Here is a 57,671-nt window from a genome sequence, read left to right on the forward strand (position 1 = left end):
CACCCCCAGAAGACACAGCGGTCTGGGAACTTGCCCCCAAACCGGATCTGGAGGTCGCACCTTCAGAAGACACAGCGGTCTGGGAACTTGCCCCCAGGCGAGGTCCGAAGGTCGCACCCCCAGAAGACACAGCACTCTGGGAACTTGCCCCCAAACCGGATCTGGAGGTCGCACCTTCAGAAGACACAGCGGTCTGGGGGATCGCATCCCCGGAGGGCAGAGCGGTCACCGGCCGGGCGACGATGACCGGGCAAAGCGCGTAGGACATCAGCGCCTGGCTGGTGGAGCCGAGCAGCATGCCGGCGAGTCCCCCGCGGCCACGGCTGCCGACGAGGATCAGTTGCGCCCGGTCGGCCAGGTCGAGCAGTACTTCCGCGGCGCGGCCCCGGACGACCGTGCGCCGCACCGCGACGTCGGGATACTTCTCCTGCCAGCCCGCCAGCCGCTGGGCGAGCAGTTCGGCCTCGTGCTGCTCGGCCGCGGGGCGCTCCGCCGTCCAGCGGGTTTCCTCGAACAACGCGGCCAGGAACGCGTCGTCCCAGGCGTGCACGGCGATCAGCGGGACCCGGCGCCAGGACGCCTCGTCGAACGCCAGCGCGATGGCGGCTTCGCTCGCGGGTGAGCCGTCGACCCCGACGATTACCGGGCCGCCGGCGGGCGGTGCCTCCTCGGCCACGTGCGGGCGGACCAGCGCGACCGGGCACTTCGCGTGCGCGGCCAGCGCGATGGACACCGAGCCGGCCAGCACGCGGCCGAGCACCCGGATACCGGGGGTACCCAGCACCAGCAGCGCGGCCGACTCCGACTCGGCCCGCAGCGCCTCGGCAGGCCCACGGTGCCTGAGTTCCAGTTCGACGCAGATTCGCGGGCCGACCTCGCGCGCCACGTCCCTGGCCTCCCGGAGCAGCCGGTGCCCCCGTTTGCGGAACAGCCCGGGCACGTCGTCGGCGAACGGCAGCGCTCCCTGCCAACGGGACGAAAAGCCGTCGAAGGCGTGGATGAGCCGGAGCGTCCGGTTCCGTTCCGCCGCTTCCCCGGCCGCCCAGCGAACCGCGTTCAGGGCCGAACGCGACCCGTCCACGCCCACGACGACCGGGCCCGCGGTGCGCTCCGCCATCGGACCTCACTCCTCCCGTACCGGCCTTACCTCGAAAACTAGGCGAAAACGGGAGTGCACGACCACGGCCCAATGTCCCTGGCGAGCGGGGACCTTCGCCCTCACCTGGCAGGAATGGCCGTCGGATGGGACACGGGATGGCAGCGGGTCTCACCCCCTACCCGGACAGTATGCCCCCGGATCGACACCTGTACGCCCGATTACCGGACCAACCGCGAACCGGCCAGTTCGTCGGAGTTCAGCAGTTCTTCGCCGTAGAGATCCTGCAGCCAGTTGGTCTGGTAGATCGTGTCGAGGTAGCGCTCGCCCAAATCCGGAGCGATGGCGACACTGGTGAAACCGGGCTCGTCATGGCGGGCGAGCCAGTCCATCGCGCCGCTGACCACCGTACCGGTGGAGCCGCCGAACAGGAAACCGCTGCGGGCCATCCGGTGACAGACCCGGATGGTGTCCGCCTCCGCGACCCGGATCACTTCGTCCACACAGGACTCGTCGAGCATCGGCGGGCGCACGCTCGTACCCAGTCCGGGAATCATCCGGCGGCTCGGGGTGCCGCCGAAGGCGACCGAGCCGACACTGTCCACCGCGACGATCCGGACCGGCCGGTGCCAGTTCCGGAAATACCGCGCGCAGCCCATCAGCGTGCCGGTGGTGCCCGCCCCGACGAACAGCGTGTCCAGTGCCGGGAACTGGCTTGCCACCGCCGGTGCGGTCTTGCGGTAGTGGGCCTGCCAGTTGTACGGATTGGTGTACTGGTTCGGCCACACATACCGTTCGTCGGAGGCGCACAGCGCGCGGACGTAGTCGATGCGCGGGCCGAGGAACTCGCCGTTGGCGTCGGGTTCGGCGATGACGTGCACCTGGCTGCCCAGCGCCTCCATCAGCCGCCGGGTCGTCAGGTTGCACCGGGAGTCGGTCACGCACAGGAACCGGTAGCCCTTGCTCGCCGCGATCATGCTCAGCGCCACGCCCAGGTTCCCGGACGAGGACTCGACGATGATCGACCATCCCGGGGTCAGCGCGCCATCCCGCTCGGCAGCCTCCACCATCTCGGTCGCGGCCTTCAGCTTGATCGAGCCGGCGAAGTTGAAACCCTCACACTTCAGGTAGAGCGAGTGCCCGAAGATCGGCTGGAGGTCGACATAGAGATCCTCTTCGTTGAAGTCCTGGGGAACGGAAATGACTGGCACCATGGCCTCCTCATCTGCACTCATCCGTACCGGCGCAGTTCGTGGAAGAAGTCGTCAACGACGTGCAACTGTCCTGACCGGGCTATCTGGTCGTAGACGTATTTGCCGACGGCGAGGTCGAGCACGCCGAGGCCGAATGGTGAGAACACCAGGGGTGTGCCGGTGGGCACGGTGACCTGCCCGGTGAGGACGTCGTTGAGGGTGCCGAGCAGGAAGTCCCGGGTCCCGGTGCGTTGCTCGGCGAGGTGGGGCGAGGTGCCCGCGGTGAGGCAGTGGTCGACGTCGTCGACGATGTTGGCGGCGGTGAGCACGATCTCGGGCGCGAGGTCGCGCAGCGACACGTGGAGGACCAGCGGGTTGTGCCCGAACCACGAGGTGTCGGTGATGTGGGGCTGCCCGGCGACGGTGGCGAACACGACCAGGTCGCTGGATCGGATCAGCGAGCCGGGGCCGGTGTGCACGGTGATCCGGCCGGGGTGGCCGGACTGCTCGAGGTAGCCGCGGAAGCCGGCGGCGCTGCCGGGATTGGTGTCGTGCACGCCGATCTCGTCGAACGACCAGCCGGTGCGGCCGAGGAAAGTGTGGATATAGCGGGCGATGAGCCCCGTGCCGACGAACCCGGCCCGTGCCGGCCGCGGCCTGCCACGGGTCAGCCAGTCCGCGGCCAGCGCCGCCGACGCGGCGGTGCGGGTGGCGCTGATGATCGAGCTTTCCAGGCAGGCGAAGGGATAACCGGTGTCGTGGTCGTTGAGGATCAGCACGGCGGAGGCGCGCGGGATGCCGGTCGAGGTGTTGTCCGGGAAGCTGGAGATCCACTTCATCCCGTCGACCCGGACGCGGCCGCCGATCGAGGCGGGCAGCGCGATGATGCGGGCGGACGGGCGGTCGGGGAACCGCAGGAAGTACGACGGCGGGTTGACGGAGTCACCCGCGCCGTGCAGCCGGTAGGTCTCCTCGACCACCGCCACGATCTCCGGCTCCCGCCCGTGCAGCGCCTGCCGTACCTGAGCTCCGGAGATCACCGCGAACGGCGGCACGGTGACCGGCTCGGCGAGGGATTCGCTGGTGGAGGGCAACGTGGTCATTCCGGGCTCACCTCGACGGTCGGCGAACAGTCGCTGAGGTGGACCGGATCGCCCATCCCGACCAGCACCTCACGGGGGCCGTCGTAGGGATCCCGGCTGTGCGCGGTGCGGATGTTGTCGACCAGCATCAGGTCACCCGCCTGCCACGGCTCCCGCGCCGTCTTGGCCTCGTAGATGTCGTTGAGCAACTGCACGATGTCTTCACCGATCTCGTCGCCGTTCCCGAACCGGGTGGTGAACGGCAGCCCTTCGGGGCCGTAGACGTCCACCAGGTACTCCCGTACCTCGGGGGCGAGCGTCCATTCGTTGAGGAACGCGATCTGGTTGAACCAGCACCGCACGCCGGTGACGGGATGGCGCACCAGCGCGCTGCGGCGCTGCCAGGTCCGCAGCCCGCCGTCGGGCTGCCACGCGAACTCGATCGCGTTGGCGCGGCAGTAGTCCTCGACCTCCTGGGGGTCTTCGGTGCCGAACGCCTCCCCGACCGAGGCCCCGATCTCCTCGGTGAAGTTGCGGACCAGCAGCCAGCCTTCCCGCTCGAACCGCGCCACCAGGTCCGGCGGCAACGCGTCCAGCACGGCGGGCGAATCGGCCACCCCGGTCGCCCCGCCCTCGCTCGGCGCGCCCAGGCAGGCGAACAGCATCAGGCCGGGGAAGTCGAGGCGATAGCTCAGTTCGTGGTGCATGCACATCGGCTGGTTGGGTGGCCACTTCGCCGACGAATACACGCCGTCGGCGTAGACCCGCCGCTCCGCGAAGGCCTCCTTCTCGGTCATCAGGCCGGCCAGTTCGTGGAAGACCGCGATCACCTCGGCCGCGTGACCCAGTCCGAGACCGCGGAGGAGAACGGAGCCGTGCTCGGCCACCACCGCACGCAGCCCGTCGGAATGCCCGGCCACCCAGCCCACGGAGTCCGGTGTCGCCACGGACAGCATCGGCGGCTTACCGGGTCGCAGATCCAGGTCGAACACGGACGCGGGGGTCGAGGAAGACATGCCTTTCTTTCCTTTCAGTCGCCGGTCAGCAGGGACGCCGGCGCACCGCGGTGTCCGGCCCTGCTGTCGAGCAGCCGGGCGAGGTCGGCGAGGACCGGGTGGCGGGTGACGTCGTTGAGGGACAGCGCCCGGTTCAGGGTGATCACGAGCTTGACTGCGGACAGGGAACTGCCGCCGAGGTCGAAGAAGTGGTCCCACCTGCCGATCCGCTCGCGCGGGATGCCCAGCACCGTCGCCCACGCGGCGCTGAGCCGCCGCTCGGTCGGAGTACCCGGGGCGTGGTAGTCCTCAATCGTGTTGTCCGGGGGTGCCACCGCCAGGCCCCCGCTGGGGGCAGGCCCCCAGGCCCCCAAAGCGAGTTCCCCGGCGAGCCTGGCCAACTCCTTCCGGTCGATCTTGCCGTTGGGCGTGAGCGGAAGGTGTTCCCGCCAGTGGACGGCCCGCGGAACCATGTAGGCGGGCAAGGACCTTCCCAGCCTGTCCCGCACCGTCTCCGCGGAGATCGGGCGGGGACCGCTGTAGAAGGCCACCAGGTACTTGCCCCGGCCGGGGCGCTCGGCGACCACCACCGCCCCGTCGCGGATCTCGGGCACCCGCGACAGCGCGTTCTCGATCTCGCCGATCTCGATCCGGAAGCCGCTGATCTTCACCTGGCTGTCCCGGCGGCCCAGGAACGCGAGCCTGCCCCCGGGCAGCCAGCGACCGTAGTCGCCACCGCGGTAGAGCCGGTGGCCCTCGCGGTGCGGATCGGTGGTGAAGGCCAGCCGGGTGCGCTCGGGATCGTTGACATACCCGCGGCCGACGCACACGCCGGAGAAGACGATCTCACCGGGTGCGCCGAGCGGCACCGGCATCAGGTGCTCGTCCACGATGTAAACGCGGACGTTGTGGATCGGGCGGCCGAGCGGGATCCGGTCACCCTCGGGCGCTTGGTCCATGACCTCGTGGTTGGTGTCGTCCGAAGTCTCCGTCAGGCCGTAGGCGTTGACGAGCTTGACCTCGGGCTGGGCGGCGAACCAGCGTCGCGCGAGCTCGGCCTTCAACGCCTCCCCGGTGACCGACACCGTGTGCAGGTCCGGCAAGGCGCGAGACTGTTGCTCCAAAGTAGACAGTACGACCTCCAGATAGGACGGAACCACCTGGAACACGGCGACCCGGCCGGCGGCGATGGTGTCGACGAACCGCCTGGCGTCGAGGATCACGTCCTGCCCGACCACCAGGGTCGAGCCGCCGACCAGGAGCGCGGACACCAGTTGCCACAGCGAAATGTCGAAGCACTGGGGCGCGGTCTGCGCCACCACCTCGCCCTCGCCGATCTCCAGGTCGCCGATCTTGGCGTGGATGTGGTTGAGCATGCCCGCGTGCTCGCACATCGCGCCCTTCGGCTCGCCCGTCGAGCCGGAGGTGAAGTAGATGTAGGCAAGCTGCTCGGGTGCGACCCTGATGTCGAGGTTGCCGGTGGCGTGGCCCTCTTGGTAGGCCTCGCCGACGAAGAGGGTTTCGACGCCTGGGAGCGAGTCGAGGGCCTGGTCGAGGGTCCGCGTGCTGCCCGTTTCGGTGATCACGAGCCGGCATCCGGCGCGCCGCAGGGTGGCGGCGATGCGTTCGGGCGGGAAGTGCGGCTCGATCGGCAGGTAGACGCCACCGGACTTGAAGATCGCGAGAACCGCGGCCATCCAGTCCAGATCGCGCTCGGTCACCACGGCCACGACCTGCTCCCGGCGCAGCCCGCGCGCCAGCAACGCCCGCCCCAGCCGGTTCGCGCGCGCGTTGAGTTCGGCGTAGGTCCACGTGGTCTCGCCGTGCACCGCCGCCACGGCGTCCGGGTGGGCCCACACCCGCCGCTCGAACAACTCGTGCACCCGCCGGCCCGGCAGCTCCCGCCGCGGCCCGGCCAGATCCTCGAGTTGGGCCTGCACCTCCTCGGCCGACAACAGGCACTGCCGCCGGTGCTCGGCGTCGAGATCGGTGGCCATCAACTCCAACGCGGCCACGTGATACCCGGCGATCCGCGCCGCGCAGTCCGCGTCGAGCACGTCGGTCCGGTACCGCAACCGCAGCACCAGCCGGCCGCGCGTGCGAGCGATCCCCAGCCACAGCACGGTTCCTCCGGCCAGATCCCCGTCACGGTGCTCCCCGGGGGCAAGCCCCCAGTCCCCGGCCGGGAGCGAGCGCTGAGGCCCCCTTTCCGCGAAGGACGGGTCGAACACGGTCTCGAACCTCGGCCCGGTCAACCCCAGCTCGCGCTTCAGCTGGCCGACCGGAAAGTCCTGATGCGACGACACGGCCACCGCGGCCTCACCGGCCGCCAGCAGCAATGCCCGCCACGACGCCGGTTCCGTCGTGAGCGGACACGGCAGAGGCGTGTCACCGGCGACATAACCGGTCACCACGTCACGCTCCCCCGACAGCACGGCGAGGACCTTCGCGTGCGCGGCCAGCAGCACGGAATCCACCGGCAAGCCCAGCCCGTCCGCGAGCCGGTCCACGGCCGTCAGGAGATCGGCGGGCACCACTTCCCGGTGCTCGGCGGCACCCGGCACCGGATCCACCGTCCATCGTGGAATCACGCTGGATCCGCCCGCCGCGAGCACACCGCGCCAGAACTCCCGATCGGCATCCTCCGACATGTCCATCGCCTCCCCTTCACCTCGCCTCGATGTTCCTGGCCGGATTTCCCGCCCACCTGGCGTGCGCGGGGATTTCCTCGCCCTTCATCAGGAAGGAACCCGGGCCCAGCACCGCGCCGTCGCCCATCGTCACGCCATAGTGGACGAACGAGCCCGTCTCGAGTGTGCAGCCCGCGCCGATCCTGCTGTAGCCGGACTTGAAGGTGCCGTCCTCCTGGGAGTGACACTGGACGGTGCTGCCCATGTTGAGCGTGCCGTAGTCGCCGATAGTCACCAGGGACTTTTCCGGCATGGCACAGCCGTCGTCGAAGACCCGCCTGCCGACCCGGACCCCGAGCAGCCGGGAAATGACGTTCTTGAACGGCGTTCCGGCGAACAGCGAATCGAGGGTCGTCGCGAGCTTCCAGAAGCGCTCGTGCCACCAGAAATAGCGGTGGTAGATGGAGCAGAACTTCGGGGTCATCGGCCGGAACCGCGCGACGCCTCGTTCGACCAGGACGAAGTAGACCACCGTGTAGAGCGTGGCGGAAAAGAATTCCACCGCGATGCCCACCACGCCCGAATGCCGGTAGAAATCGGCCGCGGCGAAGAGCAACAGCATCAGGCCGAACAGGTAGGCCCAGCGCAGCAGCAGGAACCACGCCATGGAGCGAAGGTTGTACTTGTTCTTGGCGGCGAGGTTGCCGCGCAGCTCACCGGCGCTCTTCAGGTGGTCGAATCTGCTGTCGCGCTCGACCGAGCGCGGAATCCGGAAGCTGGGCGCGCCCAGCAGCCCGGTGTTCTTCCGGGCTTCCCCGTCGAGCGGGACCATGACCATGGTCGCGAGCAGGCAGTTGTCGCCCGTCCTGCTCTGGGCGGGATAGGCGATCCCGTTCCCGAGGAAGTTGCACGGCCCGATTCTCGCCCGCGTCAGGCGGAAGGAGGTGCTCGAAAAGTCGGCGTTGATGATCGACAGCCCGTCGGCGATCATCGTTCCCCTGCCGACCGAAACCAGATACGGGTTCTCGTGCTTGAACACCGTGCCGAAGTTCGAGCCGGTCTGCTCGACCTGCGTGAGGTCGTAACCCAGGCAGCGCAGGTAGTGGACGATGTAGGAGCTGTCGCCGAAAAGACCGGTGAACAGTTTGACGTTGGTCAGCCTGCCGATCACCAGGTGGATCCAGTAGTGGAAGCCGTACAGCGGATAGTCCCGGTCCGGCTTGATCATCAGGTTGAGGGCGCGAGGGACGCTGACCACGACGAGCAGGCCGACGAGCACGAAGCCGAAGAAGCCCACGGATGACACGATCAACGCGTCACGGTAGAAGGTCCAGCTCGTGAAGGCCAGCGGCGCGGTGTCCAGGACCGAGGTGAACTGGGGGAACTCGGCGAGCACGAGGCCCGCGCCGCCGAAGGTCAGCGGCAGGTACACACCCAGCACGCACAGCAACTGGAGGACGCCGTGGCCGGCTCTTCTCAGCCGGCCGCGGCCGGCCGGGCCCGCCACCTGGTAGTCCACTTCGGCCCGCTGCGCGGGCGAGCCGTTCCAGGTTTCGCCGTCCGGCACCGACTGTCCCGAATGGAGCGAAGACGCGTGCCCGAGCTGGGCGCCGTCACCCAGTGAGGTCCCGATGTCGAGCACGGTCGCCTCACCGACGAACGCGTTCCGGCCGAGGGTGACCGGACCGGTCTGGATTATCCCGGCGCGGGCCCGATAGCCGTTGAAGTAGGAGTCCTTGCGGATGACCGTTCCGTCTCCGATCGCCAGCAGGTCGGTGCAGACGGGCACGTTCCGGGAGAAGATCGCGACTCCCCGGCCGATTTTCGCGCCCAGCGCCCGCAGGTAGAGCACGTACAGTGGCGAGCTCGCGCTCGTGTGCGACCGGCCGCCGATGAGCAGGAGCAGCGGGTTCGCCCTGACCAGCGTCTTGACCACCCAGAAACGGAAGTACGCCAGGCTCCAGATCCGGATCTCCCTCGGCCGCCACCGGCCGATCAGGACCCACTTCGCCAGAATCGGCAAGGCACACAGGGCGATGAAGCCCGCACCGCCGAACATAACCGCGCGCAGGTAGCCCGCGACGAAACCGGGCGCCACGGAAATCCAGTCGTAGGCGCGGGCGACAATGACCGCACTGAGGAAGGAATATCCGAGGAAAGTCAGCAGCTGCAACGTTCCGCAGAGAAAGTACTCGCGGTCGCGCACCGGTGCCGCGGCCTCGGCCGGGGGTGCCGCGGCCGGGGCGGGTGCGGCACCGGCGAGCGCCGTGGCCAGGCTCCGGATCGTCGGATGCCGGTAGACGTCCTTCATGGACACCGGCGGCAGGCCGGGCCGTTTCCTGACGCGGGCGCAGAAATGGGCCATGACCAGCGAGTCGGCACCCAGATCGGCGAAGAAGTGGCGGTCGGCCGCCACCTCTTCGACACGCATGACCTCGGCCAGGATCTGGGCGAGGACCTTCTCGGCAGGGGTCGCCGGGCCGGCGGACTCCTCCTCCGTGACCGGAGATCCGGCCGGCCCGGCTCTCAGCACCTCGACGGAATCACTCATTTGCTTCGACCACATTTCCTTTCCGTCGTGACGTCGCCGTGACAGCCGCGGCGCATTTCCTCCGGGGCAGGCACGAACCGTCGCCAAACCGGGACGGGATTTCAAACCGATGACGCCATTCCCACTGCCAGAACGGCCGTTGGTTCTACCGTGAACTCACGCCGGAAATATTGCAACTCGATCAAACCTTCACCATTACCGTCTACCGCCCCCACCATGCTCGGTCCGGCGCCGCCGGGGTAGGCGCACCTCGTGTTCCGCCACGCCGGCCCGCGTTTCCGCGGCGACCTTCCTGCCCCCGTCCGGGAACGGACATCCAATGCTGTCAACTGGGCCCGGATCGTGACCCACCCGTTGGGGGTGAAACGCGGGGACGGTTCGTATCGGCGCTCCGCCGGTTTTCCTGACACCGTTCTGTCACCAAGGGCGGCGATGTGTCCTGGTTCCCCCGTGCCGCCGCGGCGAAAATGTGAACGGCAGGGCAGCGAGACCGGGGGCTGGGCGAACGATGGGCGGGACCGAGGGGACACACTCCAGCTGGCTCCGGCCACCGTCGAAGCCGCTCCCTTACGAGCTGCGCGATCGCTGGGTGGACGCCCGCGCCGGCCGGCGGGACGGCCGCAAGCGGCTCGTGCAGGCACCGGATCCCGGAGCCGGCCGGGTGAGCGCCGACACTCCGTGGATCCGGGCCCTCACCGAACTCACGAGGGACCGGATCGCCGCGGAAATCCAGGCCTACACCGCCGAACTCGCCGAGCGCAACGAGCTTCGGTCGCGAGCGGCGATCCCGTTCATGGCCCTCGTCGACGAGGTGAACCAGGCGGCGCGACTGCTCGCCGAAGCGGAAGAGGAACCGGAACCGCCCAGGCTGCGGCTCGTCGACGGGAAGCATCCCGAAGGCTTTGTCCAGGCCCGGCGCAGGGCGGCGGCCGCCCGGCGCCGGACGAGAGCCGAACAGGACTACGTCGAGCGGGAACGGCGGCTCGCCGAAACGACACAGGACATGCTCGTGCGCGACCACGCTGTCGAAGCCCTCGAAGAGGTCGTCCGGCTGCAAGTCCGGCGGGTGCACGCGCACGGGCTCCGGCGGATCAACACCTATTGGCGGCATTTCGTCGGCGCGCATCCCGACGGTGCGGCCGTCAACGAGCGGTGCGCGCCGCTCGACTTCCCGCTGCCGGAGTGGACCCTCCAGAAGTCCTTTCGGCCCAACTACCCGCACACGTGTTCCGGAAACACAGAAGGAAAGCCGTGAACTGGAGAAGCCTTTCCAAGTGGCGGGCCGGCCACCGTGACCGACGCATCGAGGAGCTCGGCGGCGTGCCGCTGGCCGGGCTGACCGCCCGGCGCGGCACGGGCACCCTCGGGTTCCATCCGTCCGATGTGGACAAAGAAGCGGCGCGGCGGCAGGTCGCGAAGATGGTCGAGGGCATGGCGCCCGACGCCGTCGACGAGGCCACCGGCGACCGGCTGGACAACCTGGTCAACACCTGGGAAGACCAGTGGCTGACCGGGGTCCAGCAGGAGTACGCCAGCTACCGGGAGCAGGCCGGCAAGCTCGCCGGGGAGGAAGCCGCGATCCTCGCCCAGCTCGACCCGATCCGGGCGGGCGACCGTGACGAACTGGCCAAGGCGAAGGCGCGACTCGACGAGGCCGGACACGGCGATCCGTCCGGCGGCGCGAGGGGACTTTCCGGGTACCTGATCGCGCTCGTCTTCGCGGTCGGCGCGGACATGAGCGCGTTCTTCCAGGTCATCGAGCTGGTGCTGCCGGACCAACCGGGCTGGATCGCGCTGCTGCTGGTCTGCGGGTTCACCGCGATCGTGCTGACGCTCGCGCACTTCGCCGGCACGACGCTGCGCGACCGCAAGGCGAAAGTACCGTGGATCCCCGGCGCGGCCGCCATCCCGTTCATCCTCGCCTGGCTCGCGATGGGCCTGCTGGCCGCCTGGGTCCGGTGGAAGTTCGGCACCACGCCCGCGCACGGCGGCGGGTTCCTCCTGGATGGTCCCGCGGGGGAAGGCATCTCCCGTGATACGGCTCCGCTGCCCGCCGCCCTGTTCCTCGCGCTGTATACCGGCAGCGGGCTGGTGACGGGTTTCTGGGCCTACCTCAGCCACAACCCCCGGCAGCGTGCCTACCGGAAGGCGGAGAAGGCGCACCAGCTGGCCGCTGTCCGCGCGGGGGTGAGCGATCTCGCCCACGCCAACCAGATCACCCGCTGGCAGGCCCAGCTCGACGCACGCGAGGCCGCCAGGACCGTCCTCCACGCCGAACGGGCCAACCGCCGGGCGTTCGCCGCGGAACTCAAGGAGGACGTGCGCAGGCTGATCGCGAGCAAGATCGGAGATCCCGCGGTCACCGACGCGATCCTCGCTGGAGACGCCCGGCCCTACGACTTCCGGCCGCTCTATCCGCATCGTGACGACGAAGACCGGCCCGACCGCGAGAGTGCTTGACGGGGAGGAAGTTTCCATGCACCGCACGATCTTGTTCGCCGCACTGGCCGTGATCCCGCTGGCGCTTTCGGGCTGCGACGGCTCCGAACCGCCCTCGCCCGCCTCGCCGGCTCCGGCGTGCCGGGCGGTGCGGAACACGCCGGTGGCCCTGGCCGTCGGCGCACGGGCCAATGTGCCGAAACCCCAGCTGCCGTCACAGGTCGGCGACCTGATGCGGGACGCGGCCGGCGCACACCAGCAGCTCTCGCTGATCCGTCTGGACGGCCGTCCCGAAGTCGTGTTCGACCAGCGGCCGCCGGAGCCGGCCAAGAACGGCCCCGCGGACCAGCAGCGCACGAACGACTACCTCACCGCGGCCGAGAAGGCGGCCGCGGACGGCCTCCGCGCGCGGACCGCGGAGGCGGACGTGCTGGGCGCGCTCACCCTCGCCGGCCGCGCGACGCAGGGCGGCGGCACGATCGTCGTCGTCGATTCGGGACTGCAAACGGTGTATCCGCTCAACTACGCCCAGGACCGGCTGCTCGAAGCAGAGCCGTCGGACGTGACCGCCTTCCTGCGGGACCACACCTTGCTGCCCGACCTGCGCGGCCGTACGGTGTTGCTGGCCGGTTTCGGCAACACCGCCGCGCCCCAGCCAGACCTGGACAACCGCCTGCGCGCCAGGCTGGTCGCCACGTGGCGGGCCATCGCCGAGGAGAGTGGCGCCGCCTGTGTGGACGTGCTGGAGCAGGCCAACACCGCAAAGTCCGAAGTGGACAGCCCCGCGGTGAGCGTGGTCCCGCTCCCGCCGCCGCCCCAGCCGCCGGCCCCGTGCGGGACGGTCGCGCTCGGCGAGGACGACAACATCTCCTTCCAGCCGGACACCGCCACCTTCCGGGATCCCGGCGGGGCTCGTGAAACCTTGCGGAAGTTCGCCGAACTCCTGCGCGACCCGCGGCGCAGCGCCGAGCTGACCGGGACCACGGCCACGCAGGGAACCGTGTCCGGGCGGATCGCCCTCGCCACGCACCGAGCCGAAGCGGTCAAAGCGGTGCTGGTCGAACTCGGGGTGGCGGGCGAGCGGATCACCACCCGCGGCGCCGGCTCCGACTGGCCGGGCCACGTGCCCGACCTCGGGCCCGACGGGAAACTGCTGCCGGGACCGGCCGCGCAGAATCGTAAGGTCGTCGTGGCCATCACGTGCGCGTGACTCCCTTGCGATACGGCCCGTTCGAACGCTTGGCGGACTGGTGGCACGGCTGGCGCGACGGCAGGGCCGGCATTCCGAGGCCGGCTCGCGGGCCGCTGTCGACGCCCCACCGGGACGTGCTCGTCACCCGCGCCCGCGAGGCCTTCGAACGTGAATGGATCGAGCGCGAGGCGGGCTGGGCCGGCGATCAGCAACGGCTCGCCGCGAGCGTCACCGAACTGGCGCAGGCCGAGCGTGAACTGGCCCGGGCGGAAGCAGAACTCGCGGAACTGCCGCCCCGGCCGACCGGGGAGGAACTCACACGCCGCAGGCTCGGCGAGGCCCAGCGGCCCGAGCGCATCGTCCGGCTCCGCCGGTTCCGGGAACACGCCGGGCGCCGGGCCCAGCTGAAGCGGGAGGTGCGGGCCGCCCGCGCGCGCGTGGACGAGGTGGAGCAGGAGGTGGCGGCGATCCGGGACCTCCTGGAGCGCCACGCACTGGTCGCGCTCGCGCGGGTGCGGCGCCTCCACGAGTACACCCACCTGCGGCTCGCCTCCTACCGGCGGCGGCTGGTGCGCGGCCACCGCTACGGCCCGCTGGTCAACCAGGCCATGGACATGCTCGACCCGCGGTTTCCCGAGTGGGCACGGGAAACCGGCGACGAAGCCGGGCCCGTGCCGGACTCGGAGACCGCTCAGCCCCTGCCCGAACCGCCGGGCGAGACCTACCCGATCTCCGACCGGCTGGTCATCGGCGCCGACGAGGGCAAAGCCGACGTCGTCATCGAGGGTTACGACGTGGGCGCCGAACACGCGGTGGTCGAGCGGAAAGGCGGCCGGCTGCTGTTGCGCGACCTCGGACACGGCAGCGGGACCTTCCAGGGCGGGGTTCCGGTGTCGCACACGCATCTCGTCCCGGGCGACGTCTTCGACATCTCCGACTACCGTTTCCAGGTCGGCGCGGACGGCCTCACCCTCGTCAAGACGCGGCTGGGCACCTGTGATCTCGTGGTGTGCGACCTCTCCGCGTCCGCGCGGATCAAGGACCAGGTGGTGCCGAGGCTGACCAGGATGTCGTTCACCCAGCGCGCGGGGACCGTGCTGGCCATCGTGGGGCCTTCCGGCGGAGGGAAGAGTTCGCTGTTCTCGGCCCTGCTGAAGGAACTGCCGTCGAGCGGGGACATGTACTTCCGCGGCCTGAACGTGCACACCCACCTGGACCAGATCCGGCCCCGCCTGGGCTTCGTGCCGCAGCAGGACAGCCTGCTCCCCTCGCTGACGGTCCGCCAGACGCTCACCTACGCCGATCGCCTGCGCGCTCCCTCGGACGTTCCGCCGGACCCGCCCGCCGCCGAGCCGCCGCACGTCGTCGACGTCTGCCGCCGGCTGGACATCGAGCGGTGCCTGGACAAGACGCTCGACGAACTCTCCGGCGGGCAGCGGAAGCGGGTCTCGATCGCCGTCGAGATCCTGGCCCAGCCCCACCTCCTCATGCTCGACGAGCCGACCTCGGGCCTGGACGCCGGAATGGACCGGGACGTCATGCGGATTCTGCGGCGGATCGCGGCCGAGGACTGCACGGTCATCGTCGTCACGCATTCGACCGAGCACCTGTTCCTCGCCGACCAGGTCGTCGTGCTGGGTTCCCAGGGGCGGGTCGTGTTCAGCGGCCGGCCCGCGCGATTACCCGAGGATCTCGGCCGGCACGACTACGCGGAACTGATGAAGGTGCTGGCGGCGTCCCCCGAAGCACTGGCGGAGAAGTATCTGACGAGCCCCGAGGCGGAGGAGGCACGGCGTGCCGCCAAAGTGGCGAAGGAAGCTTCCGGGACACGCACACCGGAGCGTGCTCGCGGTTCGTTCACGGTTTTCCGCCACCAGGTGCCCGTGCTGCTGTCCAGGCAGGTCGCCCTGGCCCTGCCGGTCGCCGCCGCGCTTCGCGCGAAGACGGAGAACCAGCGGCGTAAGGCGGCGGCGACCGCGCTGATGCCGTTCGCCGTGGCCGGTCTTTCCGCGTTCCTCGCCGCCTTGGTCGCCTCGGCGCCGGGACTCGGCCAGGGCAGCCCGGACGCGCCGGTCGTGCTGAGCGTGCTCACCACCTTGTCCGTCCTAACCGGACAAGCCCTCACCTACAGCAACCTGGTGGAGGAAGGCGAAGTCATCCGCCGGGAGTGCCGGACCGGCATGCTGCCCTGGGCCGTGGTGGCGGCGAAATGGCTCGTCTTCGCCCTGGTGGCACTCGGCCAGTCCGCGGTGGTGACGACCGTGTTCGTGCTCGCCCGGCCCGGCCCCGCCCACTCGGTGACCGGCCTGTCCCCGCCGGTCGAGCTCTTCACCGACCTGGCCATGACCAGCGTCGCGGCCCTGTCGCTGGGGCTGCTGATCTCGGCGTGCTGCCGGGAACTGAAGCAGGCCGTCACGGCCGCCTCGTTGACGGTGATCGCGCAGGTGGTGCTGAACGGTGTCACCAGCACCTTGTCGGACCGGCCGTGGTGGAACTTGCCCGCGATGCTGCTGCCCGCCCGGTGGGGGCTCGCGGCGTCGGCGTCTTCGATCGACCTGCCCGCGATCGCGCCACTCACCCCGGCGGACGCGTTGTGGCGGCACACGCTGGGCCAATGGCTGACCGACCTCGGCGCGCTCGGGTGCCTGACGGCGCTGTTCGTGGCCGGCGCCACGGCCGTGCTCCGGCGCCGGCTCGCGCCACCGCGGCGGAGGTGACCGGCGAATTGTTTGGTTGTTTCCCGGTTTCCCGCCCGGAAGGAAACAGGAAATCCCTTTCCCGGCCCGCTTCCGCGTGTGATTCTGGTGTTGCCGCCGGCGGCAGTACCGAATCCCGCTTGCCGCACGGAAAGGAGAGTCACGAAAAATGGAGCCGAACCTGCTGTTCCGCTGACTTGCCGGAAAGAACCGGTTTCCGGGTAGCGCGCCACCGAGGGGGGCGCGCTACCCGGTTATTCCCATTGAATGCCGTAACCGCAACCCGGCAGGAGGTCGTGGAACTCCGCCCGCACCTCGCCCGCCGCGTCCGGCATGAGCCGATCCGGGCCGGGCAACCGGTCGTCGATGACCCGTGGCGCCACCCCGTCGACCCGCCAGACCCTGCCCGGCAACCGGTTCCGGTCGAACCGCACGACGAGGGAGAAGTTCCGGCAAGTCCGCAACGGCACGCAAACGTAGTGCTGGGCCATTGTCTGGCCCGCCGGAATACGGGCGATCATCCAATAGTCGTGACGCTGTCCCCTGGCCAGCACGCCGGCGAGCGCGATCTCGTACCGGAAATTGCTCCCGGTCCGCTCGTGCCGCTCCAGCAGCCCACCGGAAACAAGCTCCAACTCCAGGTCCCGTTGCCCGGCCGCGTCCACGGCCGGGCGCGGGACGTTGGTGGAATGCACGATTTTCCGCAGTTCCGGGACCGTCGCCACGATCGTCCGTTTCTCGATCGCCTCCGGCCTGCCCACATCGAGCCGGACGATGGCCTCGAACATGTCGACATACCAGCCGTCTCCCCCGAGCCCCGCGCCCGAGGCCATGCCGGTGGCCGCGGCGGCGTTGGCGGCTATCTGGCCGAACGCGTCGTCGATGCGCCGCCGGACGGTCCGGCTGTCGACCACCCACTCCCGCGCCAGCCACGACATGCGCCGTTCCAGTTTCCGCTCGGCGGCGGGTGGATGCAGGTTCAGCGCGACCCGGGCGGCGAGCCGGAACTCCCCGGAGAGGTCGCCGTTCAGCAGCGTCTCCAGGTACTTGATCACCTTGCCGCGGAGCGCGGCCCCGTCGTCGGTGCGGGCGGCGCACAGGTCCCGGAACTCGGCCGACGCCCGTTCGTCGAGATCGTCGGCGTACACGCCGGCCCCTTTCCGAAAGCGGCGCAAACCGTCCAGCACCACTCTGTGGACATCGCTCACCTCGTGCCCCACTCTTTTTCACCGGAGTCCCATGTCATGGGGGAGGAAGCCACATGAGCCTCGTCTTCGTCAACTATCGCGTCGCCGACCAACCGCTCGGCGCCGCCGCGATCCACGACGCGCTCGCGCGGCGGTTCGGGGCCGACCAGGTCTTCCGGGACTGCGTGTCGATGCAGGCCGGGGAGCACTATCCGACCGAACTCCGGCAGGCGCTGGAAAAGGCGAACCTGCTCGTCTCGGTCATCGGGCCGCACTGGCTCACCGTGGCGGAGGCGGGGACCGGGCTCCGGTTGATCGACCGGACCCGCGACTGGGTGCGCGGGGAGCTCACCAGGGCGTTCCAGCGCCGGATTCCCGTGCTGCCGGTGCTGCTGGACGGCGCGGAGCCGCCCAGGGCGGACCAGTTGCCGGAGGGCATCACGCAGCTGGCCCAGATCCAGGCGATGGAAGTCAGCCAGCGCCGGTTCGGCGACGACCTGGAACGGCTCGCCCGCCGGATCGTCCAGCTGGTGCCGAAACTGGTCGTGCCGCGCCTGTTCGTCCCGCCGCCCGAGCCGCCGGGCGCGTTCGCGGCGCCGAGTACCCTGCTGCGTCCCGAATACACCGTCGTGCCGTTCGCCGGGCGCGCCAGGGAGATCGCGGATCTCCGTGCGTGGGCCACCGATTCGGTCTCGGCCTCGGCCCAGTTGGTGGTGGGTCCGGCCGGTTCGGGCAAGACCCGTCTCGCCCTCCGGCTGTGCGAGCAGCTCGTCGCGAGCGGCTGGCTGGCCGGGATCGTCCAGGGCCGGCCGCCCGCCGCGCAGATCCGCGACACCAGCGCGATCGACCGGCCGCTGCTGATGGTCGTGGACGACGCGGAAACACGGGCCGATCAGCTGACCGCGCTCGCCGCCGCGATCGGCGACCGGTCCGCGGTCAAGCACGCACCGGTCCGCCTGCTGCTGGTGAGCCGGGCCGAGGGCGGCTGGCTGGACGGTTTGCGCGCGCACGGGGACAAGCGTGTCGCCGAACTGTTCAAAACAATCGGGCGCTGGTCGGTGCTCAGGTTGTCCGCCACGGATTTCGGGGCGCAGTACGTCGCCGCCAAGGCCGCGTTCGCCGAAATCCTCGACCTGCCGGATACCGAAGGCGGCCGCCCCGCACAACTCGGGACGCTCCTGGACGTCCACGCGGCCGCCCTGCACGACGTGCTCGGCGGAACCCCGGCCGACGCGCCGGTGGCCGCCCTGGCGCGGCACGACCGGCGGCACCTGCGCGGATTGCTGCGAAGCGCCGGACAATCAGACCTGGACACCGCCGGTTTCGCCACGATCGCCGCAGTCGCCACCCTGTGCGGACCGGCCTCGGCGGAGGAGGCGGCGGCGCTGATGGAACGCCTGCCCCACTTCCTTGCCGCTTCGCCCGAGAAGTACGTGGCCTGGCTGCACCTGTGCTATCCGGGACCGCACCCGCTCGCGCCGATCCAGCCGGACGCACTCGGCGAAGCCATGGTGGCCGCCACCTTGGCCGCGCAACCGTCACTCGCCGCCACTCTCGCCGCCGTCTGCCCGGACGAGCAGATCGTCAACGCGCTGACCGTGCTCGGTCGCGCCCTCCCCCGCCGCCCGGACCTGGCCCAAGCCGTCGTCGACCTCGTCCGCGTCGCGCCGGCGCACCTGGTCACCCTCGGCGTGGACGTCGCCATCCGTCTCGAAGAGCCCGAGCCCTTCGTACGCGCCCTCGGCGTCGCGATCGGCGGGCGCCGCCTTTCCACCGACGACGTGTTCGTCCTGATGAACCGGCTGCAAACGAGAAATCCGGTTTTCAATCCGCTGCGGGGCGCGTTGATGACGGAATATGTCGAAGTCTTCGCGAAACCGGTCGCCGGCGAGGCGGGCCAGAATACGCCCGTGCCTCCGGGTTTGGCGGGGTTGCACCAGCTGGGCGAGCGGCTCACCACGTTGATGACGGACGCCTTCGTCGGCTTCGTCGATCCCGGGTCGGGCCGTTTCCCCACCGGTCCGGAAGGGGAGAGCATCGTGCCGCGGAACCTGCTGGACATCCTGCGCCGCCTGACCGTCGACGGCACCTGGTTCCCGGACGACAAGGAGGAGTGACCCGTCGGAGCGAGTGGACTTGACCAATCGAACCGGCACGAACACGACCGGTTCGCCATGCGGAGGCAGGGAATTCAGCCGTCGGGGGCCAGGCCGGACACGGCGCCGGCCAGGAAATCCTCTGGTTTCATCTCTCGAAATGTGCCCCGAAATGTGACTTCCGATGTCCGCCCGTGTCCGTTGTGTTAAAAAGTGTTGATGCGAAACATACTCATAAGTAACTCGGCGGCGAGTCGGCTCCCCCGACCCCATCCAATCCTTGCGGCGAACCCATGAAGGCAACCGTCTTCCGCACCACCGCGATCGCCGCGCTGGCCCTGGTGTCGGCGCTGGACACGGCGACCACGGCGTCCGCCGCGACCCTGAACGTCACCGCAACCTGCAGACCACGGCCGTCGGAATGACGGTGAACTCCACGAATGACGTTCAGCGTCACCGTGACCCAGCCGGCATCGGTCGCCTCTGGCGCCGCGTTCACCCTGCCGGCGCTGCTCCTCGACCTGAAGGCCGGCACCTCGGGGAGCACGTTCACCCCGAAACTCGCCGGGACCGGCTACCGCAATCTTGGCCGGACCTTCACCCCGACGGCGACCGTCATCGGTGTCCCGGTCAGCGGCAGCAGCGCCGGCTACCCGAGCCCGGTGCTCGGCACGACGACCGTCAGCTGAACCAGTCGGGGCTCCCGTGGATATCGGGGGGCCGGGACCACTGGAGCCCCGACTCACCCAGTTCGGGTGAAACCGGTGGCGCCATCTATCGCCGGCTCACGCTGTTGGGTGAGAGTGCGGCATGAAGCGGATCATCGCCTGCCTGGGGCTCGCGGCCGCGACCGCGGCGTGCGCGAGCCCGGAGGTCGCCCTCGTCCCCGTGCCGGTGATCAGAACCCAGGGAGAGCCGTGGTCGGTCAACGGTGCCGTGTACACCGTCGACTGGGCCGCCGGACCGGGCGGTCTCGAAATCGACGTCCGGGTGGACAACAAGGGAAAGGACCGGGCGCACTTTCCCGATCCGGCCGTCACCTACGACGGCAACGCGGTCGCCGTCTCCGGCTGGACCCAGCCACTCGGCGGCGCGGAGGTGGCACCGGGACAACTCGCGAACTTCCGCTCCTCTTCCCCCGCTCCGCGTCCGGGTGGGACGGTGCGGGTCGACGTGCTGACCTACGTCGGTTCGACGAGTGCGCGCGCTCACTGGATCGGCATCGTCGGCCCTCCACCGTAACAAGCCGCTACGGTGGGTGGGTGGACGATGATCTTGCGGAGGAAGTCGCGAGCCTGCGGGCTTTGGCCGCGCGTCTGCGGGCCGAGAACGCCCGGCTGCTCCGGCTGCTGGAGCTGGCCCCGGAACAGGCCACCCCGCCCGGCCCCGCGCAGACGGGTCTTTTCGAAGCCCCACCCGGCACGGTCGACCGGCAGTCGTCGCCGGAACGGAAGGTCGACTTCTTTTCCACCCTTTTCGCGGCCCGCCGGGATATCTACGCGGTCCGTTGGGAGAACCCCCGGACCGGCAAGGCGGGCTGGCTCCCGGCGGTACGCGGCCGCTGGCGGAAAGGCGTGCGTCACGAGGAGCGGGACCACCTGCCGCTCACCAAGGAAGTCGTACGGGCGCACCTGTCCGGCGAAACGCACATCGGGTTGTATCCCCTCCTGGACGGCGATCTCTGCCACTGGCTGGCGGCCGACTTCGATGGACCGGCCGCCGTCCTGGACGCGCTGGCATACTTGAAGGCCGCCAGAACCTGGTCGGTACCGGCGGGGCTGGAGGTGTCCCGCTCCGGCGTCGGCGCGCACACCTGGGTGTTCTTCACCTCGCCGGTGCCCTCGGAAGCGGCCCGCCGCCTCGGCACCGCACTCCTGCGGGAAGCGATGGCCATCCGCGGCCACATGGACCTGGCCGGCTACGACCGCCTGTTCCCGTCGCAGGACGTGCTGCCGGCCGGTGGCGTGGGAAATCTGATCGCCGCGCCCCTGCACGGAAAGGCCCGCCGCGACGGCCTGACGGTATTCCTCGACCTGGCCACAATGGAACCGCACGAGGACCAATGGGCCTTCCTGTCCTCACTGGGCAGAATGAGCCCGGCCGAGGTCAATCGCGTCGCACAGCGGGCAGGCCGGATCGCCGTCGGCGTGGGCGTGAACCGTCTCGAGACTCCGACCTCGACCCGGATCCGGGTCGCCCCGGCCCCGGTCCTGCATGCGCGCCTCGCGGCGGGAATCCGGATCGAATCCGGCGAACTCACGCCCGCCCTGCTGGCGACACTGAAACACGCCGCGTCGATGCCGAATCCGGTCTTCCACGAGCGGCAACGGCTAAGAATGTCCACTTGGGACACTCCAAGATTTCTCCGCAGCTACGAGGAAACCGTCGACGGCGGGCTCATCCTGCCCCGGGGCCTGGCCGGCACGGTGACCACGTTTGTGGAGCAGGCCGGAAGCCGCATCGAGGTCACCGACGAACGAAAGTCCGGCACCCCGCGGGAATTCACGTTCACGGCCACCCTGACCGAAGCGCAGCAAGCCGCCGTGAACGTGCTCCGCGACCACGACCTGGGCGTCCTGGTCGCCCCACCCGGCGCGGGCAAGACCGTGATCGCGTGCGCGCTGATCGCCGCACACGCGACATCGACGCTCGTGCTCGTCGACCGCAAAACCCTGGCCGACCAATGGCGAACCCGGATCAACGAACTGCTCGGCGTCAAACCCGGCCAGCTCGGGGGCGGTCGCGCGAAAACCCGCGGCGTGATCGACGTCGCCATGCTGCAGACCCTGGCGCGCAAGGATGACATCGCCGCGCTGACCGAGGGCTACGGGCTCGTCGTCGCGGACGAATGTCACCACATCCCCGCCGCGGCCTTCGAACACGCGGTCAACCAGATCCCGGCCCGCAGATGGCTCGGACTCACCGCCACACCCTACCGCCGCGACAACCTCGACGACCTGATCGCCCTCCAGCTCGGTCCCGTCCGGCACACCATCACCACCGAGCGGGAGTCCCCGCAACTGACCCTCGCGTCGCCAGACTCCGCCCCGCGCCCCACACCCGTCCTGCACCTGCACGAGACCGAATACCGCTACACCGGCGACGCCGATCCGTCGGCGCCCGGCGGCATCGCCGCCATCTACCGCGACCTCGTCGAGGACGCCACCCGCACCACTCAAGTCATCGACGACGTAACGGCCGCACTCGAGCGAGGCCGGCACTGTCTCGTCCTCACCCAATGGACCGCGCACGTCGACCGGATCGCCGGACAACTCCGGCAACGCGGGCTCGACCCCGTCATCCTCCGCGGTGGGATGACCACCAAAGCCCGGAAAGAAGCCCTGGCCCGCCTCCACCCCGCGAACGGGTCACCCCTGCTGGCCGTGGCCACCGGCCCCTTCGTCGGCGAAGGATTCGACTGCCCGGCCCTGGACACCCTGTTCCTCGCCGCCCCGATCGCCTTCAAGGGCCGGCTCGTGCAATACGTCGGACGAGTCCTCCGCCCACACCCGGGAAAAACCACCGCGGAAGTCCACGACTACCACGACATCGAAACCCGCGTCCTCGCGTCCTCCCTGGCGAAACGAGCGCCCGGCTACACCAGCCTCGGCTTCCCCAACCCGATGAAACTGGCATGAGACCCCGGCCACCGCAGCCCATTCGGGTGGCACCGCTTCCCACCAGTGCCGCGATCTCCATCGTCTCTCCCTATTCTTTTTGTCGCGTGGTTCCGCACCCGGCCCGTCGCCGGTCCTGTTTTTCACGCGGCGGTCCGGATCGACTCCAATCGGGTACAAACCGTCCGCGCAGCAACGATGAGTTCCGCACCGTCGGCCGGTCCCTCCCTCCGGAGGCCGCGCCCTCGTACGTTTCGTTTCGTCCGGCAACCGGCCGGACCCGACTGTGGAGGTTTCCGTGGGAAAGCTGATCATCTCGACCCACATCACCGTCGACGGCGTCATCGGGCCCTCACCCCAGGACTGGGCGATCCTCGGCGGCGAAGGCGAACGGCACAAGTTCGACCAGCTTTTGGCCGCGGACGCGTTCCTGCTCGGACGCAAGGTCTACCAGGGCCTCGCCGGTGCCTGGCCCACCATCACCGACGACACCGGCTTCGCCGAGCGGGTGAACAGCATCCCCAAGTACGTCGCCTCCCGGACCCTGCGAGAACCACTCGACTGGAACGCGTCGTTGATCAAGGGCGACCTCACCGAGAGCGTGACCGACCTCAAGCGCCGGCACCGCGGGAACCTGATCTCCTTCGGTTGCGGCGAACTCGCCTACGAACTCGCCATCCGAGGACTCGCCGACGAGATCCACTTCTGGGTCCAGCCCGCGGTCTGGGGCACCGGCGACCGGCCCTTCCACGGCCGCCAGGCCCGGCTGCGGCTGATCGCGACGACCGTTTTCGACTCAGGCATCACCCTCCTCTGCTACCGGCCGGCACCCGACCAGCAAGCCACCCCGGCGACCTGACCAGCCATACCCAGCGCCCGCGTCACCGACCTGCTGCGCGGCGTCAGGTTGGTCGAGCCTGCCGCGGCGAAAGAGAAGGACGCAGGCGTCAGGCCCCCTTGCGCAGGCGTTCGCTGATCTGCTGCCCCACCCCTTCGGTGACCCGGTCGTCCCCCAAAGGGATCCGCAGCTTCTCGGCCAGTTCGGCGCAGTGGAGGTCGACGGTCGACTCGACGAGGTCGGCGAAGGTGCCGGCGGCTTCCCGCCCCCGCCGCTGTCCCATCACCGTCAGTGCGACACCGGCGAGGACGGCCGGCCACCACAACGCAACTCCGACAGCGAAATACATCAGACCCCAGCCGGAGAGCACCGCGGCATCCGTGAAAGAGGAACGGGCCTCCCGTACCGCCACCCGCGTTTCCTCCGGCACGAGCAGCCACAGCCGGGGCCACACCGCGGCGAGGTCCAAACCATACTCGTGCAGCACCCGCAGATGCGCGGCGTTGACGCGGTCGCCGATCCAGGTGGGGTGCGACGGGGCCGCCAGCGAAATCCGGTTACGAGCAGCCGCGAGCTCGCCGCGACGCCGTTCGAAATCGGCTGCCGGTTCCGCTGGCTCCTGGGTCGCGTTCCGGTAGTCGTCGTGGGCGTCGCCCCAGCGGTTCCGGCGGCGCGTGACGAACGGGGCGACGAGCCGGTTCGGGGAGTCGATCAACCACAGCCGTTCGACGGCCGACCCGGCGGCCCGGGCGAACAACCCCACGCCGAAGGCCGCCAGCAGCAGCGCCACCGCACCGAGGACGAGCGCCACCGGCGCGCGGCCCAACCCGGTGCTCACCTTCTCGGCCACCGGCCCGAGCTGGTCGGCTCGTAGTGCGCGCCCGTGGCCCAGGACGATTCCCAGCCCGGCCACGGCGAGGAAAAGCGCTCCGGGCAAGGCAAGCTGGGCCACCCACCGTTCAGCGAGTTTCTCACCCAGCTTCGCGAGAAATCCGGTCATGGTGCGCCGAACCGGAGCGGTTCGGAAAACAGTGAGCAGCGTGGAATCGGACCGCTGGGTTCGCGTTCCCGCGTCCGGGAACAGCGGTCACGGGGGCACCGGTACGCACCTGCCGGTGGCGGCGCCTTTCGCGCGCCGAGCAGCGACACCAGGCCCCCGGACCCGCGGGCGACCGCGGCGAGCCCCAGCATTCCCAGCAACGCCTTGATGATCTCGGTGGCCGGCCGGTCCGCCGCCCGCAACTGCGAGCACTTCTCATCCAGCTCGTCCTGCCACCCTTCACCGGACGCCTGCCGCCTCAGCTCGGGCAGGCTTTCGCAGAACTCGGCCAGGGCACGCCGTTCGGCGGGTTCGGCAGACATGGCGAAAGGTATACCCCAAGCGCCCCCCGGAAGCGCAAACGTTCGGAATAATCGAGCGCCATTTCGATGTAACGGCTTGCTTCTTTTCGACGACTTGCTGCCGGAATGGCCCGTATCAGGGTGACCACGAAGGGTAGCGAGACTCGGATGGGACTACCGCTGGGCCCGCACTGGCTGCGTCGGCGGGGCGCCGGAAACGCGCACGACCGCGCGCTGCTGGCGATGGCGGAGTTCGTGCGGCATCCCCAACCGGGTCTGCTGGACCGTGCCGTGATGTGTCTGGACCGGGCGGTGGAGCTGCTTCCCGCCCGTGATCCGGTCTTGCCCGAGTACCTCTCCTTGCTCGGCGACGCGCTGTCCCAGCGGTTCGACCACCTCGGCGATCCCGCGGACATCGACCGGTCGGTCGCGGTGCACCGGCGCGCGGTGGCCGCGGCCGTACCTGGCTCGCCGTTGTGGGCACAGGTACGTCTCGGACTGGGAAACGCGCTTTTCAACATTTTCAAGCTGCGCACCAGCCTGGAGGCGTGGGAGGAAGCGACCGCCTGCTACCGCGAGGCGATGACCGCACCGGAAGCCGATGACGACGTGCGGACGAGCGCGATGGCGAATCTGAGCACGAGCCTGACCCTCGGCCACACCCATCCCGATCGGCAGAAGCACCTCGACGAATCGCTGTCCCTGCTGGCCAAGCTGATCGAGATCACACCGGCCGATCACCCTTACTACCTGTCCAGGGTGATCGATCTGGCGAACACGCTGATCTGGCGGGTGGACCTGCCGGAGCGCAGCGAACGGCTGGAACCGCTGCTGGCGATCCTGCGCGAACGGCTGCCCGACGCCGACCCCCTGACCCGGCGCCAGGCGGCGCTGATGGTGGGTGACGTGTTGCGGGACGGCCCGGACAGCGTGTTCGGCAAACCGACGACCGCCCAGCTGATCGAGGTCTTCCGCCGCCTCGTGCGGGCGCTGCCGGCCGGCCACGCTCTGCTGCCTGACTACCTGGCTCAGCTGGCACACCAGATGGCGGTCAGTGCCGAGGCACTGGGCACGATCGAGGTGCTCGACGAGGTGATCACCGCGGTGCGGGAAGCACTGACCGCGATGCCGGATCCGCGGCCCGCACGGGCCACCCTGATGTCCGTCCTGGGTGCCACGCTCGGCCGCAGGATGGAGATCACGGGCAGCGCCGCCGACCTGCGCGACGTGGTCCAGGTGCTTCGCGCGGCCTGCGCCGAACTGCCGGCAGACCATCCCGACCGGGGGCCGCACCTGAGCAACCTGGGCAACGCGCTGCGCCTGGAGTACCACTTGCGGCCGCGCGACGAGCTCTTGGCCGAGGCGCTCGAAACGCACCGGAGAGCGCTGCGAGAGACGCCGGCCGACCACCCGGCCCGGGCCATGGTGCTCACCAATCTGGGCGGCACGCTGGTCTACCTGTTCGAACGGCGCGGTGACCTGCGCCTGCTGGACGAAGGGATCGCGATGCACCGTGACGCGGTGCGCCTGACCCCCGATGTTCATCCCTATGCGGGCTTGTGCCTGTCGAACCTCGGTGCGGCGCTGGTGTCCCGGTTCGAGACGACCGGCGAACTCACCGACCTGGACGACGCGATCACCCAGCTGCGCCACGCCGCCGAGCTGACCGGGGAAGACCACGCCCACCGCGGTGCCAGGCTCAGTGCGCTGGGCAGCGCACTGATGCACCGCGCCAACCATGTCGGGGACAGCGGCGCGCTCGACGAAGCGACCCGGCTGCTGCGGCGGGCCGTGTCCGCCACCGGCACCGGCGGGATCTGGAGCGCGGGGGTGCACAAGAACGCCGCCACCATTCTCATGCACCACCCCTCCGGCAAGGGCGACCCCGTCGAACTGCTGCGCACGGCGCTGGCGATGGCCGGCGCCGCGCCGAGCCGGTCCAGCTACCTGTCCTCGCTCGGTATGGCCCTGCTCGCCAGGGTCCAAGACGGGATCAGCGCACAGCAGGACTCCCTGATGTCGTCGATGACGCGGAACCTCGACGACACCGCGATACTGGACGAACTGACCATGGCGGAGCTCGTCCGCCGTACGCGTTCCCTACCGGACCGGCCGCTTCCCCCGGAGCTCGCCGACAACCTCGCCGAAGCCGTGAAGGTGCTGAGGGAAGCGGTGGATTCCGCGCCGGCCGACCATCCCCAGCACCCGTTCTGGCAGGCCAGTCTGGGCACGGCGATGCACCTTCGGGCGCGGCTGGAGGGGCGGCCACGGGAGCTCGACAAGGCGGTCGAGCTGATGGGCGCCGCACTGGACTCGATTCCGAAGGACAGCCGCAGGCGCGCGTATGTCCTGACCGACTTCGCGCAGGCGCTGAAGCATCAGGCCGAGAGCAACGGCACCGCGGAGCGGCAGCGGGCGATCGTCGAGGCGTTGCGCGAAGCTGCCCTGATCGAGGCCGCGCCGGCGACGTGGCGGGCCATGGCGGCCCGTGACTGGGGCCGCGCCGCCGCCGATTCCGGTGACTTCGCCTCCGCCATGACGGGGTTCGCCACCGCTGTCGGCCTGCTCGACCTGGTCGCATGGCGCGGCCTCGACCGAGACGACCAGGAGCGGCTGCTCGCGGACTGCCAAGGCATCGCCGGCGACGCCGCGGCCTGTGCCCTGCAGGCCGGTCGTGCCGAACTTGCCGTGGAGCTGCTCGAACAGGGCCGGGGCGTGTTGCTGGCGCAGGCGCTCGACACGCGCGCGGAGCACGACGACCTGCGCGACCGGGCACCGGAGCTGGCCGAGCGGCTGGCCCGGGTGTCGGCCGGGCTGGACGACGGGACGGGCCCGGCCTCGAGCCAGCCGGCCGCCGTCGACCGGCGGCACCAGCTCGCTCGCGAACGCGACGAGACGCTGGCGGAGATCCGGCGGCTGCCGGGGTTCGAGGACTTTCTGCGGCCGCCGGCCTTCTCCGGGTTGGCCAAGGCGGCGGAGGGGGGACCCGTCGTCCTGGTCAACGTCAGCCGGTACCGGTGCGACGCGCTGGTCATCGACCGGGGCGCGGTCCAGGTCGTGCCGCTGGCCGAGCTGACCTCCGACGAGGTCGCCACCCGCGCGGTCCGGTTCACCACGGCCGTGGAAGTCCTCAACTCGGGCGACGGTGGCAGCCTGGACGCACGATTGCGCGCCCGCGAGGTGATCGGGGAGACCCTGCGGTGGATCTGGCACGCGATGACCGGCCCGGTGCTGGACGGCATCGGCATCACCTCGGCCGGACAGCCGTGGACGCGGTTGTGGTGGTGTCCGACCGGGCAGGCCGTGTTCCTCCCGCTGCACGCCTCCGGCGACCACTCGACCCGGCGAGCGGAGCGGCCCGCGACGGTGATCGACCGGGTCGTCTCGTCGTACACGCCGACAGTCCGTGCACTGGCCCGCCTGCGAGCGCAGGAACCGCCACGGCTGCCTGACCAGGCCCGGCCGTTGCTGGTGTCCATGCCGAACACCCCGGGCTTCCCCTACCTGCCCGGCGCGGTGGACGAAGCCGAGGACTTCCTGGACCGGTTCCCGGCCGCCCGCGCCCTTGTGGAGGAGAGCGCGATCCGGGACGCGGTCATGGGGCTGCTCGACGTCAGCCCGTGGGTTCACTTCGCCTGTCACGCGGTGCAGGCCCCCGGGTCGCCGTCCCGGGCCTGGCTGGTCCTGCAGGACCAGCCCGTGACCATCCGCGACCTGGTGGCGTTGCGCCTGTCCAGCGCCCGCCTGGCCGTTCTCTCCTGCTGCGACACGGCGCGCGGGGACGAGGACCTCGCGGACGAGGCGATCACCGTCGCGGCGGCGATGCACCTCGCGGGCTACCCGCACGTCATCGCCGCGCAGTGGATGGTCGCCGACAGCACGGCGGCCGAGTTCTCGCCCGACGTCTACGGGCAGTTGACCGGCGACGACGGCCAGATCGACACCGCGGAGGTCGCGTTCGCGGTGCACGAGGCGGTGCGACGGTTACGGGACAGCCACCCGCTGGCGCCACTGCTGTGGGCTCCCTACATGCACACCGGACCATGAGGGGATGGGCGATGAAGGCGTTCTTCGCGTGGCTGCTCTACCTGGCGGGGATAGCGCTGGTGCTGTTCGGCAACCGGCTTCACCTGCCCCACCTCAGCGGAGAGCAGTGGGTGCTCCTGCTCGGCGTAGGGCTGCCGCTGTGGTCGCTCGTCTTCGTGTTCTTCCGGGCCGCCGTGGCTTCGGCGCGGGCCGTCCAAAAGGCCGGCCAGACGATCCAACAGAACCAGAACCCGCTCCCCGCCGCGACGCTGAGCCGGCCGGGCGAAACGGTCGGCGCCAGGATGGCCGAACTCGGCGGGATCGAGGACGCCAGACAAAGCCTCGCGCCGGTCGTCGCGTGGCTGCGCAGCCCCACCGGCGTGCTCGGGGACGCCGTGCCCCGAGCCGTCCTGGTCACGGGCGCCTCCGGGTGCGGCAAGACCACCCTTGCCCGCGCGGTCGCCGGTGAGACCGGCGTTCCGCTTTTCTCCTACAGCGGCGCGGAATTCCACGAACTGCTCATCGGCATGGGGTCCGCCCGGATGCGGGAGGTGTTCGCCGAGATACGCCGGGAGGCCAGGCAGGACCGGCCCGCCGTGCTCTTCATCGACCAGATCGATCTGCTCGCCACCGAACGCCCGGCGGTGACCGGCCCCGGTTCGGCCTTTGCCGGAGAGCAGGAGGCCCACCGCACCCTCGCCCAGCTGATGTCCGAAATGGACAATCTGGAGCTGAACGGCCGGGTCTTCGTCATCGCCGCGACCAGCCGCCCCCGGGTCCTCGACCCGGCTCTGTTCCTGCCCGGCCGGTTCGGCCTGCGCGTCGACCTCCCCCTGCCGGCCGAAGAGCAGCGCGTGGCCATCCTCGGCAAGCATCTCGGCGACCGGCCGCTCGAGGGGATCACGATGACGGACATCGCCAGGGGAACCGGCGGCTTCACCGGCGCGGAACTGGCCCAGCTCGTGCGCTGGGCGGTCACCGCGGCCAAGGACCGGCTCCGGGTGAACGACCGGCCGCTGCTGCCCGGCCAGCCGCTGGAGCACGCCGACTTCGTCCAGGCCAAGGCGAAGATCCTGCCGCAGGTCGATGGGGTACCGCCGGCGCGCATCCTCGACCACCTCGACCTGAGCGTGCAGGGACAGGCCGAGGCCAAGCAACGGCTGGCCGTCGCCGTCAGCAACCACTACCTGCGGCTGTCGGCGGCCACCACGTTCACCGACCTGCCGATCGAGCTGAGGAAATCCAACGTCCTGGTGACCGGCCCGACCGGCACCGGCAAGACGATGCTGGTCGAGACCATCGCCGAGTTCCTGGGCGTACCGTCGGTCATCGGCAACGCCACCGTGCTCACCGAGACCGGGTACCAGGGGACCGACGTGCGGCAGTTGCTGTACCAGCTGCTCGTGGCCAGCGACTTCAACCTGCGCCGTGCCGAATACGGCATCATCTGCGTCGACGAGTTCGACAAGCTCGCCTTCAACCAGGGTGAGCGGACCCGGACCACCGGAGCCACCGTGCAGCAGGAACTCCTCAAACTGGTCGAGGGCACCCGCGTCGAGGTCGCCAAGAGCGGGGGGCGCGACGGTGGCGACAGCACCGCCGTGTACCAGCTCGACACCCACAACATCCTGTTCATCTGCCTCGGCGCCTTCAACGGGTTGGACCGGCACGTCGCCGCGAGGCTCGGCACGCCTGCGGCCGCCGTGCTCCCCGGACAGGCGCTGCCCGAAGACTTCGTCAGCTACGGCTTCCTGCCGGAACTGGTCGGCCGGTTCCCCGTCATCACCGCCACCGAGGCGCTGAGCGAACGCGAGCTGATCGACATCATGAGCAACCCCCGCAACGGCCTGATCGCCGAATACCGGTCGCTGCTGAACCTGCAAGGCTGGGAAAATCCCGTCTTCACCAGCGACGCGCTGCTCCGGATCGCGATCGAAGCCCACCAGGGCGCGGTCGGCGCACGGGCCCTGCGAAGCATCCTGGAGCGGGTTCTCGGTCCCACGATGGTACGCAGGCCGGACCACGACGGCCCGCAGCTGATCGTCGACGGCGAGCTGATCGAGCGGGAGCTGGGCAAGTCGGGTGTCTCGTCGTCGGCGGTGGCGCGAGCGACCACGTTGACCCCGCGCAAGGTGGAGTCGGCACTGGCCGAGAAGGTGCCGGGCAGCCGGGATGTCCAGGAGCTACTGGCCGTGCTCAGCTGCCGGCACTACCGCGATCCGGCGGACCGGAGCTCACCGGTTGCCCTGGTCGTCGACCCCTACCTGAGGCAGCGCCGGAGCTTGACCGAGGCGCTGGCCGAAATCTGGGGAGTGCCGTGGGCCGTGCTCGACGCCACCCAGCTCGCCGAAGGCGACGCGGGCCAGTGGTACGCCAGCGCCGTCACCGAGCTGACGAGCCGCGCCGGGCACCGTCCGGCATCGGCCCGGTACGGGATCCTGCTGTGCGACAACGTCGACCGGGCGCTCGCCAACTCCACGGCCGGCTCCATCCGAACCGGCTTCCAACGGGCCATCGCCCCGCTGCTGGCCGGGCAGCCGGTGTCCCTGGCGTCCGGTGACGGCACGCCCACGATGTTCCCCACCGCCGGGCTTCTGCCCGTGCTCGCGGGCGACTTCCGGCTCACCGCGAGGGCGGCCCGCCAGCCCGCGCTGAACTCCCCCTACGTCCCGCGGCAACTGTTGCCGACGCTGGCCGAGCAGTACACGCTGCCGGAAAACCTGCTGGTCGGCGTCACGGACCTGCGGCTGGGCGAGGACGACCTGGTCCGGTTGATCAGAAACCACGACGAGGACCTGCGCGGCAGGTACCGCCCGCTGCTGGAGTTCCGGCACCTGGTCCTCCACCGCTCCGAACACGACTACCAGCGCCTGGCCCACCGCGCCCGGCGCGAGGCATGGACTCCCGCCGACATCCCGGTTCGCCTGGAAACCATCCTCATGGAACAGCTCAGCGGGGACGGACACCGGACGGCTGCCGACACTTCAGGGAGCGAGTGACCGTGACCGACGAGGAAACATGGCAAGCCGGTTGTTCCTCCGCCGGACAACCGACCCCCGCCACCGCTCGTGTTGGAGCGCGGGTACTGCTTGATGATCGGCGGCGCGGTCGAGCGGCTCGACGCGATCCCGGTTCTTGAGCAAGATCAGCCCACGCGAATCTGTTCGGCTCTCGGCGCGCGGCCACGCCGCTTCCGGATAACCGCGTCCAGCGAGTACCGGCCGGGCCCCAAGACCGCGATCAGCAAGAAGATCCAGCAGAACAGGGCAGCCGGTTCCCCCATGTTCTGCAGGGGAAGCAAGCCCACCGGCTGGTGCACGGTGAAGTAGGCGTAGGCCATCACGCCGGAGCACACGATCGCGGCCGGCCTGGTGGCCAAACCAAAAAATACCAGCACGCCGCCGGCCAGTTCGAGCACACTCGCCCACCAGGCCGGCCAGGATCCGGGCGGCACCGCGGTGCCATTCCCGTCGATGCCGCCGAACGCGCCGAACAGGCCCTGTGCGCCATGGGTGGCGAACAGGAACGACACGACCATTCGGACCGCGGCCAGAACCGTTCCGTTCAACGAAGCACGCGTGGTCGTGGGGGTGGATGTGTCTGTCATTGCTCCTTCCTCTCCGGTCGGGTGCTTTCCGGTACGTCGGCTGTGGAACGGCCGAATCGACGGCACCCGCGGGCGTTTCCGGGTGACCGGACAGGCGGCCACCTCGGCTGGGCCAAGTTCCCGCGGAAACACGAAGAACGGCATCCAGGTCCTCGCCGACTATGTCGGGCAACGGCACCCCGGATCTTCAAAACGTACCGTCCCGGCCCGGCGCACTGACGCAGGCCGGCCGCCATCTAGCTCGAGCTGTCCTACAGCCTCAACGTCAACGACAGTAACAACCTGGCGCCCCAAGCGAAACTGTCCGAGGGCGGGCACCCGACCGTGACATCGAGTGACGCTGCGGGCCAGCGACGCCACGAGATCGACCAGAGTGCCCACCTGCCAGTCCAGTCGCCCGCACAGCGCGGCGAGAGGCGGGCAACCGGTGGCGGGCTGGTCATGGCGGGTGTCGCCACAGCATGGACGGCAAAGCGCCGAGCCGTCAGAATGCGAGCAAAACCCTGGCCTACTTGACACAAAGTCGACTCACAGCAGCAGCACGGTTTAGTTCGATGACCCACAATTCCCCGCCGTGGATGGGAGGTTCGATCAGTTCAACGATCTCGCCCCCCGCGCTGCGAGTCTCTTTGAAAGCGTTCAGGACCACTGGCAGGTGGTTCCCCCCCACGGGTCAAGCGGAGTTGCCGGAGGGTCAGGAGTATGGAAATGACGAGTGCCGTGATGGAGATCGCCAGGGTGGCGACGTTCAGCACGATGGTCGCGTTCACCGAGCAACGCTGGAATGCGTGGCTCCTCGTCCGCAAGCCCCGGTCGCGTCTTGCCTCATCTGCCTCTGGGACACACTCGACATCGTGACCCCCGCCGGTGGGCATGCGGCCGGTGATCTCGGGGGAGCCGGGCATGCCCAGTTCGGTGACGGTGCTGCCTCGCTGAATACCAGTGCCGACCTGTGTGAACCTGGTCCGGGTCACCCTCGGTTGTGGCACGTTCGTCACCCCGCGGGAGCAGCCACGGCTGCATCCCGCCGAGCGGCCAGGCATGGTCAGCGCCATGACCCAGCCGCCGGAACAGGTCCCAACTTTGCCGAAACCGTGAGTTGGTGGTCGGGACTTCCGGCCCTATATGCCCCGTTCGCCTGCTGCGTAGCGTCGTCAGGCGACGGTCATGTCCGTGCCCCGCATACCAGGTCGTGCCGGGAACAAATCAACGAATTGGAGTGAGGAGATGGCAGTATCAGACGCGCTGGCGACCATGTCTGCCAGGGCCAAGGAAGTCAAGGACGAAATCCGGGCCGCGACAACCAGCCAGCGTGCCGAAGTGGAGAAAACGTCGCCCGGGCCCGCGCCTCGGCCGAGGAGCGCAGCCAAGAACTACGGGAGAAGATCGAGGAGACGAAGTCCGACGTCGCTTCCTGGTGGCGTGACGTTCAGGAGTCGTGGGACAGGCGCGCTGAGCAGATCCGGTCCAGCATCGAGGAAAAACGACACAAGATGGACGTGAAGCAGGCTGCGAGGCAGGCCGACCTGGCCGAGGCTGACGCCGAATTCGCGGTCGCCCATGCCATCGCCGCCATTGAGGAGGCGGAGTATGCGGCGCTTGACGCGGTTCTCACTCGCAAGGCCGCGGACGAGCTCGCCACCAGCGGTTGACGACGACACGCCGCGCGGTTCCGGCCGGTGTTCGTCCGAGGTGCGGGCTGAACTCGATGCCGTGGACCGGGCCGCTTACGACGCCGTCGCCCGTACTGCGACCCCCGTCCTTGACCGACTCCTGGTGAGGCTGTCCCGCGCGGCTGACCATTCGCTCCTGTGGCTGATCATCGCCGCCGCGCTTGCGGTGGTGGGAGGCGGTGCGGGGCGGCGGGCGGCGTGTCAGGGCGTACTGGCCATCGGACTGGCATCGGGCGTGACGAACCTGGTCCTGAAGCCGATGGCCCGGCGCCGGCGGCCTTGGCGGCCGGCTGGGCAGGCACCGGCATCGCGTCGGGTACGCCGCCCTGGGTCGACTTCCTTCCCTTCGGGCCACGCGGCGTCCGCGTTCGCCTTCGCGTCCACCGTCGGGGAGGCTGTTCCGGTGACCTGGGTTCCCCTACACGTCGCCGCCGCGGGAGTCGCCTATTCGCGCCTGCACACGGGGATGCACTACCCGTCGGACATCGCCGCGGGCGCACTGGCTGGTGGCCTGTGCGCCTGGACTGTCCGGCGCGTGGCCGATCGCCTGACGAGTGGCCGGGCGCAACTGAGGTGGCGGCGGCGGTGACGGCCGGCGCCGACCGATGTGTACCACCGAAGGCGGTGGTCGTGATGAATCCACGCTCAGGCGGCGGCAAACCGGCGCGCTTCCGCTTGAGGGAACTGGCCGAGCGCACAGGGGCGCAGGTGCGAGTGACCAGTGCCGATCATGATGCCGCGTCGCTGGCCAGACTCGCGGCGGCGGAGGGGATGGAGGTCTTGGGAGTGGCCGGGGGCGACGGAACGGTGTCGGCCGTCGCCGCTGTGGCCGCCGATGCGGGCCTGCCGTTGGTGGTGATCCCGGCGGGCACACGCAACCACTTCGCCCGGGACCTGGGCATGGACATCAGGAATCCGGCCTCGGCATTGGACGCCCTGTGCGACGGCGATCCCGCGCGCGTCGACCTCGGGCTGATCGGCGGGCGGGTCTTCGTCAACAATGTCTCATTCGGCGCCTATGCCGACGCCCTGTTCGAGCCCGGATACCGGGAGGCCAAGCTACGCACCTTCGCGTCGATCGCCCCCGAGTACGTCAAGGGACAGCACGGGGTCGAAGCCAATGTGGACACCCCCGAGGGGACGATCGAATTCCCGCAAGTGCTGCTGGTGTCCAACAACCCTTACCACATCGCCACGCCGCACTACCTGGGCCGCCGATTCGCACTCGACACCGGATTGCTCGGTGGAATCGTGCTCAAGCGCCCGACCGACACGCCACCCGATCTGCTGCTGCACCTTCGCGCCACGCTGCGGCAACCGGGGATTGCGGGACGCCCGGTGCCGGTCATCACCTGGTCCGCACCCCGCATCACGGTCTATGGCGCGGCGCCCCACCTGCTCGCCGGGATCGACGGCGAACCCGTGACGCTCTCCCTTCCAGCCCGGTGTGAAATCAGGCCGGGCGCATTGCAACTGCTGCTGCCCAGAAACCGGCCGGGCATCCCACATGAACCCAAACCACCGCGGCGGGGATCTTGAGAAAACGGATGGCGGCCGCCCTGGGCCGCTCGTGCTGGCCACATGCCCCGGTGTCCGAGGACCCTGTGCCAGGAACCGGTCCTTGCCGCATTGTCCACAAGCGACCCACACGGGCTTGAGTCGGGCAGCACGAGCCGGGACACGAAAGATGCTGCCACGCTGGCAACCGCGATCGGCCACGGTCACACTCGGTCCTCGACCAGCTGACGCCGGCCAGAGTCGCGGCACACCTGCGGGCGGTCCTTGTCAATGCCTCCGTCCTGCCCGCCCGCGACCAGCGCCTGATCAGGCGACCGGGGGGCACGTAGGGGCCGAAGTCCCCATCACGAACGGAGCCCAGGTTCTCTCCGCGTCGCCCCTCGTCGCGAAAGGGCAAACAGGACTACGGTTGTCGGGTGCGGTTGCTCGACCGCTGCGCGGAGAAGCAGGCGCTCCACCAGGTGCTCGACAGCGTGCGAGCGGGGATGTGCGGCGCGCTGGTCCTCCGCGGGCAGCCCGGCGTGGGGAAGTCGGCGTTGCTCGTGCGGTCGCGACACGAAATCGGACTGAGGATTCCGGGGATTCCATGTCGGCTGCGGCGCCCTAGCGTCGTCGGTGTCTGGCCATGCCGAGCGGCTGCCGAGGTCGAAGGCGTTGAAGCCTTGTACTGGCGGAGGCGAGCTACGGGCGCGGCTGCCGGTGGCCCCAGGCTGAGCGGTGCCTTCTCCGCGGAGACGACGTGCGTTTTCACGGGTGCGATCGACATCTGGATCGGAAGGCCACCGGCGGAAGGACCCTTCGCGATCAACGCGAATGGGTCGGACGGCTGGAACAGGCGGAACAGGCGGAACAGGCGGAACAGGCGGAACAGGGAAGGAAATCATGACAACGGCGATCAACGAGTACCGGGCGGGGCCGAAAGTCGGAGCGCGATCGGAGTTCATGGTCGTCGGGGACGTCATTCCGGGACACGAAGAGGCACTGCGACAGACCCTGGAAAGGCACATGACCGGCCCGCGTACGCAGCAGGCCATCAACCAGATCGGCACGTTGCATGAGGCGCGGTTCGTGCTCTTGGACGGTGACACGCGACTCGTGTTCGCCAGCAGCTTCGACGGACCGTGGGACGTGTACATCGACGACTTCGCCACCACGGATATCGGACGGAACTTCGACGACACCTGGCAGCACGTCCAGGGCTACCCGGGCGTCAAGTCCCCCAACGTCAAAGAGTGGTTCAAAGAGCGCACGGTGGTGGCGGGCAACTTTGTCCGCGCCTGTCCCGAGCCGACCGTGAAGCAGGTCTGGAAGGCACTGGCTCTGCAGAAGGCGTTCCAGCAGGTGCTGGACACCCCCGGCGCCGAGGAGGCGCTACAGCACCCGGCGCTGAAACCACTGCTGGACCTGGCCGCCGACTGAGCCGGCAAGTCCGAGCCCGCCACCAGTCACGTGGACCGTACGGCTTGTCCGGGGAAACCATCACCACGGCACAGACAGGAAGGAAGCCATGACAACCATGACCAGCGTGAAGTCGGGGAAGGGCCTCAGCGACGGACTGGTGTCCGAACTGGCCACCTACTGGAACGTCCTGCCCGGCCACGAGGACGAGCTGCGCGCGGCGACTCAGCGATTCGCCGACGTGCTACGCAACGTCCCCTCCGAGAAGAACCTCCACACCGGCCTGCGGGACAGCCGCCACGTGATCTTCGACAACGGGCAACGGCTGATGTGGGCCACGACCTTCGAGAACGACTGGGACCCCTACTTCGACGATTTCGTCCAGATCGGCATCGAGCATTTCGTGGACTGGCTGCAGCACACCGCCCAGTACACGGACGTGTCGGCGTGGCTCGAATCGTCCGGCGGGCTGGAGAAGTTCCGCCTGGACAACCCCGAAATCGAGTCGCAGATGAAGCGCACTGTCGGCGGACTCAAGGCGATCGTCCAGTCCGTGCAGAGCCCGGCCACCGGGTACTTCAACCAGCTGAGCGCCTGGACGATGCCGCAACTCGTCAAGGCCCAGCGGCTGCAGGAGACCTTCCAGCAGGTGCTGGACACCCCCGGCGCCGAGGAGGCGCTACAGCACCCGGCGCTGAAACCACTGCTGGACCTGGCCGCCGACTGAGCCGGCCCGGCGGCCGGCTTGTGCTGCCCCGCGAGCCCGCCCGACGGCGCCGTCAACGACTACCGAAGGAGCACCATGACCACGGAGACCGAAACCTCGCTGGAGCTCGGTGACATCCAGGCTGCCGCTCTGATGCCTCGGCCGAATCCGTACGCGGGCGCGTACTGGGCATTGCGCATCGACGACCGGCACGCGGCGCGGGAGCTGCTGCGGCGACTGATCCCACTGCTGGATCCGGTCTCCTCATTCGACCCGGGCCGGCCGGTATCGCTCGGGGTGGCCCTCAGCTTCGCCGGGCTCGAGGCGATCGGCGTGCCGGCGGAGTCGCTGGCCACGTTCCCGCCCGAGTTCCAGCAGGGCATGGCCGCTCGCGCGGCCGAGATCGGCGACATCGGGGAGAACGCGCCGGAGAACTGGGAAGCGCCGCTGGGCTCGAAGGACGTTCACCTCGTGGCGGCCGTGCTGGCGCAGGACACCTCTCTCATGGAGACCGGGGTCACGCTGGCGCAGGACGCGATCCGCGACCTGCCCGGCGTCACCCCGATCTGGCAACTGGACGTGCACGTGCCACCGGACGGGCGTGAGCAGTTCGGCTTCAGGGACAGCATCAGCGAGCCGGCCGTGGAGGGCACCGGCATCCTCGGCAGCAATCCGCACGAGGCGCCGCTGAAGGCGGGCGAGTTCGTCCTGGGCTACGAGGACGAGAACGGCGACCTGCCCCGGTACCGCAGCCGGAGGTGCTGGGCCGCAACGGCACGTAGGTGGCCTTCCGCAAGCTGCACCAGCGCGTGGCGGCCTTCCGCCAGTACCTGCGTCAGAACGCCGCGGACGACGCCGAGGCGACCTGGCTCGCGGCCAAGTTCGTCGGGCGCTGGCCCAGCGGGGCGCCACTCGCCCTGTCCCCGGACAAGGACGACCCCGAGCTGGGTGCCGACCCCGAGCGCAACAACGCGTTCACGTACGGCGACGACCCGCGGGGCCTCAAGTGCCCGGTCGGCGCGCACGCCCGGCGGATGAACGCGCGCGACTCGGTCGTCACCGGCCAGGTTCGCCTGCACCGCATGATCCGGCGCGGCACCAACTACGGCCCGTCGCTTTTCCCCGGCGCGCTGGAGGACGACGGCGCCGACCGTGGCCTCATGTTCGCCTTCGTGGGGGCGCATCTGGCCCGGCAGTTCGAGTTCGTCCAGAAACAGTGGGTCAACGACGGGAAGTTCATCGGTGCGCCCGCCGAGCGGGATCCGCTGATCGGCGTGCACGACGGCGGTGAGTTCACCGTCCCGAAGCGTCCGATCCGCCGCCGGCTCAAGGGGCTGCCGGACTTCGTCGTCAACCGGGGCGGCGAGTACTGCTTCATGCCCGGGCTGCGGGCCCTGCGCTGGCTTGCCGATCTCGACACCTGAGAGCAGGAGGTTTGTCATGGCCGACCACTTCTCCGGTCCGCGGGCCCTCTCCGACCCCGCGTCCGACATCACCGACGTGTACGCCTTCCCCAGCCCGGAGCGGCCCGGTCAGCTGGCGCTCGTGCTGGACGTGTTCCCCGCCGCCGCTCCCACGGCGCTGTTCTCCGACGCGGTCAGCTACCGCTTCCGCCTCCGGCCGGTGACGGCCACGGCGGCCGGCGGCCGACCGGCGTTCGTGGCTGGCGCCGACGAGTACACGTTCGACTTCCGCTTCGCCGTGCCGCACCCGGACGACGTCCGCGACACCGTGGTGCAGACCGGCACGTGCACCATGCCCGGTGGAGCGGAGATCCCGTTCCGGGTCGGCGAGGAACAGCCGACCGGGATGCCCGGTGTGCGGATCTTCGCCGGTGCGCGGCTCGATCCGTTCTTCATCGACCTGAAAGCCGTGCTGGCCACCGAGACGCAGGAGCAGTTGGCGTTCCGGCCTCGGTCCGCCAACTCCCTGGAAGGCATGAATGTGCTGGCCATCGTCGCCGAACTCGACCTCGCCACGGTGCTCGGCAGCGACACTGGCCCGCTGGTGGCCGTTGTGGGCGAGACCGTGACCTCCCACGGTCACCCGTTCCGGCTGGAACGTATGGGCCGCCCGGAGATCAAAAACGTCATCATGCGGAGCTCGAAGCACGATCCCGTCAACCGCGATCTCGAGATCCGCGACCTCTACGACGCCGAGGACGCCTTCAACCTGAGCGAGGACTACATCGGGGCCTACCGCGCCCGGTTGAACGCGAATCTGGCCTTCTTCGACCGGCTGGACGGCAAGACCGACTGGCCGCCCGACGATCAGGGCGTCCACCCCTTGACCGAGTTGCTGCTGGCGGACTTCCTCGTCGTCGACACGTCCAAGCCGTTCTCCGGCGACAGCGACCTTGAGATCGAGCGCGCCGTGCTCACGGGCCGCCCGCACACCACCTGCGGCGGCCGGTCGCCCGAGGACGACATCATCGACACGCTGTACACGCTGCTGGTCGGTGGCCTCGACGGACCGCGGATCAGCGACGGCGTCGACCGGCCCACCGAGCCGACGTCCCGCACCTTTCCCTACCTGGTTCCCCCCAACCCACATCCGCCGGACCGGATGACCGTCTTCGCCGCGCTGCCGGCGCCACCGGAGGAGGCAGCACCATCATCAGCGAGCTGACTGACAACGACGGCCGACCGTCCACCACCAGCGGGGTCATCGCCGTGGCGAACCTGCAGGCCCAGATCGAGGGTCTGGGTGTGCTCCACGGGGCGCGATCGGGGCAGGCAGCAGCGGCACGTCCGGTGGTGGCCGAACAGGCCCACCTGATCGACCTGCTGATCCTGCGCGGGCAGGTGCTGGGCCGGATCGCGGACTACGAACGCGCCGCGGAACGGGCCGAACACCTGGTGCGCGCCGCGCCGGACGACGGTGCGGCCTGGCTGGCCCGGGCCAGGACGCGAGCGACCTTCCACAGTTTTACCAAGGCGCTGGCCGACCTCGACACGGCGGGACGACGCGATTCGGACCGGGCCACGCTGGAGGCAGAGCGTGCGGCGATCCTCCAGGCGGTCGCGTGCTACACCGATGCCCTCGTGCTGCGCCGAGACGCGGCAGAGCGCCGGCCCGACTTCACGACGCTGGGTGCGCTGGCCGTGCTCCAGGCCGAGCGCGGGAAAGTCGCCCAGGCGGAACACCTGTTCACCGAGGCGCGGCGCCGCTACCGGGGTGTCTCGCCGTTCCCCGTCGCCGAACTCGACTTCCGGCGCGGAGTGATGTGGCTTGCCCAGCGTGACCTTCCCGCCGCCCGTGCCTGGTTCGACGCCGCCGTGGACCGCGTGCCGGCCTACGCCCCGGCGCTGGGTCACCGCGCCGAGGTCGACGCGGCCCTGGGTGCCCGCGACGCCGCCATCGATCTCCTGCGCCCCCTGGCGCTGTCCAGCGACGACCCCGAGTACGCGGCCACCCTCGCCGGCGTCCTCAGCGACGTCGGCCACCCTCACGAGGCCGAGCAATGGCGTATCAGCGCGGCGGCCCGCTACGACGAGCTCGCGGCACGCCATCCGGAGGCCTTCGTCGATCACGCCGCCGACTTCTGGCTGACCGTGGGTGGCGATCGGCTCAAAGGGCTCCAGTTGCGGAAATCACGCGAGCCGGGCAATCCACCGCACTGCCCGCCGCGTCATTCCGACCGACGCACGGCGTGCCGACCTCGGCACGTAGGACTGGATGTGCGGCCATGGACGACCGCTACGACCTTGTGGTGATCGGCGCCGGCCCGGCCGGGGAGGTCGCGGCTGCCTTCGGGCGCAAGGTGCTCATCGTCGAGCGGAACACGCCCGTCTGGGTGGTCGCGACCGCGCCCACCAAGGCTCTGCGCGAAGCCGCGCTCTACCCGACCGGCTACCGCCAGGAGGAGGTCTACGGGCGTCCGGGCGGCAGCGCCGCTGGAGGCGGTGATGCCAACCCTCGGCGCCAGAATCAAGCCGGATCCGGCTCTGAAGGACTCCGGGACACACCACGACGACGATCGCCCCACCGGCCACCCGTCCCTGCTTCGGCGCCGGGCGCAACGGCTCCACAATGGCCCATTCCGCATCGGTCAGGTCACCACGCGCCACAACACAAGCCGATCACATCCCTCGATCAACCTTCCGGCGGACACGCCCTGGCACAACCGCGGCCGCCGCTTGGCGGCAACTCAGAAGCTGATGTTCCCGTGAATGTCCCCGGCCTGGACCACCTTACCGGACACGTCTCCGGAGATCTGGTTGGTCACCCCGCCTTTTTCCGCGTGCTGCGTCCATCCCGAGCGCAGCGTTTCGGCGAACTCCGGATCGGCCTGTTCGGCGGCCTCGAGTCGTTCCGCGAGCACCCGGATCGGTCCCGCTTCCCGCGGCATCGCCTCGGCGGTTTCCAGCGCCTTGCCCGCCTCGGGATCCTTGCTGAACTTCTCCTTGACCAGGTCATACAACCCGGTTGCGGCCTTGGTGGCGATCGCGGTGGCAATGGAGATCAATATGGGTTCCGGCACACGTCCACGGTAGCAAAATCGCCTTCCTTGAATGGCTTCTACCTCCGTGAATCGTCTGGACCCATCCTCCCGGCAGAGGTTGGTGGCAGGAACTGCATCACCCGGCGCCCCATACCCGGCCGACTACTGGCCCGCGGCGAAGCCGCCGCGACCTACCCCGGCAGGCACGACCTCGCTACGGCTCTCACGAGCCTGGGCAAGGTCGCTGCCCACTCCGATTCCACCATCACCCGAATAGCGTTCAACACGGCCACGGCCTTCGTCAGGCAGCCGTCGACCTTCGGCGTTCTCAGGGTAGTCCTTGGGTAGTCCTGCCCTCCGTATCGAGCGCAAAGGCGCGCCCCAGTGCACCAAAGCCGCACAGATGCACCGAGGAATATGGCTGGAAGAACGCACTTGAGTTCACTCAGTAGCTGGTCGATGAGTGGAGCGAGCGGTCTCCGAGTCGATCAGGTCAGGGACATCACACGGGTACCAACGCAAGAGAACGCAAGAGGCGGTACCCCAAAGCGCGCCTGAGTCGGAGACTCCCAGAGGGAGGGCGTTAAGACAGGATGGATACGGGCGACAGACGCGAGAACACGATTGCCGGCGACGTGCACGGCTGGGCCGTACAGGCTGGCGTTGTGCACGGCGGGATTCACCTGCACAAGGCGCGACCGCGGAACTCGGTACCGCGGCAGATACTACCGGTTCCGGCATCGTTCACCGACCGCGAAAACGAGTTGGCCGAGCTTGACCGCCTGCTGCGCGTTGAGGAACGCCAAGGGCCGGGCCTGGTTGTCGTAGCCGGCTCGGGTGGGATCGGGAAGACCGCACTGGCCTCTCGATGGATAGCCGACAATGTCGCTCGTTTCCCTGACGGGCAGCTTTACGCCGATCTGGGGGGCTTTGGGATGTCTGCGCCCGCATCCCCTGCCGATGTACTCGGCCGGTTCCTGCGCGCACTCGGCGTGCCTGCCGACCAAATTCCGGTGGATCTCGCCGAACTGGCCGCGTTATATAGATCTGTGACCGCGGGCAAGTCGGTGGCCGTTCTGGCTGACGACGCCGATTCCGCGGCTCAGGTACGACCGTTGCTACCGGCGTCTTCGGCGAGTGTAGTGATCATCACGAGCCGGTGGCGCCTGGGTGGGCTTGCTCTTGACGGTGCGCGCGTCCTGGTGCTGCATCCTTTGAATCACGACGCGGCACTCAAGCTCCTGCAGCGGACTATCGGCAGCGACCGGGTCACGACCGAATCCGAACCAGCGCGTGAATTGGTCCGGCTTTGCGGAGGCTTGCCGATCGCGCTGGGTGTGGCCGCGGCACGGCTGTCGACGCGGCCACAGTGGCCGATCTCGCGTCTTGTCGACGTGCTGTCTGACGAGCGCCGCCGCCTCTCCGCCCTCGCGGTCGCCGACAAGGCCGTCGTCAAGGCGAGCTTCGATCTTTCCTACCGTGAACTGGCGACGAGCGCGGCGCGCGCCTACCGGTTGCTGAGCCTGCATCCGGGCCAGGAGTTCGGCTCCGCGGTCACGGCCGCCGCGGTCGATTTGCCGCCGCTCGCCGCGGAGGAAGCACTGGACGACCTCGTGAACGTGAGCCTGTTGACAGATATCGGACCCGACCGCTACCGGTTCCATGATCTGGCTCGTGTGCACGCACGCCAGCAGGCCGAAGACAACGACAGCAAGGCAGCGCGCACCGACTCGGTGCACCGCATCGTCGACTGGTATCTCGACAACGCCGTATCCGCCGATCTGGTCGCCATCCCGCTGAGGCCACGGATCGGTCCCCGGTTCCGGCGTCCCCGTAGTGAGCCATCACGGTTCACAAACGCGCCGACCGCGCTGGATTGGCTCGAGCAGGAGCTTGGGAATGTGGTCGAGGCGGGGCGAACCGCGGTCGCACACCACTGGTGGGAAGAAACCTGGCAGCTGTGTGAAGCACTTTGGAGTCTTTTCCTGTATCGCAAGCACTACCGCCAATGGATAATCACCCACGAATGGGGCATCGACGCCGCACGGCGGTGCGAGAACCCTCGCGCCGAAGCCCGGTTGCGCGTCCAACTTGGTTACGCATACCTCAATACCGAACGCTACGACGCTGCACGAGACTGTTTCACAGCCTCGCTGGACCTCGGCAGGTCCTGCGACGACCGAAGCGTTCAGGCGACGGCGTGGGAGCATCTGGGACTCGTCGCCCGCAGCACGGGAGATCTTCACGTAGCCGTCGCTCATTTCACCAAGGCACTGCACATCACCGAAAAGTTGAAGCAGCCTCGCGGTGTGACTCTGCACCTACGACGGTTAGGCGAGACGTTCGCCGAGCTCGGCCTTCCGCAGGAGGCCACATCCCATCTACAGCGTGCTGCGGACGTCGCCAAGCAGATCGACGACTCGGTGCTGCATGCCCGGGCACTGACGCGGCTCGGCAGCCTGAATCTCCGGTCAGGCCGTCCCCATGAGGCGTACGAAACCTTGGAGAAAGCCGCGGACATTCTTGGCAAATCCGGTGCGACCGCCTACTATGCCGAAGTTCTGGAAGCGCTTGGCGACGCGTGCCTGAGCACGGGTGACTTCACTTCCGCACGGGGTTACCTCGAACAGGCGTTGGGAATCTACGAACGGTCGGCCGATCCGAAGATACGGCGAGTCTCGGCTCGCCTCACTTCGATCCCTCCGCGGGGAGGTTCCGACCAAGCACATCCCGAACACACCCAGGAATAGCATCGCCGAGCGTACCTCAGCGCGGTCTCAGTACCGCTGTTCGTCGCTTGCGTCGTGGGTTCGCGGGCTTTCAGGCCGCGGCCATCGCGCACCCGGACGACGCACCGGCCTGGCCCGCAACCTGCCGCGGCCACGGTGCACCCGGGCAACGCGGCGAGGATCTCGTCGACGTGCGCCCACGCCTGCGCCGACGAGGACTGGGGCATGCCGACAACGATGTCGGCACGGATCAGCCAGGCGCGCCCAGCATGCGGCAACTGAGCGAGCACGACGTGGTCGCCGAGCTCCGTCTCGTCGCACCAGATCGAAAACTCCACGCCCGGCGCTGGCCGGCCGTGGTGTCTAGGAAACATGATTTTGCTCCCCCCGGGTGAGAACGACAGGAAGGGGCACCGGCGAGACCGGAACCCGGCGCGACGGCTCCGGAATACCGAGGATCCGGTACATCGCCCACCTCAGCACAATGCCCGACCTACCCGGCACGGAAGTAATCCGCTCGGCCAGGGCCGCGTACCGCTCCGGGGAATGCGCCGCGCGGGCGGCAACCAACTGCCCCAGAAGAGGCCGCGAAGTCTCCACCGTTGGCGCGAGCTGCCACAACAGCGCAGCGAGGCTTCCCGACCGGACATCGTGGATGGAGTCGGGATTGAGCAGTACCGGGACACCCAATGCCGCCGCGTACCGGGTAACCGAGCCTTGGTCCCCGATGACGCAGTCCGCGGCCACCAGCGCGGCCCGCCACCCGTCCTCCGGCGGGAGCAGCAGCAGGCCGGCATCAACCTGCCTGGCCAGCCAGGCGCGAATCTGCCACGGCCCGTGGGCGGCCCAGATCAACGGATGCAGCGCGACAGCCACGCGATACTCTTCACGTGGAAGCTGCGCCAGCAACTGTGGCAGCAAGCCCGGATTGCTGCCGAACAATGAGTGGCATGACCACGTCGAGCTGACCACGACCAGACGCTGGCCCGGTCCGACTTGCAGTGCGTCTCGATAACGTTCACGAAACGGGACGCTGGCCCGTAACCGGTCGAAGCAGATGTCACCCGCAACGAGAGCACAGGCCTCGGCCTCTGGACACTCCTCGCGCAGCTGGCTCGCATCGTCTTCGTGGGCGAGCACCACAGCCGCCGGCACCAACTCACCGTTGCGCACAAGAAGCTCACGCGGATGTTCGAACACCGGCCTGTAGGGCCCTCCCGGGATCGCGGGGCTCACCCGGGAGCGTTGCCCGCTCGTGCCGTGCGGCAGCACGATCACCGGCGCCGCTATCCTGTCGATATCGGTATAGCTGGAGGCCAGGGCCAGGTCAAAGCGCATCCGGAGTACCTGGTGCCACGGCAGCACCAGCCCGCCCCACCCACGTACGTAGTCCTCCACGCCATGCCACGCGTCCGAGGTGGTCGGCACGGTGAACAGGACCTGGATGCGATGATCCGCCTCGAGCAACGGCAGCACGTCCGCCAGCCGGCTGCCGGCAGTCATATGCGGTACCACGACCAGTACGGTGCGGCATCCCGTCCTGGTCAACCATCGCTCGGCCGCTGGGCTTCCGGGTGCCTTCACCCACGATGACACTGTCGCGTCCGTCATCCCCGCACCCCCATACCCCCGACCGACGCCCGTAAAGTCGTTGTCACGCCTGCCTCCACTCATCGCCTTTCTCCTGCGGCAAGCGTGACGGTTGAAGCATTCATTGCCCTGTCAGGCAATGAGTCAAAACCCTTTCACCGAGCCGGAAGACATGACAGATGCGTGTCAGGTATGCACCTCGCTGGAAAGATTCGCGTGAGTCTGCGAAACTGTTTAACGAGTGCGCGACCATGGAACACGTGGTACCTGGGGAGGGGATGTGTCTTGAGGCCGCACATCATGTTGGGATTTCTCGGTCCGACGGTCGTGCGGATGCACGGGCATTTGACCGAGCGATGGGGCCGTAGCCAGGACCATGCCGTGCTGGCGGTACTGCTTGCGCAGGTGGAACGACGGGTCGCGATCCCAACCCTGGTGGCTCAAGCCTGGCCCGACGAGAAGAATCCTCAGAACTCCGCGCCGACCTTGCACACCTACGCCAACCGGATCCGCGCCACATTGCGGGCAAGTGATTCGAGCGCGACCCTGGAGAACAACCGGGGCGCATACCAACTCCACGCCGACAGAAGATCGATAGATTATTACCAATTCACCGAATTGATCAGCTGCGCGCACCAGGCCGACGAAAATAATGATCACGATCAGGTGAGTGCTCTCATCGAAAACGCTATTTCGTTGTGGCGGGACACGCCACTCGCCGACGTGCACACCGAATGGGCGAGCAACTGGCGACGCTCGATCGTCGTCGATGAGTGGCTGCCCGCAAACGTCCTGCTCGTCGATGCCTATCTTGAACTCGGGCGCTTCGACCGCGCGACCCGTCGCCTCAACGAACTCCAACGCGAGCACCGTCTCCATCTCGGTCTTGCGCAGCGGCGACTGCGGCTGCTGCGGCTACAAGGCCGCGACCACGACGCCGCCGAGTACTACATGGCGACTCGCAAGAACCTGATCCGAGAGGGCGATCATGGAGCTGCCGAGGGTCTTCGTCACTATCACGACAGCATCGCGAAACCGTCGGCCCACCCGGCTCTGACGACCAAGGAAAGGGCGGTCCGAGCGGGCGCGCCGCCACGCCCACCGCGCCAACTGCCACAAGACGTCACAGCGCTTGCCGGCCGCCAAGACGTCTTGGCGGAGTTGGACGTCGTGACAGGCACGGGTGAAGGGCGGCCACACCCGACTGTTGTGGTCCTCACCGGGCCACCCGGGATCGGCAAGACCGCCACCGCTGTGCGCTGGGCCTATCGCTCGAGCCCTCATTTTCCGTTCGGGACCTTGTTCGCCGACCTGCGTGGCTTCTCCCCAAGCCCACCTCTGCAACCTGCGGACGTAGTGGACAGCTTCCTGGCAGCCCTCGACTACCCCGCCGAGCGAATCATCAGCGCTGCCGGCCGTGCCGAGAAGCTCCGGTCCTTGCTGGCAGAGCGTCCCATGCTCGTCGTTCTCGATAACGCCGCCGACTCCACCCATGTCACACCCTTGTTGGGCCTTTTGGCCACCTGCGTCGTCATCGTCACCAGCCGACGGCGACTTGGCTCGCTCACCGCCCGCTACAGCGGGCCGACCCTCACCCTCGATCGCCTCCCTCTCGGTGTCGCGACCGACATGGTCACCGCTCGTATTGGACCTCGCGCCCACCACGAACCGGATACAGCCCGCGAAATCGCCCGGCTCTGTGATGGCTTACCCCTGGCGCTCACCTTGATGGCAGAACGGGCAGCCAGCCGCGCAGGCGCCCGGCTTCGAGACCTGGTCACGCAACTCAGCGACCGCGACGTACTGCTCAACCTTGGCGAAGACAGCGACGCCCTCACCGAAAGCCTGGCAGCCGCCTTTTCCTGCTCCTACACTTCGCTTGCCGGCCCCGAACAACGACTGTTTGGCCTGCTGGGCCTGCACCCCACCAGCGACATCAGTGTGCATGCCGCTGCCGCCCTCCTCGGCGAAACCCCCGCGCGCACACGACGTAGTTTGGACAAGCTTCTCGGCGCACACCTTCTCGAGCAACGAAGCGACCTCGGCCACTACCAGCTCCACGATCTCCTGTACGCATATGCCGAGAAAGTAGGTTCTGACGAAGAGAGCCGTGAAGCCGGGCAGCGGCTTGTCGAATTCTACCTACAGACGGCGGCCAACGCCCACTCCACGGTATTTCCCCATCGACCCGGACCACCTCTTCCACCGATCACCCCCGGCTACACCCCGATCACCTTCAACGAGGAATCCGAAGCCGAGCACTGGTGCCTGCGCGAGCGCGCCAACCTGACCGCGGTGGTGGGCTACGCCGCCAAGAATGGCATGGACCAATATGCTTGGCTTCTCCCCCACGCCACACTCTTCATTCTTGATCGTTTCGGCCACTACGAGACGGCTGTCTCCGGCCTCGAGGTCGCTGCCATGGCAGCAGCACGGTGTGGCGACGTCGAGGCAGAAGCTTCAACCCTGAACGATCTCGGCCAGATAAAGATGCTTCAAGGAGACCATGACGCCGCGGGCCGGTACTTGCGCAGGTCACTCGACCTGGCCACCCGTCACCGCAGCGCGACTGGCGTGTTGACGGCGCTGCTCAACACCGCCCGCTGTGAACGCGAGCTCCACCGTCTCGACGAGGCCATCAAACTCTTGAAGGAGTGTGACATCCTCGCCCGCACCATCGCGGACGCCGGTCGAGAGGCAACGGTCGCCTACCAGCTCGGCGAAGCGCTGCGAGAAAAACTCGACCGCTCAGGCGCCCAGCGTCAATTCGAGCGCGCTCTAACCTCACACGAAAAAGTAGGGGACATCGTCGGCCAAGTCGAAACCTTCGCCGCTCTCGCAGATCTCGCTTGCGATCAAGACAGCTATTCCGAAGCCGACCGACACATCCGCCAAGCAAGCGAGCTCCTCAACCGGTGCCACGACACAAGCGCACGTATCCACGTCTCCACCGTCCTTGCCCGCCTCCGCCACGCGCAGAACCGCCCCGTCGAAGCGATCCAGCATGCCGAGAATGCCATCGCCCTGGCACGCGAAGCCCGCAGCACCCTCAGCCACGCAACCGCCCTGGAACGAATCGGCGAGATCTACCACGATCAAGGCGAACATCACCGAGCACACCAAGCTTGGGCCTCGGCCCACGCGTTGTTCACTGGCCGCGGCCACCCGGACGATGCGCGACGAGTCGGCCAGCGCCTGCGCGAAACAGGCAACGGACCCTCCTTCATACCCTTGGCAAGGGAGAGCGGGTGGGCCAGCACCCATCCTGACAGGAGCAACCCGAATACCAAGAATCCTGGCCGGGAGAAGCACAGGGGATGAATCCGCCCGCGATGCACACTTTTCCCGGCATCCAGACCCGGATAAGCGCTCCTCAACCGGGTAAGCGCTCCTCAATCTGTCAGGCACACCGAGCAACGGCTTAAGCGGCCATACTCGGCACGCGGAGACCGAGCGGCACCGAACCTATCCAGTCGCTCGAATGTCTGCAAAAAGAACACATCTGCGTAATTGAGACCCGAGCGTGGACCTTCCACGTGACCCCGTCGCAGGGGCAAAGCACAAGAGACTCTCATCGCCCCCAGAATGAGTGACAGGTATAACGCACAGTTACACTGACGACTCAAACATGAAGCTGTTTCAGCTTAACGAACCCGATGGAGTGAACAACCCTCCCGACCAGTGAGACATGGGTTCGCACATAGTAGCAGCAACTGACGGATGGCCAAAAGAGTACCCCCCATCGCACCCCTGCGCACCCCTGATGTACGTTGCTCCACATTAGACATGCCACTGTCCGACGGTGGCCAAGACAACTGAATGCACGAACCCCGAGAGGAAAACAGTGCGTGGCATTGTTGCTCGTTATGTCGTGATGGCAGCCCTTGTCTCACCCGTGATCGCCGAATGGTGGAAATACGTCCAGCGATAGAATCATCTTGGCGGTCGACGCTCAGCCCGGATCCACCGAGTCGGTTTCGGTTGAGGGTTGGAAATGAGGGCGCGGGTGCTGCCTGATCTGGGATGATCGATTTTGCTGGGGGACCGATTGCCTGGTTGGGAGGAGCACCCGGGAGATGCAATCATCGCATGCCGCTGGCGCGGTGGATGTTGTGTTCGACGATCCGAACTTGATCGCTGATGCGGGGCTGGTGCCCGTGGTGGCGTTGGCCGAGCAGATCGGCCTGCCCGGATTGGTCGGCGAGCACGTGGTGATCAACGGAGCGGCCAATGGTGCGGGGGCGAACCCGGCGGCAAAGGTGATGTCGCTGATGGCTGGGATGGTTGCCGGGGCGGACTCCATCGAGGACGTGGACCGGCTGCGGCATGCCGGTAACAACGTAGTGTTCGACGAGATTCGTGCTCCCTTCTGGGCACGGTTCTTCGGGCGTTCACCCATGGGCATGTGCAGCAGCTGAACGCGGTGCTGCGCCAGTCGTTGGTCGCCTTGGCTGGGCGGGTCCCGCTGTTGCCGAGTGCCGAGGAGGTGGTGTTCGTGGACCTGGACTCCACGCACCGGCAGGTCTACGGGTATGCCAAGCAGGGCGCGAGGGTGGGCCGGTTGAAAGGCAAGAAGACCCTGCATCCGCTGATCGCTACCGCCTCGACCCCTGATCGCCCGTCCGGTGATGGTGGCGGTCCGGCTCCGGCGGGGCAAGGCCGCTCGACGTGCGCGGGGCGGCCCGGTTGCTGGCCGAAGCCCTGACCACTGTGCGGGCGATCGCCTCGACCGCGCGGATCGTGGTGCGCGGACTCCAAGTTCTACACCGCCGACGTCGTGGCCACCGCGGCCCGTTATGGCGCGGCGGTGTCGTTGACCACCGGTTCCAACCCGAGCGTGAACACCGCCATCACCCAGATCCCCGACACCGCCTGGACGGCGATCCACTACCCGCATGCCTTCGTCGATGAGGAAACCGGGGAACTGGTCTCCGATGCCGAGGTCGCCGAGATCCCCGACACGGCGTTCACGTCCCGTCCCGCCAGACAGCACGCTGACGGCTGGTTGATCGTACGGCGGGTCAAACACCTCAACCCCAAGGCCGACGCCGCACAGGACGGGCTATTCGACGTGTGGCGCCACCACGCGGTATTCGTCACCAGCCAGGTCGAGATGCTGCAGGCCGAAAGCCAGCACCGTGATCACGCGATCATCGAACAAGTCATCGCCGACGCCGCCGCCAGCGCCCTGACCCACTTGCCGTCGGGCTCGTTCAACGCCAACGCCGCCTGGACGGTGCTCTGGGCAATCGCGCACAACCTCACCCGCGCCGCCGGCTGCCTGGCCGGCGCATTTCACGCCCACGCCACCACCGCGACCATCCGCGCGCACCTGATCAACGTGCCCACCCGACTGGCCCGCTCCGCTCGCCGACTCACCCTGCACCTACCCAAACCCTGGCCCCGGCAACCGGCCTGGCAGACCCTGCACACCGCCCTCGCCCACGCACTTCGACAACCCGCAGCCTGATCCCTGCCCACCACGCCCCCAAGGGGCCCAACCGGAGACCACAGTGGACAAGCCGGACACGCAGACCGGCGGATGGCACATGCCCACACACCACCGAGGCCAACCGAAGATCAACAAGCCACCAGAAATGATCAAGCCAATTCAAACGGTGGATCCGGGCTGAATACCAGGTGGTGTGGCGCCGTTGCGGTGGCTGTGGGCATGTCAGCGAACCGACCGCCACGGATGTGCCCCGCGAGATCACACCCGTCACCGGCGCCGGCACTGACGGCGCATATTCGAGTGAGTCTGCCGTGGCCTCGGAATCGGGTGAGGAGGCTGAGCCCGCCGCTGCCGGTGGATCGGGCGATGGCACCGATCCGGGTGTGGCACTGATGTTGCGTCCGGGTTCGCCGGTGCGGATCGGGCCGTATACCACTGCGCTGGCGACGTTGCTGACCTGTGGGCATTACCTGCCGATCGGGCGCGCCACCTCGCTGTTGGCGGCGATGTCCGGGATCGGGGTATCCACCGGGTTCATGGCCGGGGCCCGCCGCAGAGCCGCCGCTGTGCTGGACACCGTGTTCCTGCCCCATATGCGTGAGCTGCTGCGCACCGCGCCGGTGCTCCACGTCGACGAGACCACCGGCCGGGCCGCCGGGGCCCTGGCGTATGTGCACATCGCGTGCACCGAATACCTGGCCGCGCGAGGACCTCGGTTGGGCGATGTGGGTTCTCGACGGCGTCCGGCTTGACCTCGGGCGAGTCTTCATTGTGGTGATCCGCGGCGAGCAGGAGATCGTGGAAGGGCGTCAGCCTTGCCAGCGGGTGCAGGAGTCCGCTGCGGCGCTCGATCAGGCGGGTGCGGGCTAGCAGGTCGACGAGCTCAGGTGCTAGCGGGATGTCGCTGAGGTGGATCGGCTGCCCCAGGAGCAGCAGGCGGACTAACGCGTTCAGCGCGTCCTGCTCGCCAAGCGCTATTCGTGCCAGGCTGGGCGCATGCCCGGCTGGCGGCAATGCAGAGGTTTCCGGGAGGGCAAGACGGTCCCGAACGGCGGCTTCGTCGTATCCGGCCGCGGCGAGTCCAGCGCGCAGACGTGGCAAATGTTCGCCTGGGCAAGGCATTGGACTGGCCGTCATGATCGGTCGCCATCGCTTGGCAGTCGATCAATGGTCTGGCTTGATGGCGGGGCGACGAGATGGAACCAGGCGATCGCCTGTCCCTTGCTGACCTCGACGATGGAGTCGCCGTGCGGCGCGCGAGCGATGACGTTCAGGGCGGCCATCGCGTAGGTCTGGCGACCGATGTCGCGGCTTCGGGTAGGGACGAAGTACTCCATGCCGGCCATCACGTCGAGCTGATCCGTCGCGATCCTCGGGTCGTCGAGAAGCTGCTGGTTTGGGATCGGGCCTTGATAGAGCAGGTGGCCTTTGGGAAAGAAGACCACGAGACCCGTGCTGATCTTGACGTACTCGGAGCCGGCGATCCAGCTCGCTACGAAGCCAGACTCGGTTCCGTGCCAGGGGTCGCCGCCGACCCGGACGCGGCCGTAGGCACTGCTCTCAGGCTGGAAGTCCCGCCACTTCAGTCCGGGGTCCTCGCGCTGCATGGTGATCCGGCCGGGTGCGCGCACGATGTGGCCGAATCGCGACAGCACCCGCACGGGTCCGCAGTCGGCCGGGCGAACCTCCCGGCCAGAGGCGACATACGCGCGTTGGAGTTCCGTGCCGCGCAACCTGTCGGCACCTGCGGTGCGATGCCCGTAGGCGAGGTCAAGGGGCTCGGGCGGGTAGGCACCGGCCTCCTTCGACTTGATGTTGTCGAACGCCCAATACATGTCAGAGGCTCCCGTCTGCTTCGCTGGCTCCTCGGGGCTGGGAAGATGGGGTCGGGCCGCTCGGTGAGCCGGTTTGCCTGTGATGCCGCGAGAGCTCGAATGTCAGAATGGCGATGGGGGTCTGCTCCGGGACTACGGTTTGTGCCACGCTGGTGGGTGTCCGCTGCGGGAGCACGTGTGTCAGTTTCGTCTTTTCCCGTGGCCTCTCCGGGCGGCCCGCCCTTAGTCGGTCGGATGCAGGGCGGTAGGTATGGGAAAGGCTGAGGCGCGCGACGAGGTGTTGTACCTGCGTGCGGCGGGTGTGGATGTCGGCAAATGGTTCGTGGTGGCGTGTGTGCGCATTCCGGATCCGCAGCGGGCGGGCCGGTGGCTGCTGGAGACCGAGCGGTTCGACACCACGACCGGGCCATCCGGCAGTTGCGGGACTGGCTGACCGACCGCCGGGTCGAGGTCATCGCGTTGGAGGCCACGTCGGACTACTGGCGGGCGGTGTACTACCCGCTGCAGGACGCCGGTTTGAACCTGATGCTGGTCAATCCCGCGCACCTGCGCGGGATCCGGGGCCGCAAGACCGACCCGTCGGACGCGGCGTTTCTGGCCCGCGCCGCCGCCTCGGGGATGGTGATGGCCTCGTTCGTGCCCCAGCGCGCGATCCGCGAGTTGCGGGAGCTGACCCGGCGGCGCACCGAGATCCGTGCCGACCGCGGCCGGGAGATCCAGCGGCTGGAAAAGGAACTCGAGGACAGCGCACTCAAACTGACCAGCGTCCTGTCCGACGTCACCGGGGTGAGTTCCCGGCGCATCCTGGCCGCGCTGATCGACGGCGAACGCGACCCCGCCCAGCTGGCCGAGCTGGCCGTCAGCCACGCCCGCGCCAAGATCCCCGCCCTGTCCCAGGCGCTGGAGGGCACCTTCACCGACCACCACGCGTTCATGTGCCGCCACTTCCTCAACCAGATCGACCATCTGGCCGCGCTGGTGGCCGAACTGGACGCGCGGATCGCCGAGTTGCTGCGCGACCGGGACTCCGACCTGGCCAACCTCGATACCATCCCCGGCATCGGGCGCACCGCCGCCGAGATCATCATCTCCGAAACCGGCGGAGACATGGCCCCCTTTGCCACCGCCGGGCACCTGGCCTCCTGGATCGGGGTGTGCCCCGGCGTCAACGAATCCGCCGGGGTGAACAAGTCCGGCCACACCCGGCACGGCAACGCCAACCTCAAACGCATCCTGGGCACCGCCGCCATGGCCGCGATCAAACAGAAAGACTCCTACTACGCCGTCTACTACCGGCGCATCGCCGCCCGCCGCGGCCGGCAACGCGCCCTCGTCACCGTCATGCACAAACTCGTCATCGCCCTCTGGCACGTCCTCACCGACAACGTCGCCCACCGCGACCTCGGCGCAGACAACGTCACCCGCCGCGACCCCCAACGCACCATGCGCCAGATCATCAAACAAGCCAACGCCATCGGCATGACCGTCCGTTTCGACCCGATCCCGGCCTGACGCCACAACCAGATCACCACCTCTTGAGCAGCGCGTCACGTTCATCTTCGTGTCAGGCCCCACCCGCCGCTGCTCGCAGCCTCGGGCCGAAGCTGGACCACCCGCCGGTGACGTGCCACGTCTCGGCGTCGGGTACCACCACCCGCACGACCGAGATGCCGGGCCATCCGCGGAACTCGATATAGGCCACGTCGGATAGCCCGGCGTCCGCGCAGCGCTTCACCAGATTGTCGAGTCCAGGCTCGACGGTACGGTCCTCGTACGGCACTGCCTGCGCGCCCGGGGTCGCTAGCCAGTGGTGTTCGGGAACGTGGTCCAGCCGTTGCTTCTCCACCTCGTGCCGATCCTCTCGCGCGCCTTGAAGATCGGTCGCGCGAGTCTGGGCGAGCTCCAGCAACGCCGCCTCCAGCGCGGCTGCACTACTCGTGCGGACGGCGTAGCCAGCGCAACCAAGGTGGCGGGTGAAGTCGGCCTCCTGAACTGCGGCGACGCCGTATGCCGGCAGGTCGAAGTCGTTGGGCAGCATCTTGACAACGAGGTCCAAGCCAACCGCCTTGTAGCAGAGCACAATCTCCCGTGCGGTCTCCGGGAGGCTGTCGAGCTCGATGGTGACGGCCAAGTCGATGTTGTCCGCGAACCGTCCGAGTGTCGAGGTGGCGAGTCCGAAACGCTCTGCGACAGCGGCCAGGAAGCGGAACCCGAGATGGGACGCGCGAACCTCGGCGCAGGAGATAACGTCCCGCTCGATCACTTCGGCCAAGCCGTGCGCCAGCGCATCCTCCAGGCGAAACGAGGCGGCAAGCCCGTTGGAGGTCGACAGCAGGAACGGGCTTGGCGGAAGACCAGGGGGTCTGCGCCCGTTGAAACACAAGTCGGCGGGCACCATCACGGGCCCGCGGTCGCCGGTGAGTTTCGTGGCCTCGACCCAGACCTGGGGGTCGTCGGCTGCCACGTTCTCCCGCCGGCGATAGGTGAACCGGCCGGGGTCCCACACGTCGTGCGTCCGCTTTAGGACCGCCGGGGTCTCGGTGACCCAACCTGCCTCGGGCGGCCAGACTGCCCCACTCCGTTCCAGGCATTCCATGATCGCGGTCACTCGTGCCTGCGACTGGCTCCGACCTTTCCCGCTGTAAACCCAGATCACGTCAGAAGTACCCGGTTTGGTCGCGCTGGCGGTCGGCACGCCTGGGGTGTCCATGCCGCTCGTGTCAGCGAGACGGCTGATGCCGAATTCATCAAGACGAGGAAGAAGCTGCTGTTCCCGGGCTTCCCACTGCTCGTCGGTTGGGCGGCTCATTGCGCCACCACCGAGGTTGTGAGGTGCCGGACGAGCGCGAGCGCATCCTGCCGCTTGACGTCGCTGCGTAGGAGGTGATCGATCGCCGGTTCGGTCAAACCGGCTGACATCGCCAGGTCCCGGCATAGGGCGCTCGTCCGCAGTTCGAAGTGCACGGCCCGCAGCCCGTCGATGATGGACCGGGCCTGCGGCTGAGTCACCTGGTTCGCTGCGACGAGTTGGTCAAGCCCGAAGCGGACGTTCGCGAGGAACAGACCCGTGCCTTCGTTGGTGCGTGGATCCAACGTGGCCACCAACTCGTCGTCGTAGGTGATCGTGCGATCAACGACGCGGTCGTACACCCACCCGAAGCCGTTCATGCCATGGTTGCGCAACTCCGCCGCGCGCAAGGCGCCAAGGCTGGAACACCCCCAGACCTCGTGTCCTCGGGCCACCAGCTCGAAGACCTCGGTGGGCGAGGGAGGGTGCTGTCGGATGAGGTAGCCGTCCACAAGCACGACCCTGACGTCCGGATCCAGATCCAGTTTGTCGAGATCGCCACGGCTTGCTGGCGGATACCAAATCAGTCCGTTCGCGTCCGGTCGGGCGGAAGGCGGTAGCGAGGGGCCGACGAACACGACCACACGCAACTCTCGAGGACCCTGCGGCGGCATTCAGCGCACCAGCGGGTTCATCTGCTGCCGATACGGGGAGCGGCGGAAGTTCAGCGCAAACGCGGCGCGTGCACTCGCGCCTGCCATCGGGCCCGAGCGATGCACCGCATAGGAATGGTGCACCACTGCGCCACCGGCCGGCACCGGCGCCGACCGGAACTCGAAACCGGAATCGTCGACCAGTTCCGCGCCGAAGTTCTGCACGTCCGATACTCGATGCATGAGCAGTTCACCCACCGGCGGCTGCGGCTTCGCGTATTGCAGGACTGCGTCGTCCT

The 57,671-nt window shown here is 68.6% G+C and carries 40 protein-coding genes and 2 pseudogenes (1 of these 42 running past the window's edge); 26 read left to right on the top strand and 16 right to left on the bottom strand.

Features of this window, described 5'->3' with window-relative positions:
- The 6 genes from VJT49_RS24630 to VJT49_RS24655 form a co-directional block, all read right to left on the bottom strand.
- On the bottom strand, positions 1–1,117 hold a 1,117-nt coding region (locus VJT49_RS24630; protein ID WP_324167284.1), incomplete at its 3' end, for a universal stress protein.
- Between the two features lie 200 nt (positions 1,118–1,317).
- Complete coding sequence (gene sbnA, locus VJT49_RS24635; protein WP_324167285.1) at positions 1,318–2,307, bottom strand: 2,3-diaminopropionate biosynthesis protein SbnA; 990 nt, start codon at positions 2,305–2,307, stop codon at positions 1,318–1,320.
- A 20-nt stretch (positions 2,308–2,327) separates the two neighbouring features.
- Positions 2,328–3,392, bottom strand: coding sequence for a 2,3-diaminopropionate biosynthesis protein SbnB (sbnB, locus tag VJT49_RS24640; RefSeq protein WP_324167286.1), 1,065 nt, complete (start codon positions 3,390–3,392; stop codon positions 2,328–2,330).
- Positions 3,389–4,387 carry a TauD/TfdA family dioxygenase gene (locus VJT49_RS24645; RefSeq protein ID WP_324167287.1) on the bottom strand — a complete coding sequence of 333 codons (999 nt, stop codon included), beginning with the start codon at positions 4,385–4,387 and terminating at the stop codon, positions 3,389–3,391. The genes sbnB and VJT49_RS24645 overlap by 4 nt, the downstream gene beginning before the upstream one ends.
- A gap of 14 nt (positions 4,388–4,401) precedes the next feature.
- Complete coding sequence (locus VJT49_RS24650; RefSeq protein WP_324167288.1) at positions 4,402–7,023, bottom strand: amino acid adenylation domain-containing protein; 2,622 nt, start codon at positions 7,021–7,023, stop codon at positions 4,402–4,404.
- A 10-nt stretch (positions 7,024–7,033) separates the two neighbouring features.
- Positions 7,034–9,547 carry a Pls/PosA family non-ribosomal peptide synthetase gene (locus VJT49_RS24655; RefSeq protein ID WP_324167289.1) on the bottom strand — a complete coding sequence of 838 codons (2,514 nt, stop codon included), beginning with the start codon at positions 9,545–9,547 and terminating at the stop codon, positions 7,034–7,036.
- Positions 9,548–10,136: 589 nt separating this feature from the next.
- On the opposite strand from VJT49_RS24655, the gene VJT49_RS24660 reads away from it, so the two are divergent.
- Genes VJT49_RS24660 through VJT49_RS24675 form a run of 4 tightly spaced genes read left to right on the top strand, consistent with a single transcriptional unit; the run spans position 10,137 to position 15,895 of the window.
- Entirely contained in the window at positions 10,137–10,802 is a 666-nt protein-coding gene (locus VJT49_RS24660; RefSeq protein WP_324167290.1) for a hypothetical protein, read from the top strand.
- Complete coding sequence (locus VJT49_RS24665; RefSeq protein ID WP_324167291.1) at positions 10,799–12,007, top strand: hypothetical protein; 1,209 nt, start codon at positions 10,799–10,801, stop codon at positions 12,005–12,007. Before VJT49_RS24660 ends, VJT49_RS24665 begins: the two co-directional genes overlap by 4 nt.
- Before the next feature lie 16 nt (positions 12,008–12,023).
- Positions 12,024–13,196: an OmpA family protein gene (locus VJT49_RS24670; RefSeq protein WP_324167292.1), complete on the top strand. Its 1,173-nt coding sequence runs from the start codon at positions 12,024–12,026 to the stop codon at positions 13,194–13,196.
- On the top strand, positions 13,193–15,895 hold the full coding sequence (locus VJT49_RS24675) for an ATP-binding cassette domain-containing protein (RefSeq protein WP_324167293.1): 2,703 nt from the start codon (positions 13,193–13,195) through the stop codon (positions 15,893–15,895). Before VJT49_RS24670 ends, VJT49_RS24675 begins: the two co-directional genes overlap by 4 nt.
- 233 nt (positions 15,896–16,128) lie before the next feature.
- Here the strand turns inward: VJT49_RS24675 and VJT49_RS24680 are convergent, their stop codons facing one another.
- A complete protein-coding gene (locus VJT49_RS24680) occupies positions 16,129–17,022 on the bottom strand; it encodes a hypothetical protein (RefSeq protein ID WP_324167294.1) in 894 nt (297 codons plus the stop codon).
- 113 nt (positions 17,023–17,135) lie between these two features.
- Between VJT49_RS24680 and VJT49_RS24685 the strand changes: the two genes are divergently transcribed.
- The 6 genes from VJT49_RS24685 (at position 17,136) to VJT49_RS24710 (ending at position 23,633) form a co-directional block, all read left to right on the top strand.
- A complete protein-coding gene (locus VJT49_RS24685) occupies positions 17,136–19,178 on the top strand; it encodes a toll/interleukin-1 receptor domain-containing protein (protein WP_324167295.1) in 2,043 nt (680 codons plus the stop codon).
- 272 nt (positions 19,179–19,450) lie between these two features.
- Positions 19,451–19,582 (top strand): hypothetical protein, encoded by a 132-nt coding sequence (locus VJT49_RS24690; RefSeq protein ID WP_324167296.1) that lies wholly within the window; start codon positions 19,451–19,453, stop codon positions 19,580–19,582.
- Positions 19,583–19,597: 15 nt separating this feature from the next.
- Entirely contained in the window at positions 19,598–19,846 is a 249-nt protein-coding gene (locus VJT49_RS24695; protein WP_324167297.1) for a hypothetical protein, read from the top strand.
- 121 nt (positions 19,847–19,967) lie between these two features.
- Entirely contained in the window at positions 19,968–20,399 is a 432-nt protein-coding gene (locus VJT49_RS24700; protein WP_324167298.1) for a hypothetical protein, read from the top strand.
- A 20-nt stretch (positions 20,400–20,419) separates the two neighbouring features.
- Positions 20,420–22,795: a TOTE conflict system archaeo-eukaryotic primase domain-containing protein gene (locus tag VJT49_RS24705; protein WP_324167299.1), complete on the top strand. Its 2,376-nt coding sequence runs from the start codon at positions 20,420–20,422 to the stop codon at positions 22,793–22,795.
- A gap of 277 nt (positions 22,796–23,072) precedes the next feature.
- Entirely contained in the window at positions 23,073–23,633 is a 561-nt protein-coding gene (locus tag VJT49_RS24710; protein ID WP_324167300.1) for a dihydrofolate reductase family protein, read from the top strand.
- An 88-nt stretch (positions 23,634–23,721) separates the two neighbouring features.
- On the opposite strand, the gene VJT49_RS24715 is transcribed toward VJT49_RS24710, so the two are convergent.
- Both VJT49_RS24715 and VJT49_RS24720 read right to left on the bottom strand, forming a co-directional pair.
- On the bottom strand, positions 23,722–24,612 hold the full coding sequence (locus VJT49_RS24715) for a hypothetical protein (RefSeq protein ID WP_324167301.1): 891 nt from the start codon (positions 24,610–24,612) through the stop codon (positions 23,722–23,724).
- Positions 24,609–24,974 carry a hypothetical protein gene (locus tag VJT49_RS24720; RefSeq protein ID WP_324167302.1) on the bottom strand — a complete coding sequence of 122 codons (366 nt, stop codon included), beginning with the start codon at positions 24,972–24,974 and terminating at the stop codon, positions 24,609–24,611. Before VJT49_RS24720 ends, VJT49_RS24715 begins: the two co-directional genes overlap by 4 nt.
- A 147-nt stretch (positions 24,975–25,121) precedes the next feature.
- Here VJT49_RS24720 and VJT49_RS24725 point away from each other — a divergent pair, with 147 nt between their 5' ends.
- Both VJT49_RS24725 and VJT49_RS24730 read left to right on the top strand, forming a co-directional pair.
- Complete coding sequence (locus VJT49_RS24725) at positions 25,122–29,000, top strand: CHAT domain-containing protein (RefSeq protein WP_324167303.1); 3,879 nt, start codon at positions 25,122–25,124, stop codon at positions 28,998–29,000.
- Between the two features lie 11 nt (positions 29,001–29,011).
- Positions 29,012–31,978 carry an AAA family ATPase gene (locus VJT49_RS24730; protein WP_324167304.1) on the top strand — a complete coding sequence of 989 codons (2,967 nt, stop codon included), beginning with the start codon at positions 29,012–29,014 and terminating at the stop codon, positions 31,976–31,978.
- Between the two features lie 146 nt (positions 31,979–32,124).
- Here VJT49_RS24730 and VJT49_RS24735 read toward each other — a convergent pair whose 3' ends face one another.
- Positions 32,125–32,586 carry a DoxX family protein gene (locus VJT49_RS24735; RefSeq protein ID WP_324167305.1) on the bottom strand — a complete coding sequence of 154 codons (462 nt, stop codon included), beginning with the start codon at positions 32,584–32,586 and terminating at the stop codon, positions 32,125–32,127.
- 1,493 nt (positions 32,587–34,079) lie between these two features.
- Between VJT49_RS24735 and VJT49_RS24740 the strand changes: the two genes are divergently transcribed.
- The 9 genes from VJT49_RS24740 to VJT49_RS24780 all read left to right on the top strand — a co-directional run bounded on the left by VJT49_RS24740 (position 34,080) and on the right by VJT49_RS24780 (position 41,597).
- Positions 34,080–34,238 carry a hypothetical protein gene (locus VJT49_RS24740; protein WP_324167306.1) on the top strand — a complete coding sequence of 53 codons (159 nt, stop codon included), beginning with the start codon at positions 34,080–34,082 and terminating at the stop codon, positions 34,236–34,238.
- A complete protein-coding gene (locus VJT49_RS24745) occupies positions 34,177–34,848 on the top strand; it encodes a phosphatase PAP2 family protein (protein WP_324167307.1) in 672 nt (223 codons plus the stop codon). Before VJT49_RS24740 ends, VJT49_RS24745 begins: the two co-directional genes overlap by 62 nt.
- A complete protein-coding gene (locus tag VJT49_RS24750; protein ID WP_414636086.1) occupies positions 34,845–35,798 on the top strand; it encodes a diacylglycerol/lipid kinase family protein in 954 nt (317 codons plus the stop codon). Before VJT49_RS24745 ends, VJT49_RS24750 begins: the two co-directional genes overlap by 4 nt.
- Before the next feature lie 861 nt (positions 35,799–36,659).
- Positions 36,660–37,196, top strand: a complete 537-nt coding sequence (locus VJT49_RS24755; RefSeq protein WP_324167309.1) for a hypothetical protein — start codon at positions 36,660–36,662, stop codon at positions 37,194–37,196.
- 97 nt (positions 37,197–37,293) lie between these two features.
- Positions 37,294–37,902, top strand: coding sequence for a hypothetical protein (locus VJT49_RS24760; protein WP_324167310.1), 609 nt, complete (start codon positions 37,294–37,296; stop codon positions 37,900–37,902).
- Between the two features lie 75 nt (positions 37,903–37,977).
- Positions 37,978–38,919 carry a hypothetical protein gene (locus tag VJT49_RS24765; RefSeq protein WP_324167311.1) on the top strand — a complete coding sequence of 314 codons (942 nt, stop codon included), beginning with the start codon at positions 37,978–37,980 and terminating at the stop codon, positions 38,917–38,919.
- Entirely contained in the window at positions 38,916–39,305 is a 390-nt protein-coding gene (locus VJT49_RS24770) for a hypothetical protein (protein WP_324167312.1), read from the top strand. The genes VJT49_RS24765 and VJT49_RS24770 overlap by 4 nt, the downstream gene beginning before the upstream one ends.
- Positions 39,306–39,321: 16 nt before the next feature.
- Complete coding sequence (locus VJT49_RS24775; protein ID WP_324167313.1) at positions 39,322–40,509, top strand: DUF4331 family protein; 1,188 nt, start codon at positions 39,322–39,324, stop codon at positions 40,507–40,509.
- Between the two features lie 44 nt (positions 40,510–40,553).
- Positions 40,554–41,597: a tetratricopeptide repeat protein gene (locus tag VJT49_RS24780; RefSeq protein WP_324167314.1), complete on the top strand. Its 1,044-nt coding sequence runs from the start codon at positions 40,554–40,556 to the stop codon at positions 41,595–41,597.
- Positions 41,598–42,031: 434 nt separating this feature from the next.
- On the opposite strand, the gene VJT49_RS24785 is transcribed toward VJT49_RS24780, so the two are convergent.
- Positions 42,032–42,364 (bottom strand): hypothetical protein, encoded by a 333-nt coding sequence (locus VJT49_RS24785; RefSeq protein WP_324167315.1) that lies wholly within the window; start codon positions 42,362–42,364, stop codon positions 42,032–42,034.
- A 554-nt stretch (positions 42,365–42,918) separates the two neighbouring features.
- Between VJT49_RS24785 and VJT49_RS24790 the strand changes: the two genes are divergently transcribed.
- Positions 42,919–45,075, top strand: a complete 2,157-nt coding sequence (locus VJT49_RS24790) for an ATP-binding protein (RefSeq protein WP_324167316.1) — start codon at positions 42,919–42,921, stop codon at positions 45,073–45,075.
- 342 nt (positions 45,076–45,417) lie between these two features.
- On the opposite strand, the gene VJT49_RS24795 is transcribed toward VJT49_RS24790, so the two are convergent.
- Positions 45,418–46,557, bottom strand: coding sequence for a hypothetical protein (locus VJT49_RS24795; RefSeq protein ID WP_324167317.1), 1,140 nt, complete (start codon positions 46,555–46,557; stop codon positions 45,418–45,420).
- 387 nt (positions 46,558–46,944) lie between these two features.
- Here VJT49_RS24795 and VJT49_RS24800 point away from each other — a divergent pair, with 387 nt between their 5' ends.
- From VJT49_RS24800 to VJT49_RS24810, 3 genes and pseudogenes are all read left to right on the top strand, one after another.
- The gene (locus VJT49_RS24800; protein ID WP_324167318.1) at positions 46,945–49,965 is read left to right on the top strand and encodes an AfsR/SARP family transcriptional regulator; all 3,021 of its coding nucleotides are present in this window, start codon (positions 46,945–46,947) and stop codon (positions 49,963–49,965) included.
- A 755-nt stretch (positions 49,966–50,720) separates the two neighbouring features.
- A pseudogene (locus tag VJT49_RS24805) lies at positions 50,721–52,114 on the top strand (IS1380 family transposase).
- Positions 52,115–52,407: 293 nt separating this feature from the next.
- Positions 52,408–52,848, top strand: a complete 441-nt coding sequence (locus tag VJT49_RS24810) for an IS66 family transposase (protein WP_324167319.1) — start codon at positions 52,408–52,410, stop codon at positions 52,846–52,848.
- 381 nt (positions 52,849–53,229) lie between these two features.
- On the opposite strand, the gene VJT49_RS24815 is transcribed toward VJT49_RS24810, so the two are convergent.
- Positions 53,230–53,757 (bottom strand): hypothetical protein, encoded by a 528-nt coding sequence (locus VJT49_RS24815; RefSeq protein WP_324167320.1) that lies wholly within the window; start codon positions 53,755–53,757, stop codon positions 53,230–53,232.
- Between the two features lie 424 nt (positions 53,758–54,181).
- On the opposite strand from VJT49_RS24815, the pseudogene VJT49_RS24825 reads away from it, so the two are divergent.
- A pseudogene (locus VJT49_RS24825) lies at positions 54,182–55,443 on the top strand (IS110 family transposase).
- A gap of 52 nt (positions 55,444–55,495) precedes the next feature.
- Here VJT49_RS24825 and VJT49_RS24830 read toward each other — a convergent pair.
- The 3 genes in view from VJT49_RS24830 to VJT49_RS24840 are tightly spaced (each overlapping or abutting the next) and all read right to left on the bottom strand, a layout consistent with a single transcriptional unit that may run on beyond the window.
- A complete protein-coding gene (locus tag VJT49_RS24830; protein ID WP_324167323.1) occupies positions 55,496–56,740 on the bottom strand; it encodes a YcaO-like family protein in 1,245 nt (414 codons plus the stop codon).
- Positions 56,737–57,393, bottom strand: a complete 657-nt coding sequence (locus VJT49_RS24835; RefSeq protein WP_324167324.1) for a TfuA-like protein — start codon at positions 57,391–57,393, stop codon at positions 56,737–56,739. The genes VJT49_RS24830 and VJT49_RS24835 overlap by 4 nt, the downstream gene beginning before the upstream one ends.
- Positions 57,394–57,671, bottom strand: partial view of a phytanoyl-CoA dioxygenase family protein gene (locus tag VJT49_RS24840; RefSeq protein ID WP_324167325.1) — the 3' portion only. 460 nt of this gene lie beyond the right edge of the window; 278 of the gene's 738 nt are visible here — the last part of the coding sequence; its start codon lies off the right edge, out of view — the gene reads right to left on this strand; the stop codon is at positions 57,394–57,396. It lies immediately after the preceding gene.

The organism is Amycolatopsis sp., assembly GCF_035276945.1.
Taxonomy (GTDB): domain Bacteria; phylum Actinomycetota; class Actinomycetes; order Mycobacteriales; family Pseudonocardiaceae; genus Amycolatopsis_E.

Coding starts and splice junctions, on each gene's coding strand:
- VJT49_RS24655 (WP_324167289.1), bottom strand. CDS start 9,547: ATGAGTGATTCCGTCGAGGTGCTGAGAGCCGGGCCGGCCGGATCTCCG.
- VJT49_RS24690 (WP_324167296.1), top strand. CDS start 19,451: ATGAAGGCAACCGTCTTCCGCACCACCGCGATCGCCGCGCTGGCCCTG.
- VJT49_RS24725 (WP_324167303.1), top strand. CDS start 25,122: ATGGGACTACCGCTGGGCCCGCACTGGCTGCGTCGGCGGGGCGCCGGA.
- VJT49_RS24735 (WP_324167305.1), bottom strand. CDS start 32,586: ATGACAGACACATCCACCCCCACGACCACGCGTGCTTCGTTGAACGGA.
- VJT49_RS24835 (WP_324167324.1), bottom strand. CDS start 57,393: ATGCCGCCGCAGGGTCCTCGAGAGTTGCGTGTGGTCGTGTTCGTCGGC.
- VJT49_RS24790 (WP_324167316.1), top strand. CDS start 42,919: ATGGATACGGGCGACAGACGCGAGAACACGATTGCCGGCGACGTGCAC.
- VJT49_RS24695 (WP_324167297.1), top strand. CDS start 19,598: ATGACGTTCAGCGTCACCGTGACCCAGCCGGCATCGGTCGCCTCTGGC.
- VJT49_RS24740 (WP_324167306.1), top strand. CDS start 34,080: ATGGACGTGAAGCAGGCTGCGAGGCAGGCCGACCTGGCCGAGGCTGAC.
- VJT49_RS24745 (WP_324167307.1), top strand. CDS start 34,177: ATGCGGCGCTTGACGCGGTTCTCACTCGCAAGGCCGCGGACGAGCTCG.
- sbnB (WP_324167286.1), bottom strand. CDS start 3,392: ATGACCACGTTGCCCTCCACCAGCGAATCCCTCGCCGAGCCGGTCACC.
- VJT49_RS24645 (WP_324167287.1), bottom strand. CDS start 4,387: ATGTCTTCCTCGACCCCCGCGTCCGTGTTCGACCTGGATCTGCGACCC.
- VJT49_RS24800 (WP_324167318.1), top strand. CDS start 46,945: ATGTTGGGATTTCTCGGTCCGACGGTCGTGCGGATGCACGGGCATTTG.
- VJT49_RS24685 (WP_324167295.1), top strand. CDS start 17,136: ATGAGCCTCGTCTTCGTCAACTATCGCGTCGCCGACCAACCGCTCGGC.
- VJT49_RS24715 (WP_324167301.1), bottom strand. CDS start 24,612: ATGACCGGATTTCTCGCGAAGCTGGGTGAGAAACTCGCTGAACGGTGG.
- VJT49_RS24775 (WP_324167313.1), top strand. CDS start 39,322: ATGGCCGACCACTTCTCCGGTCCGCGGGCCCTCTCCGACCCCGCGTCC.
- VJT49_RS24670 (WP_324167292.1), top strand. CDS start 12,024: ATGCACCGCACGATCTTGTTCGCCGCACTGGCCGTGATCCCGCTGGCG.
- VJT49_RS24755 (WP_324167309.1), top strand. CDS start 36,660: ATGACAACGGCGATCAACGAGTACCGGGCGGGGCCGAAAGTCGGAGCG.
- VJT49_RS24770 (WP_324167312.1), top strand. CDS start 38,916: ATGAACGCGCGCGACTCGGTCGTCACCGGCCAGGTTCGCCTGCACCGC.
- VJT49_RS24650 (WP_324167288.1), bottom strand. CDS start 7,023: ATGGACATGTCGGAGGATGCCGATCGGGAGTTCTGGCGCGGTGTGCTC.
- VJT49_RS24765 (WP_324167311.1), top strand. CDS start 37,978: ATGACCACGGAGACCGAAACCTCGCTGGAGCTCGGTGACATCCAGGCT.
- VJT49_RS24795 (WP_324167317.1), bottom strand. CDS start 46,557: ATGACTGCCGGCAGCCGGCTGGCGGACGTGCTGCCGTTGCTCGAGGCG.
- VJT49_RS24830 (WP_324167323.1), bottom strand. CDS start 56,740: ATGAGCCGCCCAACCGACGAGCAGTGGGAAGCCCGGGAACAGCAGCTT.
- VJT49_RS24760 (WP_324167310.1), top strand. CDS start 37,294: ATGACCAGCGTGAAGTCGGGGAAGGGCCTCAGCGACGGACTGGTGTCC.
- VJT49_RS24700 (WP_324167298.1), top strand. CDS start 19,968: ATGAAGCGGATCATCGCCTGCCTGGGGCTCGCGGCCGCGACCGCGGCG.
- VJT49_RS24720 (WP_324167302.1), bottom strand. CDS start 24,974: ATGTCTGCCGAACCCGCCGAACGGCGTGCCCTGGCCGAGTTCTGCGAA.
- VJT49_RS24730 (WP_324167304.1), top strand. CDS start 29,012: ATGAAGGCGTTCTTCGCGTGGCTGCTCTACCTGGCGGGGATAGCGCTG.